General features: G+C 70.0%; 52 protein-coding genes and 2 riboswitches (1 of these 54 cut by a window edge). Of the genes, 34 read left to right on the top strand and 18 right to left on the bottom strand.

From position 1 onward, the window contains the following. Positions 1–834: the start of a helicase-associated domain-containing protein gene (locus tag MWU57_RS04625; protein WP_246907560.1), read on the bottom strand. Its footprint begins 1,506 nt before the window's first position; 834 of the gene's 2,340 nt are visible here — the first part of the coding sequence; it begins with the start codon at positions 832–834; its stop codon lies off the left edge, out of view. 60 nt (positions 835–894) lie between these two features. After that, entirely contained in the window at positions 895–1,812 is a 918-nt protein-coding gene (locus MWU57_RS04620; RefSeq protein ID WP_246907558.1) for an NAD-dependent epimerase/dehydratase family protein, read from the bottom strand. 115 nt (positions 1,813–1,927) lie between these two features. Here MWU57_RS04620 and MWU57_RS04615 point away from each other — a divergent pair, with 115 nt between their 5' ends. The 6 genes from MWU57_RS04615 to MWU57_RS04590 all read left to right on the top strand — a co-directional run bounded on the left by MWU57_RS04615 (position 1,928) and on the right by MWU57_RS04590 (position 9,959). Continuing rightward, on the top strand, positions 1,928–2,656 hold the full coding sequence (locus MWU57_RS04615) for a TetR-like C-terminal domain-containing protein (RefSeq protein WP_243400825.1): 729 nt from the start codon (positions 1,928–1,930) through the stop codon (positions 2,654–2,656). Between the two features lie 159 nt (positions 2,657–2,815). Beyond that, positions 2,816–4,318 carry a sugar transferase gene (locus MWU57_RS04610; RefSeq protein ID WP_246907556.1) on the top strand — a complete coding sequence of 501 codons (1,503 nt, stop codon included), beginning with the start codon at positions 2,816–2,818 and terminating at the stop codon, positions 4,316–4,318. 113 nt (positions 4,319–4,431) lie between these two features. Beyond that, the gene (locus tag MWU57_RS04605; RefSeq protein WP_106266444.1) at positions 4,432–4,815 is read left to right on the top strand and encodes a cold-shock protein; all 384 of its coding nucleotides are present in this window, start codon (positions 4,432–4,434) and stop codon (positions 4,813–4,815) included. Between the two features lie 13 nt (positions 4,816–4,828). Next, positions 4,829–5,695, top strand: a complete 867-nt coding sequence (locus MWU57_RS04600; protein WP_246907554.1) for a DUF3027 domain-containing protein — start codon at positions 4,829–4,831, stop codon at positions 5,693–5,695. Continuing rightward, positions 5,692–8,769, top strand: coding sequence for a sacsin N-terminal ATP-binding-like domain-containing protein (locus MWU57_RS04595; protein WP_246907551.1), 3,078 nt, complete (start codon positions 5,692–5,694; stop codon positions 8,767–8,769). The genes MWU57_RS04600 and MWU57_RS04595 overlap by 4 nt, the downstream gene beginning before the upstream one ends. Positions 8,770–9,029: 260 nt before the next feature. Continuing rightward, positions 9,030–9,959 (top strand): DUF11 domain-containing protein, encoded by a 930-nt coding sequence (locus tag MWU57_RS04590; protein WP_246907548.1) that lies wholly within the window; start codon positions 9,030–9,032, stop codon positions 9,957–9,959. A gap of 93 nt (positions 9,960–10,052) precedes the next feature. Here the strand turns inward: MWU57_RS04590 and MWU57_RS04585 are convergent, their stop codons facing one another. Further along, on the bottom strand, positions 10,053–10,304 hold the full coding sequence (locus tag MWU57_RS04585) for a DUF2530 domain-containing protein (RefSeq protein WP_246907546.1): 252 nt from the start codon (positions 10,302–10,304) through the stop codon (positions 10,053–10,055). 106 nt (positions 10,305–10,410) lie between these two features. On the opposite strand from MWU57_RS04585, the gene tagD reads away from it, so the two are divergent. Then, the gene (tagD, locus tag MWU57_RS04580; protein WP_106266044.1) at positions 10,411–10,803 is read left to right on the top strand and encodes a glycerol-3-phosphate cytidylyltransferase; all 393 of its coding nucleotides are present in this window, start codon (positions 10,411–10,413) and stop codon (positions 10,801–10,803) included. A 6-nt stretch (positions 10,804–10,809) separates the two neighbouring features. On the opposite strand, the gene MWU57_RS04575 is transcribed toward tagD, so the two are convergent. Further along, positions 10,810–11,595: a class I SAM-dependent methyltransferase gene (locus MWU57_RS04575; RefSeq protein ID WP_246907544.1), complete on the bottom strand. Its 786-nt coding sequence runs from the start codon at positions 11,593–11,595 to the stop codon at positions 10,810–10,812. A gap of 85 nt (positions 11,596–11,680) precedes the next feature. On the opposite strand from MWU57_RS04575, the gene MWU57_RS04570 reads away from it, so the two are divergent. From MWU57_RS04570 to MWU57_RS04530, 9 genes are all read left to right on the top strand, one after another. Further along, entirely contained in the window at positions 11,681–13,138 is a 1,458-nt protein-coding gene (locus MWU57_RS04570) for an NCS2 family permease (RefSeq protein ID WP_246907543.1), read from the top strand. 163 nt (positions 13,139–13,301) lie between these two features. Further along, the gene (locus MWU57_RS04565; protein WP_374108522.1) at positions 13,302–15,185 is read left to right on the top strand and encodes a glycosyltransferase; all 1,884 of its coding nucleotides are present in this window, start codon (positions 13,302–13,304) and stop codon (positions 15,183–15,185) included. A gap of 13 nt (positions 15,186–15,198) precedes the next feature. Continuing rightward, the gene (gene wecC / locus MWU57_RS04560; RefSeq protein WP_246907539.1) at positions 15,199–16,449 is read left to right on the top strand and encodes a UDP-N-acetyl-D-mannosamine dehydrogenase; all 1,251 of its coding nucleotides are present in this window, start codon (positions 15,199–15,201) and stop codon (positions 16,447–16,449) included. A 224-nt stretch (positions 16,450–16,673) separates the two neighbouring features. Then, complete coding sequence (locus MWU57_RS04555; RefSeq protein ID WP_246907536.1) at positions 16,674–16,967, top strand: hypothetical protein; 294 nt, start codon at positions 16,674–16,676, stop codon at positions 16,965–16,967. Beyond that, on the top strand, positions 16,964–18,979 hold the full coding sequence (locus tag MWU57_RS04550) for a hypothetical protein (protein ID WP_246907533.1): 2,016 nt from the start codon (positions 16,964–16,966) through the stop codon (positions 18,977–18,979). The genes MWU57_RS04555 and MWU57_RS04550 overlap by 4 nt, the downstream gene beginning before the upstream one ends. After that, the gene (locus tag MWU57_RS04545) at positions 18,976–20,016 is read left to right on the top strand and encodes a hypothetical protein (RefSeq protein WP_246907531.1); all 1,041 of its coding nucleotides are present in this window, start codon (positions 18,976–18,978) and stop codon (positions 20,014–20,016) included. Before MWU57_RS04550 ends, MWU57_RS04545 begins: the two co-directional genes overlap by 4 nt. An 11-nt stretch (positions 20,017–20,027) precedes the next feature. Beyond that, positions 20,028–21,107: a non-hydrolyzing UDP-N-acetylglucosamine 2-epimerase gene (wecB, locus tag MWU57_RS04540; protein ID WP_106266037.1), complete on the top strand. Its 1,080-nt coding sequence runs from the start codon at positions 20,028–20,030 to the stop codon at positions 21,105–21,107. Positions 21,108–21,345: 238 nt separating this feature from the next. Beyond that, a complete protein-coding gene (locus tag MWU57_RS04535; protein ID WP_246907529.1) occupies positions 21,346–22,020 on the top strand; it encodes a hypothetical protein in 675 nt (224 codons plus the stop codon). 69 nt (positions 22,021–22,089) lie between these two features. Continuing rightward, entirely contained in the window at positions 22,090–22,830 is a 741-nt protein-coding gene (locus MWU57_RS04530; protein WP_106266034.1) for a putative capsular polysaccharide synthesis family protein, read from the top strand. Between the two features lie 313 nt (positions 22,831–23,143). Here the strand turns inward: MWU57_RS04530 and MWU57_RS04525 are convergent, their stop codons facing one another. The 4 genes from MWU57_RS04525 to MWU57_RS04510 are packed head-to-tail and all read right to left on the bottom strand — an operon-like array spanning position 23,144 to position 27,824. After that, the gene (locus MWU57_RS04525) at positions 23,144–24,781 is read right to left on the bottom strand and encodes a DUF6270 domain-containing protein (protein WP_246907527.1); all 1,638 of its coding nucleotides are present in this window, start codon (positions 24,779–24,781) and stop codon (positions 23,144–23,146) included. After that, positions 24,778–25,920, bottom strand: coding sequence for a non-hydrolyzing UDP-N-acetylglucosamine 2-epimerase (wecB, locus tag MWU57_RS04520; protein ID WP_246907690.1), 1,143 nt, complete (start codon positions 25,918–25,920; stop codon positions 24,778–24,780). Before wecB (MWU57_RS04520) ends, MWU57_RS04525 begins: the two co-directional genes overlap by 4 nt. Before the next feature lie 28 nt (positions 25,921–25,948). Further along, positions 25,949–26,896 (bottom strand): ABC transporter ATP-binding protein, encoded by a 948-nt coding sequence (locus MWU57_RS04515; RefSeq protein WP_106266032.1) that lies wholly within the window; start codon positions 26,894–26,896, stop codon positions 25,949–25,951. Beyond that, positions 26,883–27,824 carry an ABC transporter permease gene (locus MWU57_RS04510; RefSeq protein WP_246907523.1) on the bottom strand — a complete coding sequence of 314 codons (942 nt, stop codon included), beginning with the start codon at positions 27,822–27,824 and terminating at the stop codon, positions 26,883–26,885. The genes MWU57_RS04515 and MWU57_RS04510 overlap by 14 nt, the downstream gene beginning before the upstream one ends. Positions 27,825–27,955: 131 nt before the next feature. Here MWU57_RS04510 and rfbB point away from each other — a divergent pair, with 131 nt between their 5' ends. Further along, positions 27,956–28,951 carry a dTDP-glucose 4,6-dehydratase gene (gene rfbB / locus MWU57_RS04505; protein ID WP_246907520.1) on the top strand — a complete coding sequence of 332 codons (996 nt, stop codon included), beginning with the start codon at positions 27,956–27,958 and terminating at the stop codon, positions 28,949–28,951. Between the two features lie 4 nt (positions 28,952–28,955). On the opposite strand, the gene rfbC is transcribed toward rfbB, so the two are convergent. Beyond that, complete coding sequence (gene rfbC, locus MWU57_RS04500) at positions 28,956–29,573, bottom strand: dTDP-4-dehydrorhamnose 3,5-epimerase (RefSeq protein ID WP_246907518.1); 618 nt, start codon at positions 29,571–29,573, stop codon at positions 28,956–28,958. 79 nt (positions 29,574–29,652) lie between these two features. Here rfbC and rfbD point away from each other — a divergent pair, with 79 nt between their 5' ends. Beyond that, entirely contained in the window at positions 29,653–30,486 is an 834-nt protein-coding gene (rfbD, locus tag MWU57_RS04495; protein WP_246907689.1) for a dTDP-4-dehydrorhamnose reductase, read from the top strand. Position 30,487: 1 nt separating this feature from the next. On the opposite strand, the gene rfbA is transcribed toward rfbD, so the two are convergent. Together rfbA and MWU57_RS04485 are read right to left on the bottom strand one after the other, a co-directional pair. Next, the gene (gene rfbA, locus MWU57_RS04490; RefSeq protein ID WP_106266026.1) at positions 30,488–31,351 is read right to left on the bottom strand and encodes a glucose-1-phosphate thymidylyltransferase RfbA; all 864 of its coding nucleotides are present in this window, start codon (positions 31,349–31,351) and stop codon (positions 30,488–30,490) included. A gap of 197 nt (positions 31,352–31,548) precedes the next feature. Continuing rightward, positions 31,549–32,196 (bottom strand): DUF3800 domain-containing protein, encoded by a 648-nt coding sequence (locus MWU57_RS04485; RefSeq protein WP_246907517.1) that lies wholly within the window; start codon positions 32,194–32,196, stop codon positions 31,549–31,551. Positions 32,197–32,350: 154 nt separating this feature from the next. Here MWU57_RS04485 and MWU57_RS04480 point away from each other — a divergent pair, with 154 nt between their 5' ends. Further along, positions 32,351–32,980 carry a hypothetical protein gene (locus tag MWU57_RS04480; protein ID WP_125206487.1) on the top strand — a complete coding sequence of 210 codons (630 nt, stop codon included), beginning with the start codon at positions 32,351–32,353 and terminating at the stop codon, positions 32,978–32,980. 6 nt (positions 32,981–32,986) lie between these two features. On the opposite strand, the gene MWU57_RS04475 is transcribed toward MWU57_RS04480, so the two are convergent. Continuing rightward, positions 32,987–33,355 carry a hypothetical protein gene (locus tag MWU57_RS04475; RefSeq protein ID WP_106266021.1) on the bottom strand — a complete coding sequence of 123 codons (369 nt, stop codon included), beginning with the start codon at positions 33,353–33,355 and terminating at the stop codon, positions 32,987–32,989. Positions 33,356–33,469: 114 nt separating this feature from the next. Here MWU57_RS04475 and MWU57_RS04470 point away from each other — a divergent pair, with 114 nt between their 5' ends. From MWU57_RS04470 to MWU57_RS04435, 8 genes are all read left to right on the top strand, one after another. Next, on the top strand, positions 33,470–35,098 hold the full coding sequence (locus MWU57_RS04470) for a DUF2142 domain-containing protein (protein WP_106266019.1): 1,629 nt from the start codon (positions 33,470–33,472) through the stop codon (positions 35,096–35,098). 74 nt (positions 35,099–35,172) lie between these two features. Next, positions 35,173–35,847: a helix-turn-helix domain-containing protein gene (locus tag MWU57_RS04465; RefSeq protein WP_106266017.1), complete on the top strand. Its 675-nt coding sequence runs from the start codon at positions 35,173–35,175 to the stop codon at positions 35,845–35,847. Further along, positions 35,819–36,625, top strand: a complete 807-nt coding sequence (locus MWU57_RS04460; RefSeq protein WP_106266015.1) for a hypothetical protein — start codon at positions 35,819–35,821, stop codon at positions 36,623–36,625. The genes MWU57_RS04465 and MWU57_RS04460 overlap by 29 nt, the downstream gene beginning before the upstream one ends. A 66-nt stretch (positions 36,626–36,691) precedes the next feature. Further along, positions 36,692–37,648, top strand: coding sequence for a glycosyltransferase family 2 protein (locus MWU57_RS04455; protein ID WP_246907516.1), 957 nt, complete (start codon positions 36,692–36,694; stop codon positions 37,646–37,648). Between the two features lie 98 nt (positions 37,649–37,746). Next, a complete protein-coding gene (locus tag MWU57_RS04450) occupies positions 37,747–39,267 on the top strand; it encodes an ATP-binding protein (protein ID WP_246907514.1) in 1,521 nt (506 codons plus the stop codon). Further along, on the top strand, positions 39,264–40,391 hold the full coding sequence (locus MWU57_RS18325) for a glycosyltransferase (RefSeq protein WP_246907512.1): 1,128 nt from the start codon (positions 39,264–39,266) through the stop codon (positions 40,389–40,391). Before MWU57_RS04450 ends, MWU57_RS18325 begins: the two co-directional genes overlap by 4 nt. Further along, the gene (locus MWU57_RS04440) at positions 40,388–42,163 is read left to right on the top strand and encodes a methyltransferase domain-containing protein (protein ID WP_246907511.1); all 1,776 of its coding nucleotides are present in this window, start codon (positions 40,388–40,390) and stop codon (positions 42,161–42,163) included. Before MWU57_RS18325 ends, MWU57_RS04440 begins: the two co-directional genes overlap by 4 nt. Beyond that, complete coding sequence (locus tag MWU57_RS04435; protein ID WP_246907509.1) at positions 42,160–42,927, top strand: bifunctional 2-polyprenyl-6-hydroxyphenol methylase/3-demethylubiquinol 3-O-methyltransferase UbiG; 768 nt, start codon at positions 42,160–42,162, stop codon at positions 42,925–42,927. Before MWU57_RS04440 ends, MWU57_RS04435 begins: the two co-directional genes overlap by 4 nt. A gap of 114 nt (positions 42,928–43,041) precedes the next feature. Here the strand turns inward: MWU57_RS04435 and MWU57_RS04430 are convergent, their stop codons facing one another. From MWU57_RS04430 to MWU57_RS04420, 3 genes are read right to left on the bottom strand one after another with little or no spacing between them, the layout of a single operon-like run. Then, a complete protein-coding gene (locus MWU57_RS04430; RefSeq protein ID WP_246907507.1) occupies positions 43,042–44,049 on the bottom strand; it encodes an LCP family protein in 1,008 nt (335 codons plus the stop codon). Continuing rightward, complete coding sequence (locus MWU57_RS04425; RefSeq protein WP_246907505.1) at positions 44,046–45,671, bottom strand: glycosyltransferase; 1,626 nt, start codon at positions 45,669–45,671, stop codon at positions 44,046–44,048. The genes MWU57_RS04430 and MWU57_RS04425 overlap by 4 nt, the downstream gene beginning before the upstream one ends. Beyond that, complete coding sequence (locus tag MWU57_RS04420; protein WP_246907503.1) at positions 45,668–47,173, bottom strand: glycosyltransferase family 4 protein; 1,506 nt, start codon at positions 47,171–47,173, stop codon at positions 45,668–45,670. The genes MWU57_RS04425 and MWU57_RS04420 overlap by 4 nt, the downstream gene beginning before the upstream one ends. 153 nt (positions 47,174–47,326) lie before the next feature. Here MWU57_RS04420 and MWU57_RS04415 point away from each other — a divergent pair, with 153 nt between their 5' ends. Next, positions 47,327–48,427: an LCP family protein gene (locus MWU57_RS04415; protein ID WP_243400821.1), complete on the top strand. Its 1,101-nt coding sequence runs from the start codon at positions 47,327–47,329 to the stop codon at positions 48,425–48,427. Positions 48,428–48,546: 119 nt separating this feature from the next. Here the strand turns inward: MWU57_RS04415 and MWU57_RS04410 are convergent, their stop codons facing one another. Continuing rightward, positions 48,547–49,014, bottom strand: a complete 468-nt coding sequence (locus tag MWU57_RS04410; RefSeq protein WP_246907501.1) for a hypothetical protein — start codon at positions 49,012–49,014, stop codon at positions 48,547–48,549. 107 nt (positions 49,015–49,121) lie between these two features. Between MWU57_RS04410 and MWU57_RS04405 the strand changes: the two genes are divergently transcribed. Together MWU57_RS04405 and MWU57_RS04400 are read left to right on the top strand one after the other, a co-directional pair. Further along, on the top strand, positions 49,122–49,547 hold the full coding sequence (locus MWU57_RS04405; RefSeq protein WP_246907499.1) for a MarR family winged helix-turn-helix transcriptional regulator: 426 nt from the start codon (positions 49,122–49,124) through the stop codon (positions 49,545–49,547). Then, entirely contained in the window at positions 49,544–50,839 is a 1,296-nt protein-coding gene (locus tag MWU57_RS04400; protein WP_106265998.1) for an MFS transporter, read from the top strand. The genes MWU57_RS04405 and MWU57_RS04400 overlap by 4 nt, the downstream gene beginning before the upstream one ends. Positions 50,840–50,898: 59 nt before the next feature. Here the strand turns inward: MWU57_RS04400 and MWU57_RS04395 are convergent, their stop codons facing one another. Further along, positions 50,899–51,675: an MHYT domain-containing protein gene (locus MWU57_RS04395; RefSeq protein ID WP_246907496.1), complete on the bottom strand. Its 777-nt coding sequence runs from the start codon at positions 51,673–51,675 to the stop codon at positions 50,899–50,901. Positions 51,676–51,786: 111 nt separating this feature from the next. After that, the gene (gene serC, locus MWU57_RS04390) at positions 51,787–52,914 is read right to left on the bottom strand and encodes a phosphoserine transaminase (protein WP_246907494.1); all 1,128 of its coding nucleotides are present in this window, start codon (positions 52,912–52,914) and stop codon (positions 51,787–51,789) included. A gap of 104 nt (positions 52,915–53,018) precedes the next feature. Between serC and MWU57_RS04385 the strand changes: the two genes are divergently transcribed. The 4 genes from MWU57_RS04385 to MWU57_RS04370 all read left to right on the top strand — a co-directional run bounded on the left by MWU57_RS04385 (position 53,019) and on the right by MWU57_RS04370 (position 57,218). Beyond that, positions 53,019–53,717 (top strand): metal-dependent transcriptional regulator, encoded by a 699-nt coding sequence (locus MWU57_RS04385; protein WP_106266432.1) that lies wholly within the window; start codon positions 53,019–53,021, stop codon positions 53,715–53,717. Positions 53,718–53,877: 160 nt separating this feature from the next. Continuing rightward, positions 53,878–54,056: riboswitch (cyclic di-AMP (ydaO/yuaA leader) on the top strand. A 2-nt stretch (positions 54,057–54,058) separates the two neighbouring features. Continuing rightward, entirely contained in the window at positions 54,059–54,856 is a 798-nt protein-coding gene (locus MWU57_RS04380) for a C40 family peptidase (RefSeq protein WP_246907492.1), read from the top strand. A 262-nt stretch (positions 54,857–55,118) separates the two neighbouring features. After that, a riboswitch (cyclic di-AMP (ydaO/yuaA leader) is annotated at positions 55,119–55,308 on the top strand. After that, positions 55,309–56,124, top strand: coding sequence for a C40 family peptidase (locus tag MWU57_RS04375; RefSeq protein ID WP_246907490.1), 816 nt, complete (start codon positions 55,309–55,311; stop codon positions 56,122–56,124). 152 nt (positions 56,125–56,276) lie between these two features. Continuing rightward, positions 56,277–57,218: a universal stress protein gene (locus MWU57_RS04370; protein ID WP_106267451.1), complete on the top strand. Its 942-nt coding sequence runs from the start codon at positions 56,277–56,279 to the stop codon at positions 57,216–57,218. The last annotated feature ends 29 nt before the right edge of the window (positions 57,219–57,247 follow it).

The raw sequence follows: 57,247 nt of genomic DNA, 5'->3' as shown, positions 1-57,247 counted from the left end.
GGTGTCGAGCAGCAGGGCGGTGCGGCGGACGTCGCGCACGCCGAGGCCGCCGGCGCGCAGCACCGACGGCGGGGCGTCGTCCCAGGAGGTGATGAGCCGGGCCACCTGGCGCACGATCTCCAGCGCGGCCGTCGCCGCCTCGGCGTCGGCGCCCGCGGTCGGCACGGTGCGGCCCTCGGGGCGGGGCGGGTCCAGGTCGGGCGTGCGGTGCGTGCGTCCCGCGCGCAGGGAGAGGCCGACGTCGCGTGGGAGCAGCACGTGCCGGGCGTCGGAGCGGATCAGCAGCCCGGCCTCGACGAGAGCGTCGACGGCGCGACGCGGCCCGGTGCCGGGTGCCGGCACGACGCCCACGGGCGGGCCCCACGCCAGCGCGTCCAGGATGGGCTGCGCACCGGGCGGGAGCTCTGCCGGTGGGGGCGGATCGCCCTCGCGCACGGGCCCGAGGCCCGCGGGGTACGGGCCGAGCACGTCCTCCAGGCCGGGCGTGGGGCGCACCCCGTCCGCGTCGTCCCACACCAGCGCGGCCCTGCGGGCGTCGTCCAGCACGTGCCCGACGGCGGCGCCCGCCTCGGGCGCGCCGATCGCGGCCGCGACCTGCTCGGGCCGGGCCGGGGTGCCGCCGTCGGACAGCGCGAGCAGCGACTCGAGGACCTGCAGCGTGCCCGCGTCGAGATGGCTCAGGGCGCGGTCGAGGCTGGTCCGGCTCGCGGCGCGCGCGGCGAGCGAGCGGAGGGTGGAAGGGGCGGGGGTGCCGAGGTCTGGCCGGGCGGCGAGCAGCTCGAGCAGCTCGTCGTCCGAGCGGTTGCGCACCCATTCGGTGAAGCTGCCGGCCATCTGCACGATGCTACGCCGGGTCCCTGGGCGCGCCGCGACCGGAACGGGCCGAGCGAGCGGTCAGACCTCCGCGGTCCCGCGGCAGACCTCCTCCCACGGTGTCGGGGCGATCCCGAAACGTTCCTGCGCCGCCCGGGAGTCCAGCACGTAGGGCGCCTCCCACTGGTAGCTGAGCTGGCGCAGCTCGCGCAGCATCGGCGAGACGGCCGCGGCGGCGGCCCACGCGGGGCCGCGCAGCGAGGAGACGGGCACCGGGGGCCGTCCGACGGTGGCGAGGACGTCGGTCAGCGCCTGGCGCTGGGTGACGGGCGGGTTGCTGGGCACGTGCCAGGTGCGGCCGTGGGCCTCGGGGTCCTCGGCGGCGGCGACCAGGGTGCGGGCGACGTCGCGGACGTCGGTGAAGGTGTGCGGCAGGTCGGTGCGGCCCATCATGTAGGCCCGCCGGCCGCGCAGGGCAGCCGGGACCACGCGGGAGACGTGGCCGTTCTGCCCGACGCCGGGGCCCATGTAGTCGGAGCCGCGCACCTCGACGGCGCGGAGCCGGCCGGCCTCGTGGGCGGCGCGGGCGTCGGCCCACATCCGGGCGCGCAGCCGGCCCTTGTGGTCGGTCGCGGCGTCGGGGAGGTCCTCGGTCAGGGGGCCGTCGACGGGGCCGTACGGGTACAGGTTGCCGGTGATGGCGTAGACGGCACCGGTGCGCTCGGCGGCCGCCAGGAGCGACGCGGCCAGCGGCGGCCACACGGCGTCCCACTGCGTGTAGTCGGTGGGGTTGGCGCAGTTGTAGAGGACGGCGGTGTGCTCGGCCGCGCGGCCGAGGGCGTCGGGGTCGGCGGCGTCGAGCGTGAGGTGCTCCACGCCGTCGATCCCGGTGCTGCGTCCCGAGCGGGTCGCGACCGTGACGTGCGAGCCACGGGCGGCGAGCAGGGCGGCGACCTGCCGACCCACGGGGCCGGCGCCGACGACGAGATGACGATCCATGATCAGTGCTCCTTGTAGTGAACAGTGCTCTCGTTTCGAGTATGCGCCGCCCTCGAGCGCAAAGCAAGAGCACTGCTCACAGTAGAGAGCGGCGATCCGTGCGAGGATGCGAGACGTGACCAGCCCACCCGCCAGCACGCCGCGCACGGCCCGAGCGCTCGCCCGCGAGGCCATCACCCACGAGATCCTCGCGGCCGCCCGTGCCCGTCTCGCGGAGGACGGCCCGGCGGCCCTCTCGCTGCGCGCCGTCGCCCGGGACGTCGGCATGGTGTCCTCGGCCGTCTACCGCTACGTCGAGAACCGCGACGCCCTGCTCACCGCGCTCATCGTCGAGTGCTACGACGAGCTCGGCGCCGCCGTCGAGGACGCCGAGGCGGCCGTCGCCGACCGCGCCGACGTCACCTCGCGCTGGCTGGCCGCGTGCCGCGCCGTGCGCACGTGGTCCGTGACGCATCCCGGCGAGTTCCGGCTGCTCTACGGCACCCCCGTGCCCGGGTACGCCGCCCCGCCGGACACGATCGACCCGGCGACCCGCCTCGTCCTGGTCCTGGTCGCCGTGGTGGCCGACGCGCACGACGACGGCGCCGTCCCCCCGCTGAGCCCGACGGCGCAGGGCGACCTCACCGAGCTCGTGGCCGGCGCTCGCGACTTCGTGGCCGCGCGCGGCCTGATCGAGGACGCGCCGCCCGAGCTGGTGGTGCGCACCCTCATGGCCTGGACCACCGTGCTGGGCACCGTGTCGTTCGAGATGTTCGGTCACCTGGCCAACACGGTGAGCGATCCGGAGGCGTGGTTCGACGTCGTCGCCCTGCGGCTGGCCGCGGACCTCGGCATCGGCCTGTAGCCGCCGTCATCACCCGGGTGAAATTGCGCTTGACCGGGGAAAACGCTGCCCCGCGGCAGGGGGTGAAACACGGGGTGAAAGGCCCCCGAAAAGGCACCACAACGGGATTCCGCACTCCTAGAGTCATGACAGAACAAGTCATCTCGAGGAGCAACCACCGTGTCGATCACCGACGTCCAGCAGCGAACGCGCAGAGCGCTCGCCGGTGTGCGTGCTGCCCGGCTCCGGGAGGTGCGGGCGGCGTTCCGCGCCGGGAGCTGGCAGTCGGCGTACCGGCGTCGGCTGATGCTGACCGACGCCGTGCTGGTGGCGGTGGCGACATTCCTCGCGGTCCTGGCCAACAACCTCGACGGCGCCTGGCCGCCGGCGCAGTCCTTCCGGGGCGACCAGATCGTCTTCATCCTGGTCGTCACCGCGGTGTGGCCGGTGTCGATCGCGCTGAGCCGCGGGTACGACGTGCGGCTCTTCGCGTCGGGCCCGCAGGAGTTCGAGCGGATCTTCAACGCCACGCTCCGCTTCTTCGCCGTCCTGGCGCTCGGCGGGTTCCTCCTGTCCTGGCCGGGGCTGCGCACCTACCTGCTCGTGGCCTTCCCGCTGGGTCTGGTCTTCCTGCTGCTGGGCCGCTGGCAGTGGCGTGGCTGGCTGCTTCGCCGTCGCGCCCGGGGGGAGTCGACGACGTCGGTCCTCGCCGTCGGGCTGCGCGACCAGACCGAGCGACTCATCCGTGAGCTCAACGAGCGCCCGTCGGGGTACCGGGTGGTGGGAGTGTGCACCCCGCCCAGCGAGGCACGCCCGGGCGAGGAGGTGCTCGGGGTGCCGGTGCTGGCCGATCTCGAGGGGTCGGCGACGATCGCGGCGCAGGTGGGCGCCGACTGCGTGGCCGTGGCCGGCTCGGACCGCATGACCGCCGAGGCGGTGCGTCGCCTGGGCTGGGAGCTCGAACCGGTGGGCGTGGACCTCATGCTCATGGCGGAGCTGGCCGACGTCGCCGGCCCGCGGATCACCGTGACCCCTGAGCAGTCCGTCTCCCTGCTGCACGTGGACGCCCCGCGGTTCCAGGGGCCCAAGTACGTGGCCAAGACGATCATGGACTGGATCGGTGCGGCCCTCATCACGCTGCTGGTGCTGCCCGTGCTGGTGGCCGTCGCCGTCGCCGTGGCAACGACCAGCCGTGGACCGGTCTTCTACAGCCAGGACCGCGTGGGCCGCGGCGGCCAGACGTTCCGGATGCTGAAGTTCCGCACCATGCGCGTCGGCGCGGACCGCGAGGACGAGGTTCTGGCGTCGGAGCACGACGGCGCGGGCGTGCTCTTCAAGCGCAAGGACGACCCGCGCATCACCCCCGCCGGGCGCATGCTGCGCCGCTACTCCCTGGACGAGCTGCCGCAGCTCTTCAACGTGCTGGTCGGCCAGATGTCGCTCGTGGGGCCGCGCCCGCCGCTGCCGCAGGAGGTCTCCCGCTACGAGGCGCGCATGCGCCGTCGGCTGCTGGTCAAGCCCGGCATCACCGGCCTGTGGCAGGTGGGCGGGCGCTCCGACCTCCCGTGGGAGGAGACCGTGCGCCTGGACGTCTACTACGCGGAGAACTGGACCCCGTTCGGCGACCTGCTGATCCTGGCCCGGACGGCCAAGGTCGTGCTGGGTGCGAAGGGCGCCTACTGAGGTTCTCGAGAGGTCCTGCGACGGACCGTCGCTCAACTTCCCGGTACCCTGGGACACTGCTTCGGCCGTCTGGCCGGGCAGCTGTGAAGAACGACGAGCACGAAGAGGTCCAGGTGCCTACCGGCAAGGTCAAGTGGTACGACGCAGAGCGTGGATTCGGCTTCATCGCCAACGACGACGGCGGTGAGGTGTTCCTGCACGCCTCCGCGCTGCCCGACGACGCGCAGAGCCCCAAGCCCGGCACGCGGGTGGACTTCGGCGTGGCGGACGGGCGACGTGGCCCCTCCGCCCTGTCCGTGACGCTGCTGGACCCGCAGCCGTCGGTGGTCAAGGCCAAGCGTCGGCCGCCGTCGGAGCTGGCGGGCATCGTGGAGGACCTCATCCGGGTGCTCGACCGCACGGGCGACCAGCTCAAGCGCGGCAAGTACCCGGAGGGCGAGGCCGGCAAGCGGGTCGCCACGATGCTCCGTGCCGTCGCCGACAACCTCGATTCCTGAGAGCGAGACGATCATGGCAACCGCCGACGCGCCCGTGCGGGCTCGCCGCGTGAGCTCGCGGGCCAAGAACGACGCCGTCCTGCTGGGCGCCGTCGAGCTGGCGCGCGCCGCGGCGCTGGACGTCGCCTCCTCACCGGACGACGTCGGTGAGCACCTCGGCACGTCTGCCGAGGGCGAGCGGCTCATGTCGCACCGCTTCGCGGCGGGCATGAAGGGCTACCGCGGCTGGCACTGGACGGTGACGCTGGCCCGCGTGCCGCGCGGCCGCGTCGCCACGGTGTGCGAGGTGGAGCTGCTGCCGGGTGACGAGGCGATCCTCGCCCCGGAGTGGGTGCCGTGGTCGGAGCGGCTGCGGCCGGGGGACGTGCGGCCGGGGGACACCCTCCCCTTCCGTGCGGACGACCCCCGCCTGGAGCCGGGCTGGACGCCGACGGGTGACGAGGAGCTCGACGAGGTCGCGATCGACGAGCTCGCCCTGGCACGCCAGCGGGTGCTCTCCCCGCAGGGCCGGGACGAGGCGGCGGAGCGCTGGTACCGCGGCTCGCGCGGCCCGACGGCGCCGGGTGCGGTCGCGTCGGCGAAGGAGTGCACCTCCTGCGGGTTCCTCGTGCCGTTGCAGGGTGCGCTGGGTCAGCTGTTCGGGGTGTGCGCCAACGAGTGGTCGCCGGACGACGGCAAGGTGGTCTCGCTGGACCACGGCTGCGGTGCGCACTCGGAGACGGACGTGAGCCGCCGCGGCAGCGACTGGCCGGCACCGGCGCCGTTGATCGACGAGTCGTCGATCGAGCGCGTCGAGGTCCCGGGGACCGCGTCCTCGCCGGGCGAGCCGTCGTCGGACCAGGGGCCGCAGGACGTGACGGAAGGTACCGGGATCGCGTGACGGAAGACGTCTTCGGGACCGCCGCGCTGCGGCACGCGGTCGCGGAGGCGTGGCTCGGGTCCGCCACCCGCTTCCGTGAGGACGCGAACTCGGAGGAGGACCACGCCCGCGGCCACTACCGCGACCGTGTCGTCGTCGAGCTGGTGCAGAACGCGGCCGACGCCGCGGCTCGCGCGGGTGCGCGGGGCCACGCCCTCGTCCGCCTCGACCTCGCCGAGCCCCGCCTCGTGGTGGCCAACACCGGTGCTGTGCTGGATGCCGACGGCGTGGCGTCGCTCGCCTCGCTGCGCGCCTCGGCGAAGTCCGATCCGGGCCAGGTGGGCCGCTTCGGTGTGGGGTTCGCCGCGGTGCGCTCGGTGTCGGACGACGTCACGGTGCGCTCGCGCTCGGGCGGGGTGCGCTTCTCGGCGGCGGCGACGTCCGAGGTCCTCGCGAAGCTGACCGCGGAGGATCGTCCGGGTGCGGAGCGGCTCGCGGCGGACGTCGCGGACCGTGGGCACGACCTGCCGGTGCTGCGCCTGCCGGTGGAGGCGCCCGCGCTGCCCGCCGACGCCGAGCACGACACGGTGGTCGAGGTGGCGCTGCGCGACGACGCCGCGGTGGCGTCGGTGCGCGCCCAGCTCGCGGACGTGGACGACGTCCTGCTGCTCGCGTTCCCCGCCCTCGACGCCCTCACCGTGAGCGTTGTGGGCGCGAATTCTGTTGACGCAGACCAGGACACACGGCACATTTCGGGCCAGAATTCGCGCCCACAACGGACGGCGACGGGGCGGTTCGAGGAGGCCGAGGTCGCCGACCTGCCGCGCGAGCACCGGCGCCTCGACTGGTCGCTCACCTGGGCGCTCCTGCCCGACGGCGGCACACCGGACGCGCCGCGACGTCGCGTGCTGCACGCACCCACCCCCACGGACGTCGGTCTGGACCTCCCGGCGGTGCTGCTGGCCACGTTCCCCGTGGACGCCGGGCGGCGCCACGTGCTGCCCTGCGCGGCGACGGAACGGCTCGCCGCGGCGGCCGGCCGGGAGTACGCGGCCCTGCTGGGCGACCTGGCCGGCGGCCGGGACGGCGCCGGGGGCGACGACGCGGACGGCGCGGCCGGCGTGCTCGGCCTCGTGCCGACGGGCCTGCCGGCGTCCGAGCTCGACGCGGCGATCCGCTCGGCGGCGGTCGACGCGCTGCGCACCACGCCCCTCCTGGACGGCGGCGTCGCGCCGGTCGACGCCCTGGTGATCACCGGCGCGCCCGGCGAGGACCCCGAGCTCGTCGCGGCCCTGGCCCCCGTGCTGCCGGGCATCGTCGCGGTGCCCACGGGGCACCAGGCGGTGGTGCGGTCGCTGGGTGCCACGGTCGCCTCGCTCGCCGACCTCGTCGACGACCTGCCCGCCGGTCTACCGCCCGCCCGGTGGCACGCCCTGCTCACCGCGCTCGAGCCGCACGCCGCGGAGCCGGGGGTGCTCGAGGCCCTCGCCGGGACGCGCATCCCGCTGGCCGACGGCCGCGTCGCCGGCGTCCGGGGCGCCGTCGTCCTGCCCGAGTCCGCGGACGACGGCGACGAGGCCTCCCTCGCGGCGACGGCACGGGCCCTCGGTCTGCGTGTGGTGCACCCGGACGCCGCGCACCCGCTGCTGCTGCGGGCCGGCGCCGTGGCGACCGACCCCCGCCGGCTGCTGCACGACCCGGAGGTGCGGGACGTCTCCCTGGCCGCGGCCGAGGCCGTGCTCGAGGGCGGCACCGACGACGGTGCGCTGGAGCTGGTGAGCCACGCGCTCGCGCTCGTGCGGCTGGCCGGTGGCACCGACGTGCCGTTCTGGACCGGCGAGCTGCCCGTGCCGACGGCCGACGGCGAGACGATGGCCCTGCGCGAGACCGTGCTGCCAGGCACGTGGGCGGCCGAGCTGTTCACGGGCCTGGCGCCCATCGCGCCCGAGTTCGTGGCCCGGTACAGCGCGCCGGTGCTGGCTGCGGCCGGCGCGCGGACCGAGCCTGCCGTCTACACCGTGCAGGACGTCGTCACCCCGGAGACCGACGGTTCCGACGGCTCGGGGCTCGAGGGCCCGGACGCCGGGAGCGACGCCGACCAGGACCCCGACGACCCCTCCGGCTGGCTCGCCGGCTGGTCGGACTATCTGCGGATGCTGGCCGGCCGGTGCGGTGCCGGCGTCGCCGTGGGTGACCTCGTGGCCGTCGCCGACCTCGACGCCGTCGGTGACGAGGCCTGGCCGAGCGTCCTGTCCCGACTCTCCTCCGACCCTGACGCCCGCCACGCCCTGCTGGCACCGGTGCGCACCGGCCGCGCCTCCGCGCCGTCGTACACCGCGTGGTGGCTGCGCGAACGCTTCGGGGCGCCCTTCGCGCTGCACGACGGCGTCCCCCTCCTGCCGCCCGCGCCTCGCGACCTGGCCGGGCTCGACGTCGCGACGCGGCGTGCGCTCGGCGGCGTGGAGGCGCTGACGGACCTCGACGCCGCCGACTGGCCCGCCGCGCTCGACCGGCTGCCCGCCGTGGGGGCGAGCCTGCCGCTGCGCGACGCCCTCGTGGTGTGGCGCGGCCTGGCACGGCTCTCGGCACGGCTCGACCCGTCCGACCGGTCGTCCGCGCTGGACCCGCTGCCCGACCGGCTGCCCGCGCTCGACGGGAGCGACGTCGTCGTGCAGCGGGCCGACGACGTCGAGGTGGCCGGGACCGCGCGCTGGGCCGCGCTCGGGGCGGTCCTGCCCGCGCCGGCCGCCGACGCCGAGGCGCTGGCCGACCTGCTCGACCTGCCGCTGGCGGGGGAGGACGGGCTGCCCGCCCCGGACATGCCCGGCACCGAGCGGGAGCTGGACCCGCGCCTGGCCGTCCTCGACCACCGGATGCCGACGTCCTGGTTCGAGCACGAGCGGCTCTCCGTGGCCGGCCGGCCCGTGCCGTGGTGGGTCGACGCGACCGGGCGGGTGCACGCGACGTCGGCGGCGGGGCTCGCCGCGGGCATCGCGGACGTGCTCGGACGCCCGGACCGCACGGTGCTGCTGGGCGCGGTGCTCGCGGACCCGGAGCGTGCGGTGGCGCTCTGGGTGACGACCGCCTGGGGGTAGCCGGGGGCAAATCTGCTCGCCGCGATCCCGGTTTGCGGACTTCGTACGATCCGAAACGTTTCGTGCGACGGCCAGATCCCGCGCGCACCTCGGTTCAGATGGCGCGACGGGTGACCGAGGACACACTGGAGGAGCCGAGGGGTTTCGCGAGCCTCGTCGGCCCGTCCGGACGGAGCATCCGCCCGAACCCGGCCCGTCCTGAGCGGGCCCCGCTGCGGGTCCTGGGACCCGCGACACGCCTCACGAAGCAGGAGCCTCCCATGCACTCTTCCCTTCGACGCGCCCTCGCGGCCGTGGCCGCCGCCACGCTCACGGTGACAGGCCTGGCGGTGACGGCGCTGCCGGCGTCCGCCGACGACCCGGTCACGTCCACCGAGACCTTTGCCTCCGGCACCATCACCGCGGACTTCTCGGACACTGTCGCCCAGGCCGGCGAGTCCTTCACCGTGACCGTCACCTTCGACAACACGGGGTGGGCCGACGAGAACGCCCGGTACAGCTTCGACGGCCGCGACACGGAAGGCGTCCCGCTGTTCCTCTACGAGCAGTGCACCTCGACGTCAGAACTTGCGGTCTCCTGCGGGACCGGCTCGGCGGGCGACCTCTACGTGTACTTCGCCGAGCCGATCCCTGCCGGGACGCAGGCCCAGATCGTCTTCGACGTGCAAGTCGCCGCTGACGCTGAGCCGCTCACGGAACGGGTCTTCCAGAGTGGCAGCTTCGGGTCCGAGTCACGCAAGTCGTTCGACCCGCCCGTGGACTTCACCGTGGAGGAGGTGCCGGAGGCCGACCTCGGCGTCACGCTGTCGGCGACGGCCGGCCCGATCCTGACCTCGCAGATCACGTACGACGTGGCGGTAGCGAACCAAGGGCCGGGAGATGCGGACTCGTCGACGATCGAGGTCGAGCTGCCGTCCCGCGTGTACGGGGTGTCCGGCCTGCCGGGTGAGTGCTCCTACTCGTCTGCCACCGACGTGGTCACGTGCGACACGGGGGCCATCGGCAACGGAGCCGTGGAGAACCTGTCGTTCCGGGCGAACCTCGGGCTGCTGTCCATCGGGTCGCTGCCCGCCACGGCGACTCGCACGGCGTCGTCCCCAGCTGACCCGAACGCAGGGAACGACTCCTCGTCGGTCACCTGCACCGTCGTGACGAGCCTCCTCGTGAACTGCCCGGCCACGGAGTTCTGAGCCGACCGGCCGGAGGCCGGCAGGTCCGTCGCGAGAGGAGGACCTGCCGGCCTCCGCCGTCGGCTGGGCAGGGGTCGCCGCCTTCTGCGTGCGTCAGTCCGCTGGGTCGTCGCGGTGCCGGCGTGCCCACAGCAGCCCGATACCGCCGAGGGCGATGCCGGCGAGGCAGACCGCCACGGCACCACCCGTCGGCTGGCCGGCCAGGGCGAGGATGCTCAGGACGACGAGCGCGACCGACCAGACGATGATCCCCAGCAGGATGACGCGCCGCAGGTCGACGCGCTCCGGCGGCGGCGTGGGGCGTCGGCGCTCCGGGTGGAGCAGCAGGGACATCACGGTGGGCACGGGTCGATCGTACGTCGGCGGGGTGCCCCGGGCCCGGCGGCCCGCGGCGTAGTATGAACGACTGGCTAACGCGGCGCTGCGCGACGGTTACGACGAGGGACGAGGCATGAAGCGAGTCATCACCTACGGCACCTACGACCTGCTGCACTACGGGCACATCGAGCTGCTCCGCCGTGCACGCGCTCTGGGTGACTACCTGATCGTCGCGCTGTCCACCGACGAGTTCAACGAGGGCAAGGGCAAGAAGTCCTACTTCTCGTTCGAGGAGCGCCGCCGCATGCTCGAGGCGATCCGGCACGTGGACCTGGTGATCCCTGAGAACACGTGGGAGCAGAAGTCCGAGGACATCAAGCTGTACCACGTGGACACGTTCGTCATCGGTGACGACTGGACCGGGAAGTTCGACGAGCTCAAGGAGCACTGCGAGGTCGTGTACCTCGAGCGGACGCCGGAGATCTCGACCACACAGATCAAGGCTGGCCTGGCCTCGAAGGCCTGAGCCTGTTCACTCGACGCGGAGGACCTCCGTGTTGAGCCCTAGCTGCCGGTCTCGCCGGAGCCGGGGCTGCTCGGACAACCAGTGGTCGACCATGTCGCGCTCGTCGCGCCGCGACGTGTCGTCGACGACGACGACGGCGCCTTCCGCCAGGTGTCCGGCAAACGTTGGGACAGCGGGATAGCGGGCGAGAGGACCAGTGTTTCCGGGCGGTCCGTCGACCAGCAGCAGGCCGATCTCATCGAGGCCAGCGGTGTCGACGTCGTACCAGGAGAACTCGCCGCGCTCCGTCTGTGTTGGGACCAGCGGTGCATGTCGGAGGTCGACCACGTCTGCCACGCCGTGGGCCTCGAGCTGCGCCTGGGTGACTGCGAGGAACTCCTCCGAGTGCTCGAAGGTGACGAGGCGACCACCTGTCTCCTGCAACGCACGGGCGAGCCACACGGTGGAGGTGCCAGATCCGCACTCCACCACCAGTCCGGTGCGCTGCCGCGCAATGTGCTCGACCATCCACAGCAGTGCACTCGGTTCCATCGCCCAGCCGCCGACCGCAGGCAAGGCCGCACGCGGTGGAAAGCGGGCGAGAAATTCTTGGATGGCTTGGAAATCGGCGGGCATCTCCCGCGTCTGCCGGTTCACGATGGTGAGCACGCGCTGCATCTGGCGAACTCGCTTACTCACATCGCCCACGACTGCCGTCAGCTCGGCGACCTCGGCACGTAGCGCGGCGACGTCAGCCGACGGCACGTCATCCAGCGGTGTCGGTGAGGCGTCGGTCTCGTTCTGGTCAGTCATCGGACCTCCTTGTCTGGACGAACCTACACAAAGTGTGAAGGATCCTCTCCTGAGAACCTTCACAACTCTGGCAACATAGGTGCCCATGGCCAACCAGACCAGCGCGCCCGTCCAGGGGTCCAGCGCGATCGACCGGTTCTTCAAGATCACCGAGCGTGGCTCGACCGTCGGCAGGGAGGTCCGGGGCGGCCTCGTGACGTTCTTCGCGATGAGCTACATCATCGTGCTGAACCCGCTGATCATCGGCACCGTCCCGGACGGCACGGGAGCGTTCCTCGGCGGGGGAGACGCGCCGAACCTGGGGATGGTCGCGGCGGCGACGGCGCTGGTCGCCGGTGTGGTGACGATCGCGATGGGTGTGTTCGCCAACTTCCCCCTCGCCCTGGCGGCGGGTCTCGGCCTGAACGCCGTGGTGGCCTACTCGATCGCGAGCCTGCCGGACGTCACGTGGGCCGACGCGATGGGCCTGGTGGTCATCGAGGGCGTGATCATCCTGGTCCTGGTGCTGACCGGGTTCCGCGAGGCGGTGTTCAACGCGGTGCCGCTCGAGCTCAAGACGGCGATCAGCGTGGGCATCGGCCTGTTCATCGCGCTGATCGGGTTCGTCAACGCGGGCTTCGTGGTGCCGGGCGAGGGCACGCCGCTCGCGCTGGGATACCTCGGCACCTGGCCGATCCTCGTCTTCGTCGTCGGGCTCCTGCTGGTCATCATCCTGTTCGTCCGCAAGGTGCGCGGCGCGATGTTCATCGCCATCGCCACGGCGACGGTGCTCGCCGTCATCCTCGAGAACACGCTGAACATCGGGGCCAAGCAGCCGGACGGCTCCAACCCGAACGGCTTCAACCTCAACGCCCCCACCTACGACGGCGTGGCGACGGTCCCCGACTTCGGCCTCCTCGGGCAGTTCTCCCTGCTCGGCTCGTTCGAGTCGATCGCCTTCGTCACCGTGATCCTGCTGGTGTTCTCGCTGCTCATCGCCGACTTCTTCGACACGATGGGGACGATGGTCGCGGTCGGTTCGGAGGCGGGCCTGCTCGACGCCAAGGGCAATCCGCCCAGGACCCGCGCGATCCTGGTGGTCGACTCCCTGGCCGCCGTCGCCGGCGGCGTGGGCTCGGTGTCCTCCAACACGGCGTACGTCGAGTCGACGTCGGGCGTGGGCGACGGCGCCCGCACCGGCCTGGCCTCCGTGGTGACGGGTCTGGCGTTCCTCGCGGCGACGTTCCTGTCCCCGCTCGTGGGCCTGGTGCCCTACGAGGCGGCGGCTCCGGCACTGGTGTTCGTGGGCTACCTGATGATGATGCAGGTGGCCTCGATCTCCTGGAAGAACGTCGAGATCGCCATCCCGGCGTTCCTCACGATCGTGATCATGCCGTTCACCTACTCGATCGCGGACGGCATCGGCGCGGGGTTCATCGCGTTCGTGGTCATCAAGCTCGCGCTGGGCAAGATCCGCCAGATCCACTGGCTCATGTGGGTGGCCGCGGCGATGTTCGTCGTCTACTTCCTGCTGGAGCCGCTGGAGTCGTTGATCGGCGGCTGATCCGTGGGCGGGGCGTGCCAAGACTGCGAGGTACGCCCCGTTTGCGGGTGAAATACGCACCGGATCGTTGCCAAGTTGTGGCCGAGACGGTTCTTTTCTTGGGACGTGGCCGTTACTATTTCCCGGGCCAACGATCAGCAGGACTATGGGGAGATCTATGCGCGTGGCAGTTCGCCGACGCCTGCACACCGCACGTGCAGCGTTCTGGCACCTCCGCCACGGGGGACCTGCCCAGGTCCGTCAGTTCATCCGCCGGCGACGCATGATGGGCGTCCAGTCCGCGGCTGGCGCCCGGAGCACCCAGGACGGTCTGGTCTACGAGCCGTGGCCGGCGCCGCGTCGCGACCCCTCGCGGTCGCTGCGGGTCGGCGTGATCCTCGACGACTTCTCCCGCCTGGCGTTCGGCTACGAGTGGGAGCAGGTGCTCCTCAAGCCGTCCTCGTGGTCGGAGCAGCTCGGAGCGCTGGACCTCGTCTTCGTCGAGTCCGCCTGGAACGGCAACGGCGGGGCGTGGCAGTACCACCTCACGGGGCCGACGGCGCCGCGTCCGGCTGTGGTGGAGATGCTCGCCGCGTGCCGCGAGCGAGGGATCCCCACGGTCTTCTGGAACAAAGAGGACCCGGCCCACTTCGAGGACTTTCTCGAGACGGCGTCGCTCTTCGACCGGGTGTACACCACGGACGTCAACCGGATTAGTGCCTACCGCGAGGCGCTGGGGCACGATCGCGTGGACGTGCTGGCCTTCGGCGCGCAGCCCGCGATCCACAACCCCATGCGCACCCACGGTGCCGGCCCGGAGCGCGACATCGCTTTCGCCGGCACGTGGTTCGCCCACAAGTACCCGGAGCGCCGCGAGCAGATGGAGCTGCTGCTCGGCGGCGCTCTCGACGTCTCCGGGCGGATGGAGCACGGGCTGGAGATCTACTCCCGGTTCCAGGGCAAGGGTGACCAGTACGAGTTCCCGGAGCCCTTAGCGTCCCGGGTGGTGGGATCGCTCCCGTACGAGCAGATGCTCGCCGCCTACCGCGACTACAAGGTGTTCCTCAACGTGAACTCGGTGGTGGACTCCCCGAGCATGTGCGCCCGGCGGATCTTCGAGATCACCGCCTGCGGCACCCCGGTGGTGACCACTCCGAGTGCCGCTACCGGCGAGTTCTTCCCCGGCGACGAGGTGTTCGCCGTCAGCACCCGAGACGAGTCCGCGAGCACCGCCCGCGCTCTGGTCCGTTCCCGCGAGCTTCGCGACCGCGCGGTTCACCTCGGCCAGCGCCGTATCTGGCGTGAGCACACCTACGGCGCGCGCGCGCAGCGCATGCTGCACGACGTCGGTCTGGCACCGTCCTCGGTGGTGCCGCGACCACGCGTGACCGCGCTCGTCTCGACGAACCGCCCGCACCAGCTCGACCACGTGCTGGCGTCCGTCGGCTCTCAGACCGGAGTGGATGTGCAGCTCGCGCTGCTCGCCCACGGCTTCGAGCTGCCGAGCGAGGCGGAGCTGCGGCTGCAGGCCAAGAAGGCCGGCGTCGAGGATCTGGTCCTCCTGCATGCCGATGCCGACGTGCCGCTGGGCGCTTGCCTGAACCGCCTGGTCGACGCCGCAGACGGTGACGTGGTCGCCAAGATGGACGACGACGACGTGTATGGGCCGCGGTACCTGAGCGACCAGCTCTATGCCATGGATTACTCGGGCGCCGAGGTGGTGGGCAAGCAGGCCCACTACATGTACCTCGAGGCGCACGACGCGACGCTGCTCCGGTTCTCGGAGCGTGAGCATCGGTTGACCGACTTCGTCATGGGCCCGACCATCGTGGCGCGGCGTGATGTCGCGGCTGCGGTGCGGTTCGCCGAGACGAGGACGGGCGAAGACACCGGGTTCCTGCAGGGGGCAGGGGAGTCGGGAGTGCGGATCTACTCCGCCGACCGCTTCAACTTCGTCCAGATGCGTGCTGGCTCCGGCCGGCATACCTGGACGGTATCCGATGCCGAGCTGCTGGCGAGCGGTGAGGTCACCTTCTATGGACATGCCGAGCGGCACGTCCTCATCTGAGCGAGGTTTTCTGATGGAGATCAACACCGTCGGTGTGGTCGGCCTGGGCTACATCGGCCTGCCGACCGCCGCCATCTTGGCCTCGAAGGACGTCAAGGTGGTGGGTGTCGATATCAACGAGCGCACGATCGAGGCGATCAACCGCGGCGACGTGCCGTTCGTGGAGCCGGACCTCGCCACCTACGTCGGCGGGGCGGTGCAGCACGGCACGCTGCGGGCGACCAACACACCGGAGCCGGCGGACGCGTTCATCATCGCCGTGCCGACACCATTCCAGGACGGCTACGAGCCCGATCTCTCCTACATCAAGGCGGCCGTGGAAGCCGTCGCCCCCCAGCTGAGCGGCGGCGAGCTGCTCATCCTCGAGTCCACCTCCCCTCCCGGCGCCACCCGCAAGATGGCCGAGTGGGTTATCGCCGCGCGGCCCGATCTGAGCCTGGACGGTGCGCCCGGCACGGCTCAGATTCACGTGGCGCACTGCCCTGAGCGCGTGCTGCCCGGTCGGGTCATGAACGAGCTCGTCACGAACGACCGGATCGTCGGGGGTCTCACGGCTGAGGCCGCTCAGATGGCCAAGGACCTCTACGCCATCTTCTGCCAGGGCGAGATCCTGCTGACCGATGATGTGACTGCCGAGATGGCGAAGCTCGTCGAGAACTCCTTCCGAGACGTCAACATCGCGTTCGCCAACGAACTCTCGCTCATCGCGGACAAGCTCGGCATCGACGTGTGGGAACTGATCCGGCTCGCGAACCACCACCCTCGGGTCAACATCCTCCAGCCCGGACCTGGCGTCGGTGGGCACTGCATCGCCGTCGACCCCTGGTTCATCGTGGACGCGGACCCGGAGCAGGCGAAGCTCATCCGGACTGCGCGTGAGGTGAACGACAGCAAGCCGCAGTGGGTCATCGAGCAGGTCGAGAAGGCTGCTGCGGGCATCGAATCGCCGACGATCGCGGCGCTCGGTCTGGCGTTCAAGGCCGACATTGACGACCTTCGCGAGTCGCCCGCCCGCAAGATCGTCGCCGACCTGGCGGACCGGCTGCCGAACGCGGCGGTGGTAGTCGTCGAGCCGCACATCGACGCGTTGCCTGCAGAGCTCGCGAACCGGCGCAACGTCCGGCTGGCCCCGCTCGCCCACGCATCTGAGGTCGCCGATGTGACCGTGGTGCTCGTCGACCACACGGAGTTCAAGGAGCGAGTGGCGAACGGCCAAGTATCGACCCGCGGAATAATCATCGACACTCGGGGAATCTGCAAGTGAACCATTTGAGGACAGAAATCCTGGCGTCGAGAGTCCGACCCTTTGTCGGAATCCGAACCTTCATGGCCGCTATCGCTCTGATCGTTCTAGCTGCCATCCTTGTGACGAATGGGTCCCGTGTCGGAGTGGAAGGGCTCCTCATCGGTCTGGTCGTCGCAACAAGTAGTTTCCAGTTGGTCATGAGCGATCGAGACGCACGGTCGTTCGCTAGACGAGACCGCCGAATGCGCGACCTTGCAAAAGAAGCAGCCGAAGCAGCCAGGAGAGCAGACGTGTCTCTCCTCAAGCAATTGCATTCTGCCCATGCGCAGGAACTTGCAGACTACGAACAGGTCGTCAGCAGGCTCAAGGAGCTCGACAAGAACGCTGGCGAATCTGCCGCGACGATCGAACGAGTTGCGCTGTGGGTTGATGAAGAATCCGAGCGCGCAGCTTCCACGCGCGATGCGATTAGAAGTAAACTACTGAGCTCGCACGGAACAAACGTGGCCGAAGGTCCTGGAGGGCGAGCAGGTTGAAGTCTTTTGATATTGTTTTCGCTGGCGAGATGCGTTTCGCCGGCGGTGCCGGTAGGAGATTGGCAGAGGAAATCGACCAAGCTGCTAGAGCAGGGATGCAAGTAGCGATCTATCCCATGCGGACCAGTCGATTTCGTCGGTCTACTCCTTGGAACGAGAAAATTTTAGACGTGGTCACGAGCCACCGACTCCACGTCCTTGCGCCTGACGAACCGGCCACGACACAATCGCTCGTATTGCGGCAACCGGGGCTCATTCCTGAGACGATCAGGATGCAGAGCCTGATCAACGCCCACCGCGTCCACGTTGTCGCAAATCAAAGCCAGGACAATCCTGTATCGCCATATCAGGCCGAAGATGTTGATCAACTTCTTCAGCGCGCGACAGGAGTCGCGCCGATCTGGCACCCAATCGACACTACGATCCGTAGCGAAGTAGAATCTTTGACAACCCTTGAAGGGCGTGTATTTGATTACAACTGGCTCGACTACTCAATAAGACAGGTCCCTCCCCACGATTCCGCCGTCGATTGGCTCGGCATGACTGTGCTCGGGTTTCGCAGTGAACTTGGAGACTTGGCGAGCGCACCTGCAGCCAGACAAGAGAGTAGTGTCCGTCTTTGGGTCGCACCCCCGGACACCACCACTCAGCCGGATTGGGAGACGGTGATCCTTGGGGCGTTGCAGAATGGCACGGATGTCGTCCTACCTTCGAGTGCCGCAGACAGGATCCATTGGGACGGTCTGACTTTCGACGACGGCAACCTCGCGAAGGTACTGCAGGAGTACGGCAAGCCGGACGGAGCGTTCGAGAAGTCGAAAGAGGTCGCGACCCTCCGCGATTCATTCTACCGAACTGCGTTGGCGCGACGCCTCGGTGTGAGCGCGAAGCCGGCGACATCGGCGGACGGGACCGACGTAAGCCGAGACGAATTAGCACGACGGCCCGTGGTGATGTTCATGACCAGTAACGGCGCGGGCATGGGCCATTTGACTCGCGAGCTGGGGATCGCACGTGCAATCGCCGATCGTGCCGAACCAGTATTCGTGTCTCTGTCGCAGGGCGTCCCTGTGGTCAGCCAGTTCGGGTTTAGCTACGAGTATGTTCCGTTCCGCAGTGCACTGCGGAACCCCCCAGGTGAGTGGAACGACTATTGCGACGAGCGGATAAGCCGCGCAATCGAGACCCACCAACCAGAAGTTGTCGTGTTCGATGGAGTGTGGCCATATGGAGGACTGGTCCGCGCCATACGACGTGCCGGGGTCCGCTCAGTATGGGTACGCCGCGGCATGTGGAAGCCACACATCACTCCGGAGCAACTTGAAAAAGCGCATCCGTTTGACTTGGTCATCGAGCCCGGAGACTATGCGGCGGAGAAGGATCGCGGCGCAACGACCAAGGTCGATGGTGCCGTAAAGGTGGCGCCGATCACCGTTATATCCAAGGATGAAATTCTTGGTCGCGATGAGGCGCGCGCGGAACTAGAGCTGCCCGCCCACGGTCGACTAGCTCTTGTGACGCTCGGCGCAGGAAACATCAACGATATCGCCGATGTGCAGCGCACCTTTGTGAGTGAAATCGAAGGCCTTGGCCCCGAATGGAAAGCGGTCACCACTAGCGCTCCAATTTCGGAGAAACAGGGTAGAGATACTGGATTCTCTGTATCTGTCTTTCCTCTGGCGAGGTACGCGAACGCCTTCGATTTTGCCGTCTCCGCCACCGGTTACAATTCTTTCCATGAGTGGATAACTGCTGGCTTGCCGACGATCTGGGTTCCAAACCAACATACAATCACCGATGACCAAGCTGCGCGCGGTGAATTTGCAGGTGAGAGTGGCCTTGGACTTGCGCTTCAAGATCCCACCGAATTGGCGATCAGAGAGAGTGTACTTGCGATGTCAAGCAGTCATGTACGAAGCTCAATGAGTGAGCGCGCGGATGGCATCGTCGTCCGCAATGGATCCCATACCGCGGCGGACGCAATAGTCGGGCTGTTGAGGCGATATCGATGAGCAAAGCGAAGCAACCCTTGTACCATGACTTTCAACCTGTTGCTAATCTGATTCAGAAGAATCGCCAGCGATATGACGTCATGCGCAGTACGCGTATTCAGATTGACGCTGCGCATGATCCGTCGGTTGCCGAACTACCAATCTACGTGGTCCCGGTCTTCGACCTGAAAAGCTCGGAGGTTGTCGAATCGCTGCGCGAGTTATACCGGGCTCAATCCATGCTCGACAAGTTTCGCGTGCTTCTATTCACAGACTCGGACATCTACAAAGCTGTCCGGCCTTACGGGTTCCCGGTCGAAAGTGTAGTCTCGGAGGCGAACTGGATTCTTGAGGGTAAGGTCGATTGGGAAGACTACGTACTAGAGTCTTTAGCGTGGGTGCTTGAGCGTTATGGCGCCGCTGGTCTGCTGCTACGTGATGCGCAGGGATCGCTGGTCCCAGATCTCGTCCGGCACGGACTAGCCGCTTCGAATGTCCCGAGGACGAGCGCGGACTCGACTAGCGATCCGGACGGTGCGGTGTGGCCTTCCTGGCGTGCTTGGGCGGCGCACGGCGATGGACTTGGCGAGTCTTACGTCAGGACGAGCACGTCTGAACACAGCGTTGTGGCGACCGATCGATTGGGTGAGGTGTCTGCTGTCTTCTTGCTCGAAGCTGACTTCGATGTCCCCGCGGTACTGACTGGGCTCGCGCGTCGGGCGCGATGGAATGTCCTAGAGTTGAGGAAACTCTGGGGCGGATGGGAATCCCAGGTGCTCGCTTCCCGCGTAGCAGCGTCGACCGTGCCGCACGGCGTCACTCGAATACTCTTTGTGCATGACGAGTCAGACTCGGTCACACAATTCGCCAGATCCTTTGACTTCGTCGTGGCTGTGGGGAAAAGCACTGCGCTTATGCGTCCCGTGTACGAGAGACATCTTGCGTCTGCTGCCGACCGTTGGTACGAGGTCAGCTGGGAGGACGTGGTTCGTATCGCTGGTACGTTCGCCACTCAGTGCATGGAGATAGGTGTGCGCCGCTATCATTACCCCGCTTAGGAGAGATTTAAATGACAGAGCGCACCGACCTGGTCCACGTAGCGGGTGCACGCCCAAACTTTCCGAAGCTCGCACCAGTTCATCGTGCGCTGGCCAATCTTGACGTGAGTCAAAAGTTGGTTCATACGGGCCAGCACTTCGACGAGCAGATGTCAGGTGTATTCTTCCGCGAGTTGGAACTCCCTGAGCCAGACATCAACCTGGGCGCGGGTGGCGGAAGCGGGATTCAGCAAATTGCCCGAGCAATGACCGAACTTGAATACTTGCTCACTGAACTGCAGCCAAAGTGGATCGTTGTTTACGGCGATGTCAATTCGACCGTCGCATCCGCCCTGGTGGGTGCACGTATGGGGATACCTGTAGCGCACGTTGAGGCTGGTCTGCGCAGTTTCGATCGGCGCATGCCTGAAGAGATCAACCGTATCGTCACGGACCAGATCTGCGACCAACATTTCGCTACGAGCCAGGATGCCGTCGAGCATCTGTTGAACGAAGGTGTGCTCGAGGCGGGCATCCACTTTGTTGGCAACCCCATGATTGACACGCTGCTCCGAAATCACGACCGTTTCGACGTATCGGCGATCAAACGGAAGTTCGGCCTAGAAGAACCATATGCGGTTGCCACGCTGCATCGTCCCTCAAACGTCGATTCCAGTGATGATGCCAGGAATATCGTCGGCGCGCTACACTCGGTCGCTGATGTGATTGAGATCGTCCTACCTCTGCATCCGAGGGGTCGTGCCAGATTGCTAGGCGCCGGCCTAGATGATCACGCTAACGTGCGCGTGGTTGATCCGCTAGGCTATGTCGACTTCATGAGCCTCGTGCGCGGTTCTAACGTAACGATTACCGATTCTGGCGGCGTACAGGAGGAGACGACGATCTTCGGCATCCCTTGTCTCACACTCAGAGAGAACACAGAGCGCCCCGTGACAATTTCTCACGGAACAAACCGACTTGTATCTCGAGAATCTCTCGGACGGGCGGTTGGTGAGGTGCTCGCAGCGGTACCTCAGCCAAGATCCGTTCCGCCTCTGTGGGATGGCAATGCGGGGTCTCGAATTGCTGTCAAGTTGCATCAACTGCTGTGATTCCTGCGTCGTCTATATCAAGGTTTCAAAGGAGATGATTCGCTTGACTACAGCATCGATGCCTCGGGTAGTACCTGATCTAGGTCGATACGAGGCTGAGCAAAGGCCGCACTGGGCTCGAGACGACGCGGCACCGGGTAGGTTCGTCAGCAGTTCGTCGATTCGCGATGACATAGATTTGTTCTACTTCGCCGACCTCCGAGAATCAGATGTACTCCGTGTCAACCTGCATGGAGCCGTGCGGCCGACCGACACATATCCCCGTTTTGATCGAATCGGCTCGTCGACGGGTACCGGCGACTCCTTCGTCTCGTTTGCTGATCCCACTTTGGCACTGAGCCCTGAGCTCCGGCTCGGATGGTATCTGGGGGCATCCGGTTGGGATCCGATTCACTCGATGGTTAGCGTTGTTCAGAGAGCTCTTGAGGTGAGTGGCGCGAAGTCGCTGATTTTTGTTGGCGGCTCGGGAGGCGGTTTCGCAGCGCTGAGGACTGCTCTACATTTCAAAGATGCGAGAGTGTTCTGCTTCAATCCGCAAATTGACGTCTCTGCGTATCACCCTCGCGCGGTCGAAAACTACGTCCGCATTGCACACGGCGGGAACGCTGAGAATGCTTTCGAGGCCGATCCTGCGCGCACCGATATGGTTCACGCTTACCGTGACGCGAACTCGCGGCCCAAGGTCTTCTACTCACAGAATATTTCGGACGCCTTCCATATTCGGAACCACTATCTTCCGTTCAAGCGATCGATGTCCGTCATCGGCGCGGACGGCACATCGGCAGACGGGCAGATCAGGTTCCATCTATACGATTCGGAGAGAGACGGCCACGCTGCGCCCGCGCCCAGAGAGTTTCGGAGCCTGTTCTCGCAAGCCGTCGACTGGTATAGGGCGGACAGCCCCATCCCGTAGCGTTCGAGGATCCATGGCAGGACCGTACCGACTCTTCACATTCTGACGTTGAGTAGGTAGAGTACTTGCATGATTGTGCTGGTACTGACTATGGGTAGGGTTGGTTCGTCTGCGACTCACCGGGCATTGGCCGAGTTATCGGATGCCAAGGCATTCCATATTCACCACATCGCGCGCGACTCGTTGAATGCGTTGCGCCGGCCGGACGGTCAGTCAGCGCGACATGTCCAGGACGGATTGATGGTGCGAGAAATTCTCGAGGCCGAGCCGGATAGGCCGGTGAAGATCATCAGCTTGGTACGTGATGTGGTGGCCCGAAATCTCTCGGTCGGTTTCGCCCGTTTGAGGCGCCTGGGGGACGGCCCGGATGAGTTGCGGGCACTGTGTCGTGACAGTTCTCTCACGTCGCGAATATGGCGTAACGTGGATTTCCGCGCGCCTCTGTCTTGGTTCGATCATGAGATTGGTAGCCAGTTCGGCATCGACGTTTTCCAAGGGGAGTTCGATGGATCGGCGACGTTCACTCACGGCCGCTCCGAGTTGATCGTACTCCGGTCCGATCTTGACAACGCCAGCAAGAGCAATGCACTGACGTCCTTTCTCGGTTCTCGGGTCGAGGTTGGTCAGATGTCCACGGCTACTCAAGACGGTGGTGAACTTCGGAGTGTATACGACGAGTTCGCGCGTACAGTCCCATGGTCAGGACGTGATCTTCGAGAGATGGCAGAGTCGCGCGTCATGCAGCACTTTTTCTCGGTCACGGCAGACGCGTATGTGGAGGAGTGGGCGCACAAGCTTGGTATCAGCTAGTCGTGTCGCCGCGCTCTTTCGCGAGGCGCACCGGAGACTTTCCTTCAGTCGATCCCACACCCTGTCGAATGACCAGTCGAGCAATAATGAACGGGCGCCATGTGGGGTCACTACGTGGTGAGCCGAGGGGTCGAGCCGCGCAGGCGTTCGAACCGCTGATTGATCGCACGTTGCCTGTGCCGGGAGATCGAAGAAGGCCAGCGCGACAGCACGACCTGCTCTCAGTCGTCTACTTGTCGGTAAGCACTCGGGCGTTGACCTGCGGTATTGACCGCGCCGTGAAGCACGCTACTCGGCTCGAGTATGCCATGGACTATTGAGCTTCGCGTATCAGCGAATCGAGATCAGACCATTCGGGCAGATCGCGACCCATGAGCCTCTGAACAAACTCCACATCGCGACGATATAGTTCGTGGAGGGCGATGATTTCTTGAGGGCTAACGGGCGAACGCTCCTTGAATGCCTCGAGCCAGGGCTTTTTCGGTATGAGTGGAGCGGATTCGGAACCGGAGTCGGGCTGCCCATGTGGCGAGGCCCCAAGCCTGTTCAGAATGCTCGAAATGCACGATTGCGGCCCGTTAGCAAGATCGTCGTACAGGATCACGTCGATTCGATCCTCGCCCAGTATCGAAGCCCAATGTTCGAAGTGGCGCCGGTAGAAGCCGAGATCGACAAGGCCGAAGTTCGGCGAGGCGCGAAGTATCCCCCTATTTAGGTCCAGCTTTCCTACCGAGAAATAGTGCCAGTACGCCGCTATTGCGCGCGCCACTGGTTCTCTGAGAACGAGGAGAACTCTCGTGTCCGGCGGGCATTGCCGGTTGATATTCTGTGGCGTATTGGGTTTTTTGGGTCCGAACGGGCTTCCTTCTGAATGCCAAAAATAGTCCGATGTGCAGTCGACGCGCCATGCCGCCTGCTGTCCGGCCTGAAATGAGTCCCGGTATGCTGCCTCCTCTTTTTCGCTCTTGAGACGGTTGGGCCTGTTGAAGTAGGACTTGCCCTTGCCTTTGGCGACAAAGAAGTCGGGATGGGTGTCTAGTTGCCGGGCGATCCATTCGGCGCCAGCCTGCTGCGTACCGGCAATCACAAGGTTCGGCATGCCATGATCGGATGGCGCTGCGTTGGCCGAATGCTGCGACTTGGCGACACCTGTCATGAGTTCTGCAGAGGAGGCCTCGCCTCCTGCACTAGTGGTATCGGACTGTTCCCAGATTCTCCGCCCTTCGGCGCCCGCGATCGCCCAGACGATTCGCATATAGACGTCTTCGGTGTAGTGGAATGGGGCGTCGCCCCACGGGTGGGTAGGATTCGAGAGGACGTCGTCCTGAGATAGGGAGATGACCTCCGCGCCAAGCGCCTGAGAGGCCGCCTGGATGTAGGCTCTTAAAATCGGATTGGCGGTGCTTGCCGAAACTCCAAAACTGCTTGGGGTTGGATGGCCGCCTTCGCCGAACTCTGCCCAGGGCACGTCGAGCAGGACAACTGCGGCGCGAGGCATGTGTTGCCGGAAAAGTTCCCCGACCGTATCCATGCCCTGGGACCAGTACTGAAAGTGTTGATCGCTCCCGAATGGGAGATGCTGGGTCCCCGCAGGCAGGCGTGCCTCTGCCCCGGACTCGATAAGCTCCGTTGAACGGGTCACTACGGATCCGTCTGGCAGCACATAGGCCCCAAGCCGTTCGTCGGTCAGGTCAACCAGCACTAGGTCTGTCTGTGCAGCCGCCTCGGGAATCAGTGACTGCAGATTGGAGGCGTAGTCGCCGGAAACCATGCGTTGTTGGAAAGGTGAATCCAGCGTCGGTGGCTGGATCATCGTGACTGGCCGGGTATAGGCACTGAGGGCTGACTGCCGAGCCACATACTGGACCAGTTCAAACTGCTCAGGATCGAAGTGCTCGAAGGTGTCACGCGAAACGCACGAACCGTAGATGAAGACGCGGTGCTTGCTCATCGGGCGAACTCCATTTCCCAGTCTTCGGCGCGCTCGCCGGACCCCAGCAGGTGGCCGATCGACGTTTCTGAGCGCGCGGCGCTCCGGCCGTCGCCGTAGGGGTTGACGGCCCGCGCCATTGCCTCGTAGGCGGCGGCGTCCGAGAGCAAGGTGGTCACCTCGTCGACGATGCGCTCCTCGTCGGTGCCGATGAGCTTGACGGTGCCCGCATCGACGGCTTCCGGTCGCTCCGTGTTCTCGCGCATAACGAGCACCGGTTTGCCGAGGCTGGGCGCCTCTTCCTGCACACCGCCGGAGTCGGTGAGGACCACGGTGGCGAGAGAGAGCATGCGCGTGAACTCACCGTAGGCGAGGGGTTCCGTCACGGTGGCGTTGGACAGGCCGTCCAGGTGAGGCAAGACCGCCCGCCGGACCACCGGGTTGCGATGGGCCGGCAGGACGATCTCGACATCCGGGAACGTCCGAGCCAGGCGGGCGAGCGCACGCCCGACACCTTCCATCGCACCGCCCCAGTTCTCACGGCGGTGGGTGGTAACGAGGAGGATCCTGCAGCCGGAGTCGGCCAGGTCTTCCAGGTTCGTGTCGGTGAACGGTGCCTTCTTCTCGACGGTCATCAGCAGTGCGTCGATGACGGTGTTGCCGGTCACCACGATGTCGTCCGCGGCGACGCCCTCACGCACCAGGTTCTCCTTGCTGGTGGATGTCGGCGCGAGGTGGAGAGCCGCGATCTGCGAGGTGATCTTGCGGTTGGCCTCCTCCGGGAAGGGCGAGTTGATGTTGCCGGAGCGGAGGCCGGCCTCGACGTGCACCACCGGGATCCCGCGGTGGAAGGCAGCGAGGGCAGCTGCCGTGGACGTCGAGGTGTCGCCCTGGACCACCACAGCAGCGGGCTTCTCGCTCTCCAGCACCGGGTCAAGACGCTCAAGAACGCGCGCGACGATCGTCGAGAGGGACGCTCCGTGCTGGAAGATGTCGAGGTCGTGGTCCGGTTCGATGCCGAACAGCTCGTTCACCTGGTCGAGCATCTCGCGGTGCTGTCCGGTCACGACGGTGACCGAGTCAAGTGAGTCGCTCTCCTCCAGGGCCTTGATGACGGGCGCTACCTTGATCGCTTCGGGCCGTGTGCCGTAGACGGTCATGATGCGCGGGCGCGTCGACTCCACTGTCTTAGCTCTTTCCTTTGTCCTGGCGCCTGGCGGCACTCTGCGGTCGCACGTGCCGGGCGTTGTACTGCCGGGGCGCCTTGGGCTCCTCGACGTGCACGTAGGTCTGCTCGCGCTCGGCGAAGGCGCGCTCGATGATGGTTCGGGCCTCGTCCGGCTTGTCCTTGGCCACGGCCCACGCCCACTTGCGGTAGCGCAGGGCGACGTCCTCCGCAGGGCCGTCGAGGACGAGGCGGCCGTGGTTCAACCAGATGGCCCGTGTGCAGGTCTCTTCGATGGTCTGAGCCGCATGGCTCACGAGGAAGACGGTGCCGGCACCGTCTCGGAGTCCCTGCATGCGGGCTTCGCTGCGCTCCCTGAACGCGGCGTCGCCGGTCGCGAGGGCCTCGTCGATCAGCAGGATGTGGGGGTTGGCGGCGGTAGCGATCGCGAAGCGTAGCCGCGCTCCCATGCCGGACGAGTAGGTCTTCATCGGGAGGAAGATGGACTTGCCGAGCCCCGCCAGCTCCTTGACCTCGGGTATCGCGGCCTCCGCCTGTTCAGGCGACAGACCCATGGCGAGGCAGCCCAGTCGGATGTTCTCCTCGCCCGACAGGTCGGGCACGAGTGCGGCGTTGACCCCGATGAGGACGGGCGTACTCTCCGCGAGCACCTTGCCCTTCGCGGGGTTCTCGAGTCCCGCGATGATGCGCAGCAGGGTGCTCTTGCCGGAGCCGTTCTGCCCTACCAGGCCGATCTGCTCCCCGGAGCGGGCGACGAAGGAGATGCCGGACAGCGCCCGGACGAGGACCTTCGGATCGTTTCCCAGCACGGCGCGTGCAGCGCGCGAGATCGGGTTGGTGTGTCGCCGGCGTTCGGCGGCGTCGGTCGAGGGCACCCGATACCGCACATGGACGTCCTGGACCGCGACGGTCGCGTGCGCGAACGGGTCGACCTGATCAAGCTCGGCCATAGGACTCCTCCCCCTGCCAGAAGAAGAGGAACCCGACGACCAGAGCACCGACGGACCACGACGCCAGCCCGACCCAGGTCGCCACGTCGGGAACGGTGGCGTACAGCAGGCAGTCGCGTGCGGCGTCCAGCACCATGTACATCGGGTTGGCCTCCATGAGACCGGTGATCCACGGGTACTGCTCGAAGCGGTCGATCGAGAAGAAGACCGCCGAGGCGTACAGCCAGAGACGCATACCCACGCTGATGAGCTGCGAGAGGTCGGGGAGCACGGTGGTGAGCCGCGCAAAGAGCAGCGTGATGCCCGTGGCGAGCAAGGTCTGGAGGGCGAGCACCAGCGGGAACAGCAGCGCGGCAGTGGTCCACGTCTCGTCCTCGGGCAGGAGCACGATCAGGAGCAGCATCGCTGCGATCGTGGGTGCCAGATTGAGCAAGCCTCGCAGCACGACGGAGATGGGCAGGGACGCGCGGGGGAAAGTGAAAGCGCGGATCAGGTTGCGTCCGCTCTGGATCGACTTCGCGCCGCCCGTCACGCACTGCGTGGTGAACTGGAAGAGAAAGACGCCGATCACCAGGTATCCGAGAAAGTTGTCGATACCACGGCTCGTGTCCAGGATCAGCCCGAAGATCAGGTAGTACGCCAACCCGTTGAGGATCGGGTTGATGATCATCCACGCCTGGCCCAGCACCGTCTCGCGCGTGCCGCTGGTGACCTTGGCGCGGGCCTCGGCCCAGAGGAAGTGCCGCCGGCTCCACAACTGGCCGATGTACTGTCGGATCGGTGGCCGCGCACCGACCTGCTTGAGGCGCCCCGTGGACACCACCTCGAGCGAGGTCGCCTGCTGGCGGAAGATCTCGGTGTACAGGTCCGCCACGTCGGCCGACGTCGCGCTCGACGTCGGATGTTGCGCGGGAACCGGGTTGCTCATCGCGAGCATCTTAGATGCCTCGGCATCCTTTCGGTCCGCTTCGTGTCGCATATCGGGCAAGGAAGCGGCTCCCGGGCCCGCATCCGGGTCGGTAGCCTGGTGCCACCTCGTGTCGATGGAAGTCGGGTCTCATGCGCGTACTCATCACCGGCGGCGCCGGATTCATCGGCGCCAACTTCGTCCACCAGACGGTGCGTGAGCACCCGGACGTGCAGGTCACGGTGCTGGACGCCCTCACTTACGCCGGCGACCGTTCTTCTCTCGCGTCCGTCGCCCGCGCCATCAGCTTCGTCGAGGGCTCCGTGGCCGACGCCGACCTCGTGGACCGCCTCGTGGCCGAGTCGGACGCCGTCGTGCACTTCGCCGCGGAATCTCACAACGACAACTCGCTCGACGACGCGTCGCCGTTCGTCCAGACAAACCTCGTCGGGACGTACACGCTCCTGGAGGCCGTCCGGAAGCACGGCGTGCGGTTCCACCACATCTCCACCGACGAGGTCTACGGCGACCTGGAGCTGGACGATCCGTCAAGGTTCACCCCCGAGACGCCCTACAACCCGTCGAGCCCGTACTCGTCCACGAAGGCGGGCTCCGACCTGCTGGTACGGGCCTGGGTGCGCTCGTTCGGGGTGCAGGCCACCATCTCCAACTGCTCGAACAACTACGGGCCCTACCAGCACGTCGAGAAGTTCATCCCGCGCCAGATCACCAACCTGATCGACGGCGTGCGCCCCAAGCTGTACGGGGCCGGTCTCAACGTGCGCGACTGGATCCACGTCGAGGACCACAACGCCGCGGTCTGGGCCATCCTCGACCGCGGGAAGGTCGGGGAGACCTACCTCATCGGCGCGGACGGTGAGACGAACAACCTCCAGGTGGTGCGCACGCTCCTCGAGGTGTTCGGCCGCGACCCCGACGACTTCGAGCACGTCAACGACCGTCCGGGGCACGACATGCGCTACGCGATCGATGCCAGCAAGCTGCGCGACGAGCTCGGCTGGACGCCGCGCTACACCGACTTCCGCGCCGGCCTGGAGGCGACGGTCGACTGGTACCGCGCGCACGAGGCGTGGTGGCGGCCCGTCAAGGCTGCGGTCGAGGCGAAGTACGCCCGGACTGGCCAGTGAGACCTCAGGCCCGCAGGGTCGCCAGGTAGTCGTTCACCGCGTCGAACGACGGCAGCAGGCCCTGCTGCTCGGCCTCGTGCAGGCTCGGCGCCGCCGTGTCCTTCTCCGAGAGCTGCGGCGTCAGCGCTGACCCGTCACGCGCCGTCGTCGGCCACTCGATGCCCACGGTCGCGTCCAGCGGGTGAATACCGTGCTCACGTTCGGGTGCGTAGCCCGACGAGCAGAGGTACAGCACCGTCGAATCGTCCTCCAGAGCCATGAACGCATGGCCGAGGCCCTCGGGGAGGTAGATGGCCCGCCGGTCGGTGTCGTCGAGCAGCACCGAGTCCCAGCGGCCGAAGGTGGGAGAGCCCACGCGGACGTCGACCACGACGTCGAGCACCGCACCCTTGGCGCAGGTGACGTACTTCGCCTGGCCCGGCGGGACGTCGGCGAAGTGGATTCCGCGGAGCACCCCGGCGGCCGAGACGGAGCAGTTGGCCTGCTGCAGGTCGAGCGGGTGGCCGACGGCCTCGACGAACGGGCCGGACTTGAACCACTCGAGGAACACCCCGCGCGGGTCGCCGAACTGCTGCGGCGTGATCTCCAGCGCGCCAGGGACGGCGAGCTCTCGGAACTGCACTGGTAGACCTCCCGGGCGTCGACACTCCGTGGCCCCTAGGATGCTACGCGTGCCTTCCGTCTCGCAGTCGCAGCGCTGGATGGTCGTCGGCGCCGGCGGGATGCTGGGCCGCGATCTGATCGCCGTGCTCGAGAGGGCCGGCGTCGACGTGGTCGGTCTGCGGCACGCCGATCTCGACGTGACGGACCCCGAGGCCGCGCGTCGAGCGCTGGCCGATGCCGACGTCGTCGTCAACGCTGCCGCCTGGACCGACGTGGACGGCGCCGAGACCCGCGAGGCAGAAGCGTTCGCCGTCAATGCGACGGGAGCGGCCCACGTCGCGCGCGCGGCGCGCCTGGCGGGAGCAAGGCTGGTGCACGTCTCCACGGACTACGTGTTCGACGGCGGCGCCACCGAGCCGTACGCCGAGAAATCGCCCGTCGCCCCGCGGTCCGCCTACGGACGCACCAAGGCGGCGGGGGAGTGGGCAGCGCGCGCCGAAGCGTCCGACCACCTGATCGTCCGGACGGCGTGGCTCTACGGGGCGCACGGCGGCTGCTTCCCGAAGACGATGGCCCGGCTCGCGGCCGAGCGCGACCAGCTCGCCGTCGTCGACGACCAGGTAGGCCAACCCACGTGGACGAGGGACCTCGCCGAGCTCGTCGTCCGGCTCGTGGCCGCCGGGGCGCCGGCCGGGATCTATCACGGGACCTCGGCCGGCCAGACGTCCTGGTACGAGTTCGCGCGGCGGGTCGTGGCGTCGGCTGGGCTGTCGACGCCGGTCGAGCCGACGACGAGCGACGCGTTCCCGCGCCCCGCTCCGCGGCCCGCCTACTCGGTGCTGGGGCACGACGCCCTGCGTGCGGCCGGCGTGGAGTTGATCGGCGACTGGGCCGAGCGGTGGGGCGTCGCGGCGCCCGAGGTGCTCGCGTAGGTCAGTCGTCGAGCAGGCCGAGCAGGTAGCTGCCGTAGCCGGACTTCACGAGCTTCTCGGCGCGCACGCGGAGGTCGTCGTCGGACAGGAAGCCCCGCCGCCAGGCGACCTCCTCCGGCGAGCCGATCTTCAGGCCCTGCCGCTGCTCGATGGTCCGCACGAAGTCACCCGCCTCGAGGAGCGAGTCGAACGTGCCGGTGTCCAGCCACGCCGTCCCGCGGGGCAGCACCTCGACGTGCAGCTTGCCCTCGGCCAGGTAGGCACGGTTGACGTCGGTGATCTCGTACTCGCCGCGGGCCGAGGGCCGGATGTTCTTGGCGATCTCGACGACGTCGTTGTCGTAGAAGTAGAGGCCGGGCACCGCGTAGTTGGACTTCGGCACGAGGGGCTTCTCCTCGAGCGAGATGGCGTGCCCGGCGTCGTCGAACTCGACCACGCCGTACGCCGAGGGCTCCGCCACCCGGTAGGCGAAGATCGAACCGCCGTCCACGTCCGAGAAGCGTTGGAGCTGGTCACCCAGGCCCTGGCCGTAGAAGATGTTGTCGCCCAGCACGAGCGCGGCCGAGTCGTCCCCGATGAACTCCTCGCCCAGCACGAACGCCTGCGCCAGCCCGTTCGGCTCGACCTGGACCGCGTACTCGATCGAGATGCCGAACTGGGAGCCGTCACCGAGCAGGCGCCGGAACTGCTCCGCGTCGTGCGGCGTGGTGATCACCAGGATGTCGCGCAGGCCCGCCAGCATCAGCGTCGACAGCGGGTAGTAGATCATCGGCTTGTCGAAGACCGGCACGAGCTGCTTGCTCACACCGAGCGTGATCGGGTGCAACCGTGTGCCGGAACCGCCGGCCAGGATGATGCCGCGCATAGACGGGATGATGTCACGTCTCGTCGCCGACCAGCTCGGCGATCATCGCCGGGCAACGGGGTGCAACGTGATCCGAGTGTCGGTGTCGCTGGGGTAGTAGCGGTGGGCCCGTCGGTGTAACCTGAATGACGCAGGACGCCGAAAGGCCTCCCGCATCGCCTTAGACCCCGCCACGTGCGGGGTCTTCGTGCTTCTGGCTACGGCCGCCAGACCCACTGAACCCGGACTGCGGGTTCGATGTGCCCCCACATTCGGTCCAACGCGACACGGGCCTTCGGGTTCGTCTCCCGGACAGTGCAGCGGCGCCGGTAGACGAAGGTTGCTAGATCGATCGCCTGGAGCAGGCGACTGTGGGCGGAAGGGCCGAAGTGGATCGTGTCGATCACATTCGGCAGAGTGCTGCTCTGATATCCGGGTGTTCCTGTTCGCCGGTAGTCCCGGAAATTCGTCCGATGACGGTCCTGAGCGTGGACCTCGTCGGCGACCACGACCGCGTACTCGTTGTCCGCCCGGCAGGCTTCGTTGATGCTCTCCAGCAGGTGCCCGAGAGTGATGTCGTGGGGCGGGAACGGATCTACGTAGCGTGCGATCTGAGCCTTGACGTCCATGCCTCGGAACAGGATCTTGGCTCCTGATCCGCCGATGATCCGGAGCGCGCGGTCGTACACGTTGATCTGTTGCCGCATCGCGAGCTTTGCCCAGTCGCCCTTCCCATGGAAGAGCTCGTACCCGTGAAGTTCTGCCTCGCTCGCGAGGCCGGACTGCGACGCGTCCGTCGTGACCAGCTCGTCCAGGCCCTTCTCGATGGAGCAAGCGGCGTCAGTGTCGACGAGCAGCGCGCCCAATCAGAAGAACGTGTCCTTGACGTACGACTCGTCGACTTGCCACGCCAAAGCAGCCGTGCGCTACGGTGACGGCCACCACAACCGAAAACGGCCCCGCCAGGTGCTACCAACACCAGACGAGGCCTGACCACCTAGAGAGAGTGGAGCTCTCCAGATGGCTAGCGCCGACGATATCAGCGCGCCCCCGGCACCCCCGCCGCCGGTGCGACTCAACTCCCGTGCGCCCCTGTGGCGCCTCATCGACGCCCTCGCCGCCGCGGGCTGGGGCGACCTGCGCGACGCCCCGCAGAGCGTGCGCTCCTACCTCCTGGCGCTCGCCCGGATCGCCGACGCCCGCTCCGGCATCGCCGAGGTCACCGACGCCCAAGCGGCCGAGCGGGCCGGGCTGTCCGTCCGCACCATCATCCGGGCACGCACGTGGCTGCAGGACGCCGGCCTCGTCGTGATGGTCCGCCGCGGTGCACGGCAGGGGCTGCGCGGGGTCGCGTCGCTCCTCGCGGTCACCAAGCGCGCGTTGGTGGCCCTGCTGCCTGCCGCGCGACGCGCCAAGGACGCTCGCACCCGCCGTCGGGCATCCCGGCCGGGCGGCGCTCCCAACCTGACAGGACGGCGGCCCTTCCCCTCCTGGCGGAGGAAGACGGCGCCGCCCCCGCGGCGCACGCCGGGCCCCTCGCCCGTGCAGCGCCAGCTCCTCGCCGACGCCGCGGCGGCGGCAGCGCACCCGCCGCGAGCCGCGACGATCGCCGCCGCCCGAGCGGCTGCCCGCACCGCGGTGCGGCGATGACGAGACTCAGCCCGCCAGCCGGTCCTTCGGCACGGACAGGCGGACCTCGTCGTCGACGACGTCGGCGATCTGGTCGGCCTCGACGTACCGGTCGCCGGTGAACACGCCCTTGGCGTCGACGCGGAGGAACCCGATCCGCAGCAGGCGCTCCTGTGTGTGCTCGTCGAGCTGGGTGCCCGCGCCGAAGGCGTCAGCCAGCAGGGACAGCGGGTCGTCTGCGCCGGAGTCCATGCCCTGGCCGCTCGAGGTGGTGGCGCCGGCGTCGCCCATGCGCACGGCCTCGACCTTGCCGACCGTCTCGCCCTCGACGTCCACGACGCGCATGCCCTCCGTCACGTGCCGGATCGGTCCCTCAGGTCCCGCGAAGTCCGTCATCTGAGCTCTCCTCCCTCGTGGTGCTGCTGTTCTTCCGACCGTGGCCCGGAGGCCGTCTCGTCGCATCCGGGGGCCCTGGCGGCTGCGCACGCCCGTCACTGGCACACTGTCCCTGTGACGCGTGACACGCCGCCGTGCGAGCGTGCCTACCGCCGCACCCTCGCCGTCCTGACGATCGCCGTGGCCCTGTGGGCCGTGGCCTGGGCCGTGCTGACCCCCGGGTTCCGCTCGCCGGACGAGCAGAACCACCTCAACAGCGTGGTCCGGATCGCCTACGGCGGCGGCTGGCCCGAGCCGGGGGCAGCGCACTTCGCGCCCGTCACGGACCAGGCCGTCGCCGAGGCCGCCTACCCCGCAGACCTGCCCGGCCGCTGGCGGTACCGGGAGCACGCGACGCAGTTCGTCGAGCTCACACCCGTGCCCGCGGACGAGCGCGTGCGCATCAGCACGGACAACGCCCTGCCCGCCCCGGGCACCAGCGCCACCGTGGACCAGATGACGCAGCACCCGCCCGCCTACTACGCCCTGGGCGCGGCGGTGCTGCACGCCACCGGCACGGCCGACGCCCGCTGGGACGTGGCGCTGCTGACCCTGCGGCTGCTCGACGTCGCCCTGTTCGCCGCCACCGTCCCGCTCGCCGCCGCCACCGCGCGCCGTCTCACCGGCTCCCGCGCGGCGGGCCTGGTCGCCGCGCCGTTCCCGATGCTGATCCCGCAGGTGGGGCACATCCTCGGCTCGGCGAACAACGACGCCCTCGTGGTGCTCACCGGCGCCGTGGTCACCTACCTCGCCGCCCGCGTGGTCACCGGGGACCTGCGCTGGCGCGTCGCCGCGGCCATCGGCCTCGCCCTGGGCATCGGCCTGCTCACCAAGGTGATGCTCGCGTTCGCCATCCCCACGGTGGCGCTCGCCTACCTGCTCGCCCCCGGCCCGCGCAGCCCACGAGCGGGGCCGACGACGGCGGCCCGGAGCGTGCGCGGGCTCGCCGCCCTGGCGCTCGCCTTCGTCGTCGGCGGCTGGTGGTGGGCGCGCAACTGGATCGTCTACGGGGCCGTGCAGCCGGTCGGGCTGCCGCGCGACTACTCGGGGATGACGCCGGTGCCCCGCGAGGACGTGCTCTCCGACGCGGTCGGCCGCACCGCCCAGGCGTTCTTCGGCAACCTGTCCTGGCTGGAGGTGCGGCTGCCCGGTGACCTGGTGGCGGCCGGCTCGGCGCTGCTGATCGGCGCCACGCTGATCGCCGTCGTCGTGCCCGGGGCGCGCCGCGGCTCGCTGGTGATCGCGCTGCTGCCCGTCGGGCTGGCCGGCGCGGTGATCGTCAACGCGGTCCGGAGCTGGTCGGAGACGGGAGTGCTCGTCGCCCTGCAGGGCCGGTACGTGTTCGGCGGGCTGACGGCGCTCGCGGCGCTGCTGGCCGTGGCCGTGTGGCAGGTGTGCCGCCGTCGGGAGCGGGCGGTGGCCGTGGCCGTTCCGGTCGTCACCGTGCTGGCCGTGCTGGCGGCGGTCTCGGGCCTGGTGTGGGCGTTCGTGGCCATGTACCGCGGGCCGGGGGAGCCGGTGGGTGCCGCGTGGGAGCGCTGGGCGGCGTGGAGCCCGCTGACCGGGCCGGTGATCGCGCTCGTGCTGGTCGTCGCGGGTGTCGGGATGGTGAGCGCGGTGGTGGCCGCGGCGCGGTGGCCGGCTGCGGCGGGCGCGGGTCGGGGCGACGTCGTGAAACCTCACGCATCACGGCCTGATGCCTGACTTTCCGCGACGTCGGCTGGGCTTCTCTTGCTCAACTATGGAAACTAGTCTTTCGATGGCGATAGGCTTGTGTCATGTCGGAGATCAGCGTGGCGCAGGCCGCGGACCTCATGGGTGTCAGTCCCGTGCGGGTGCGCCAGCTGGCCGCGTCGGGAGCGATCTCGGCGCGGAAGGTCGGCAACCAGTGGCTCGTGGAGCCTCGTTCGGTACGTCGGGTCCCGCCGGTGACTCGCCCCATGGCTCGACGGACCGCCTGGGGGCTGCTCGAGCTCTCGGCGGGCCGCTCGCCCGGATGGCTCGACGCTCATGACCGTCACCGCCTGCGCAAGCAGCTCTCGCGCCTGGCTGACGACCCGGAGTCCGCGCGGCTCGCCGCGTCATGGCTCTCCCGGCGAGCTGAACGTCTCGAGCTGCGCACCGCCGTGCAGCTGCCGCTCGACGACCGCCGTCTCGTGCCGTCAGGGGTCAGCGATCCGCGCGCCAAGATCTCGGCACCGGGCTTCTTCGAGGGATATGTGCACGCTGACGAGCTCGACGAGGTGATGGCCGATCACGAGCTCGTCGAGGCAGGCTCGCGACCGGGCAACGTCGTCCTTCACGAGGCCCCGCTGATGCCTGAACCGCCCCTGCCGTTGCTCGCCACCGTCGCCGACCTCGTCGAGCACGGTCCAGGTCGGGAGTACGCCGTGGCGCAACAGCTCATGGAGGAGGTGCTCTCCCGTGATCGTGCTGCCCCGGTCCAGCGCTGAGCTCGAACGCGCATGGGGACTGCTCTTCGACCTCCAGATGGCCATGCCGGACGACTGGACGATCGTCGGCGGTCAGATGGTGCTGCTGCACTGTGCCGAACGAGGGGCTTTCCCGACGCGAGCGACCGACGACCTGGACGCCGTGCTGGACGTCCGCGCCAACGGCCAGGTCCTGCGCGACTTCACCGCACAGCTGTACCAGCGGGGCTTCCGGCCCACCGGCACCTCGCCGCAAGGGCACCAGCACCGGTGGAAGGCGGGTGATGCGACCATCGACGTGATGATCCCGCGGCATGTCGGCGCCCGCGCTGCGAGCCGCACCGGGATCACCAACGCGACGACGCTCGAGACCCCGGCCGCCCAACAGGCGCTCGACCGCAGCGAGGCCGTCGAGATGCGTGCGGGCGACCACCAGGGGGTCGTCAACCGGCCGAGCATGCTCGGCGCCCTGGTCGCCAAGGCGGCGGCCAGCACCGTGGCACTGGACGTGGGCCGGGACCGCCACCTGATCGACTTCGCGACTCTTGCTGTCATCGCTCGCGCCGCGGACGGGGTGCGGAACGCGACGAAGCGCGACCTTGACTACCTGGGGCATGCGCTAGGTGCGCTCCGCGGCCGGCCCGACATCGTGGCGTCCGTTCCCGGCGCCGACGACGGCGTCGAGCGGGTGCGCCGCGCGTTCCAACTGGCGCGGGAACGTGTGACGGGTAGCCAGGGGTCGACGGCGTCGCAGAACAGGCCCGGCTGGGTCCCGCCCGGTGCGGCCTCCCGTGGCTAGACTCGCGCAGGTCAGCGCCTCCGCGCCGACCGCCAGCGCCGCCGTCGTTCCCACCGAAGGGCCTCGATGAAGCTCGTCGTCCAGATCCCGTGCCTCGACGAGGCCACGACCCTGCCGCTCGTGCTGGCCACCATCCCGCGCGAGGTGCCCGGGTTCGACCAGGTCGAGGTCCTGGTGATCGACGACGGCTCCACGGACGGCACGGCGGAGGTCGCCCGGAACCTCGGCGTCGAGCACGTGATCCGCCACACCCGCACCATGGGGCTGGCGCGCTCGTTCCGGGACGGCGTCGACCACGCGCTCGCCCACGGCGCCGACGTGGTGGTCAACACCGACGGCGACAACCAGTACCCGTCCGAGCGCATCGCCGACCTCGTCGCGCCGATCGTCACCGGTGACGCCGACGTGGTGGTCGGGGACCGCCAGACCGCCACCATCGAGCACTTCTCCCCGTTCAAGAAGCGCATGCAGCGCGTCGGCAGCCGCGTGGTCAGCGCCGCCGCCAGAGCCCGGCTGCCCGACGCCGCGAGCGGGTTCCGCGCCTACTCGCGCCACGCGCTGCTGCGGCTCAACGTGGTCACCCAGTTCAGCTACACGATGGAGACCATCATCCAGGCGGGCAACAAGGGCCTGCGCATCGTCTCCGTGCCGGTGACCACCAACCCCAAGACGCGCGAGTCGCGGCTGTTCCGCAACATCTGGCAGCACATGGGGCGCTCGGCGCGCGCCATCGTGCGCAGCTGGATCATGTTCCGCCCGCACCTGGTGTTCCTCACGCTCGCAGGGCTGTTCTTCCTGGCCTCCGCGATCCCCGCCGTGCGGTTCCTCGTGTTCTTCGCGCAGGGCGAGGGCGAGGGGCACGTGCAGTCGCTGGTGTTCGCCGGCGCGATGCTCGTCGGCACGCTGCTCTGCCTGGCCCTGCTGGTCCTCGCGGACCTGCTGCGCACCAACCGCACGCTGCTCGAGGACTCGCTCGAGCGGCTCAAGACGTTGCAGTACGGGCGGGGCGATGACGGCCGCTGAGACAGCATCATCGTTGGCGCCACAACGACGAAGTTAACGACTATGCTAATGAAGATGTTGATGACGATGTTGACGATGATGCGGGTCAGGTCGGTGTCGTGACCGGCGATGAGCTCGAGGGCATCGTCGCGCGACTTCGCGCCGTCGGTGACGACACCGCCGACGTCGAGGCGAAGGCTGCGCGCACCGCACTGCCGAAGAGCGTTCGGGAGACGGTGTCGGCCTTCCAGAACGCCCACGGTGGGGTGCTCGTCCTGGGCCTGGACGAGAAGAGCGGTTTCGAGGCGACCGGGGTCGACGAACCAGCAAAGATCTGCGCCGATCTCGCCTCGCTGTGTGCGCAGGAGATGGAACCCCCGGTCCGCCCCCTCGTCGCGACCCACACGTTCGAGGGCCAGCAGCTCGTCGTCGCCGAGATCCCGGAGCTGGACGCCGCACAGCGCCCGTCGTACTACAAGGGCGCGGGGATGAATCGAGGGAGCTTCGTCCGGGTGAGCGACGGTGATCAGCACCTGACGAGCTACGAGGTCCAGCTGATGCTGGCCGCGCGCGGCCAACCGGTCGACGATGAGCAGCCGGTCGTGTCGGCCGATCTCGACGACCTGGATCCCGAGCTCGTCGGGGCGTACGTCGCAAGGATCCGCCGGGACCGACCGCGCATCTTCGGTGACACGAGCGACGAGACCGTCCTGCGACGAACGGGTGTGGTCGGCCCGACGGAGACCGGGCTCCGTCCCACGCTCGCTGGACTGCTCGCGCTGGGGACCTACCCGCAGCAGCACTTCCCCCAGCTCTCCCTCACCTTCGTCCGGTATCCCTCGGTGGACGGCCCGGGTGCCGACGGCATCCGGTTCCTGGACAACGCCCACGTCGAAGGGCCGGTCCCGTTGATGGTGCGCGACGTTCTGGCGGCGATCCGTTCCAACATGGCGCGGCGGGCAGTCGTCACCGGGGCCGGCCGGACCGATGTGTGGGAGTACCCGGAGATCGCGCTTCGCGAGGCGATCACGAACGCGCTTGCCCACCGTGACCTCTCACCCGCCAGCCGGGGGACCCAGGTGCAGGTCGAGATGTACCCCGACCGGATCGTCGTCCGGAATCCCGGTGGTCTGTTCGGCCCGGTCGGGCTCGACCGTCTTGGCGGGGACGATCTCGTGTCCTCGGCACGGAACGCGCGACTGATGAAGATCCTCGAAGACGTGGAGATGCCTGGCCTCGGCACGGTGTGCGAGAACCGAGGGTCCGGCATCCGTGACATGCGCACCGCCCTGCGGAACGCCGGGATGCGCCCTCCGGAGCTGACCGACCGGATCTCCACCTTCACCGTGACGCTCGGCAGCCTCATGGATCAACCAGCAAGACATTCGCTGCCCTCACGTGCTCCGCGCCAGCGCGCCGACAGAAGTGCCGAGATCCTGCGTGCCATCGGTACCGAACAGCTGTCTCGAGCCCAGATCACGGAGCGCACCGGGCTGTCGTCGGGGATCGTGACCCGCTGGCTTCGCCGACTCCGGGAGGCGGGGGACGTCGAGGCCGTGGGAGGCGGTCCTCGCAGTCCGAACATCACCTACCGCCGGGTGCGTGCCGGCCAGTCGTCTGACGGGGGGCGGAGCGAGTGATCGTCGCGTTCGGCACCTACGACGCCGCCCGCCACCCGCGCGCCGGGATCCTCGTCGCCGGGCTGCGCGCCCACAGGCACACCGTGGCTGAGCTCAACCACCCCCTGGGGTTCAGCACCGCCGAACGGGTCCGCATGCTCCGCCAGCCGTGGCGCCTGCCGCTCCTGCTCCTGCGGCTGCTCGCCTGCTGGGCGCTGCTCGTGCGCGACGACGTCGCCCACCGCCGCGCCCACGGCGCCCCCGACGCGCTGCTGGTCGGCTACCTCGGCCACTTCGACGTGGTCCTGGCCCGCCTGCTGCACCCGCGCACCACCGTGGTGCTCGACCATCTCGTCTTCGCGGCCGACACCGCCACCGACCGCGGCACCACCGGCCTGCGCGTGACCCTGCTGCGGGGCCTGGACCGGCTCGCCCTCGCGTGCGCCGACGTCGTCGTCCTCGACACCGACGAGCACCGCGCCATGCTGCCCGACCCGAGCCGCGGCGTCGTCGTCCCCGTCGGCGCCCCGGACGCCTGGTTCCGCGCCGCACGCCCCGTGCCCGACGGCGGCAGCCCGGCCGGGCAGGGCGCCTTACGCGTCGTGTTCTACGGCCTCTTCACGCCGCTGCAGGGCGCCACGGTGATGGCCGAGGCGCTCGCCGACGCCCTGCCCCGCGCCGCCGCGACCGGCCGGGAGATCGAGGCCACCCTCGTGGGGCACGGCCAGGACCACGCCGCCGCGCGCGCCCTGCTCGACGGCGTCCCCGGCGCGCGCTGGCTCGACTGGGTGGAACCCGACGCGCTGCCCGCCCTCGTGGCCGGCCACGACGTCTGCCTCGGCATCTTCTCCGACACCCCCAAAGGCCTGCGCGTGGTGCCCAACAAGGTCTTCCAGGGACTCGCCGCCGGCTGCGTCGTCGTCACCTCCGATACTGCCCCGCAACGCCGGCAGCTCGGCGAGCACCTCGAGCTCGTGCCGCCCGCCGACCCGGCCGCGCTCGCGGACCGCCTCCTGGCGCTCACCGACCGCGACCGGCTCGCCGCCGCCCGGGCCCGAGCGGCCGCCGCGCGCGACGCCGTCCGGCCGGGCGCCGTCGTCGGCCCCCTGGACGCGGCGCTCGCCGCCCGCGGGGTGCGGCCGTGAGTACCGCCCGGCTGCTCGCGGTGCTGCGCTCACGCTGGGTGCGGTGGGGGTTCCTCGTCCTGGCGCTCGGCCTGGCGGTCTACGCCGTGGTCGCCGTGCGCGCCGACCTGGTGGACGCCGCCCGCGCGCTGTCCGCGGCGCGCCTGGGCGCGGCGCTCGTGCTCTCGGTGCTGTTCGTGGGCGCCACGCTGCTGTCCTGGCGGGCCGTGCTCGCCGACCTCGGCTCGCGGCTCGGCGCGCGCTCCGCCGTCTCCGTGTTCGGCATCAGCCAGCTCGGCAAGTACGTGCCCGGCGGGGTGTGGAACATCGTCGCCGCCGCCGAGGTCGGTGCCGACCACGGGGTGCCGCGCCGCCGCACGATGACCGCCACCGCCGTCGCGACCGGCGTCGGGGTGGTCTCCGGGGCGGTGGTCGGCGTCGTCGCGCTGCCCTTCCTCGCCGCCGACGCCCTCGGGCCGTGGGCCTGGACCCTCTGGCTGCTGCCCGCCGTCGTCGTCCTGCTGCTGCCGCCCGTGCTCAACCGGCTGCTCGGCGTCGCCCTGCGGCTCGCCCGCCGCGCACCCCTCGACCGACCGCTCTCGTGGACCGGCCTCGGGGCCGCCGCCGCGTGGGCCGTGCTCGGCTGGGTGCTCGCCGGCGTGCAGGTGTGGCTGCTCGCCACCGGGCTCGGCATGGCGACGGGCGTGCGCACGCTCGCCCTCGCCGTCGGCGGCTACGCGTTGGCCTGGATGGTCGGGTTCCTGCTCGTGGTGGTCCCCGCCGGCGCCGGCGCGCGCGAGCTCGTCCTCCTCGCGGTCATGGCCGGCACCGTCCCGCACGCCGAGCTGCTCCTCGTCGTCCTCGTCAGCCGCGTCCTGGTGACCCTCGCCGACCTCGCGTTCGCCGGTGCCGGGGCCCTCGTGCGGCGCGCACCCTTCCCGCCGCTCGCCCCGCGCGGGCGGCTGCGCTGGGACGTCGTGCGCCGGGCGCTGCCGCGGCGGCGGGCGACCGTGCTCGAGGTCGGCTGCGGCCGGGGCGCCGTCGGTGCCCGCATCGCCGAGCGGCACGACTACACCGCCGTCGAGCTCGACGAGACCACCTGGGCCCTGGCGGTCGAGTGCCTGCGCGAGGCCGCCCCCCGGGCCCGCGTGCTGCACGGGGACACCACCGTGCTCGACGCGGACGACCGGTTCGACGTCGTGTGCGCGTTCGAGGTGATCGAGCACGTCGACGACGACGCCGCGGCGCTCGCCGCGTGGGTCGCCCGGGTGCGGCCCGGCGGCACGCTGCTGCTGTCCACGCCGGCCTGGCCGGATCGGTTCGGACCCTGGGACGTCCTCGCCGGGCACTACCGCCGCTACGAGCCGGAGCGGTTGCACGAGCTCCTGGTCGACGCCGGGCTCACCGACGTCGAGGTGCGCCTCTACGACGCCCCGATCGGCTACCTGCTGGAGGCCGTGCGCAACCGGATGGCGCGCCGTCGGGCGGGGGAGCGCGCCACCGTGGACCTGGCCGGGCAGACTGCGGGCAGCGGCCGGGTCCTGCAGCCCACCTCGTGGGCCGTGGGTGCTCTGGTCGCGGCGGTGGTCTGGCCGTTCTGCCTGCTGCAGCGGGCCTTTCCCCGCCACGGGACGGGCATCGTGGCCCACGGCCGCCGGCCCCCCGGGCCGCCGCAGCCCGGGGCACTGCCCCCCGGGGCGCCGAGTGTTGAGGTTCGGCCCGGAATGGCTCGTCAAAACGGTCAGAATCTCGATGCTCGGCACCCGCACCACGGACACTCGGAGGAAGCGTGACGACGACCGCCCCACCCCTGACCCTGTTCGGCTCCCTGCGCTGGGACGTCGTCCGGCGTAAGTTCCCGCCCGCGCCCCGCCGCGTCCTCGAGGTCGGCTGCGGGCAGGGCGCCGTGGGCGTCCGGCTCGCGGCCGCCGGGCACGACTACACCGGCGTGGAGCTCGACGGCGCCAGCGCGGACGTCGCCGCCGCACGGCTGACCGCCGCCGGCCTGCCGGGCCGGGTCGTGCACGGATCGGTCGACGAGCTGGACCGCTCCGCGGCCGGGCCGGGCTCCTCGGATGGCGGGTACGACGTCGTGTGCGCGTTCGAGGTGCTCGAACACCTCGAGGACGACGCCGGCGCGCTCGCCTCCTGGGTCGAGCTGCTGCGCCCGGGCGGCCTGGTGCTCGTCTCGACCCCCGCGTGGCAGGCGCGCTACGGCCCCATGGACGCCGCCGTCGGCCACCACCGCCGCTACGAGCCCGCCCAGATGCGCGCGCTGCTCGCCGGGGCCGGGCTCGCCGACGTCGGCGGGCGGCTCTACGGCGCGCCGCTCGGCTACGCGCTCGAGGCCGTGCGCAACCAGGTGGCCCGCCGCCGGCTGGACGACCGGACGACGACGGCGGAGCGCACCGCGCGCTCGGGGCGGCTGTTCCAGCCGTCGTCGGCGCTCCAGGGCGTGGCGACCGTGGCGGCGACGTGGCCGTTCCGCGTGGTCCAGCGGGCGCTGCCGCAGCGCGGACCGGCGCTCGTCGCGTGGGGTACCCGCCCCGCCGCCTGACCCTCTCCTGAGCGTTGTGGGTGCACGAGGGCACAGGCATAAACGCCCATATAGGGCATTTCGAGTGCCAACGTGCACCCACAACGCTTCGTGGGGGACGACGGGCGGGAGCGCTCAGGGCGCGTAGTCGGTGCCGTACTCCTCGACGTAGTCGTCCATCGTGTCCGTGCGCAGCGCCTCGCCGAGGTCCGCCGTCTGCGCCTCGTCCACCAGGTTCACCGACGCGCCGCCCACGGTGCCGAACCCGGTGATCGGCGACATGAGGCTCACCACGTCGTCCCGCTCGAGCTCGGAGGCCATCGGCGCCAGGTCCACGAAGTCCTCCACGGCCAGGTCGCCGGTGACCTTGACGTTGTTGAACAGCAGCGCGATCAGCTCGGCGACGAACGCCGGGTCGTCGCTGCGCTCCGCGATGCGGTCCATCATCCCGACCACCGCGGCGCGCTGCCGCTCGGTGCGGTCCAGGTCGCCCAGGGGCAGCCGCTTGCGCTCGCGCACGTAGATGAGCCCGTCGGTGTTCTCCAGCGTGACGCGGCCCTCGGGGAAGTCCACGACCCGCCCGGTGGAGTTCACCGTCACCGTCGAGTGGTGCTTGTTGTCCACCTCGAACCCCTCGAGGGCCCGCGTGAGGTTGATGAACCCGTTGAAGTTCGTCTGCATCGTGTAGTCGATCTCGAGGCCGCCCACCAGCTCCGAGACCGTGTCGACCAGGGTCTGGGTCCCTCCGCGTGAGAACGCCGAGTTGATCTTGCCCGCACCCAGCCCCGGGATCGGGACGTGCATGTCCCGCGTGAACGAGACCAGGTAGAGCTGCTCCCGGTCCGCCGGCACGTGCGCCAGCATGATGATGTCCGCGTTGCCGCCCATCGAGGAGGCGTCGCGCGAGTCCGTGCCGATGAGCAGCATGTTGCGGGCGCCCTCGCCGAGCGGGTCCTCGGCCTCGGGTGACGGCGACGGGGACGGCGCGGCCGACTTCTCCGCCGGCTCCACCGCCTCCGTCGTGGTCTGCGTCGACGCGGCCTCGGGGGCAGGGTCGGCGCTCGGCGAGCAGGCGCCGAGCGCCAGCGCGGCCGCGGCCAGGAGTGCAGCGACGCGCGCCCCGCGGGGTCGGGTCCGGGTCATCGTCGATCCTTCCGGTTCTCGTCGGTCAGGGGCGCGCCGGTCGCCGCCGCGTAGGCGTCGTCGTAACGTGCCACGAGCTGCGACCAGGTCCGCTCGGCCGCCACGTCCCGGCCGGCCGCGACGAGGGCCTTCTGCCGGGCGGCGTCGCCCAGCAGGCCGCCGACGGCGTCGACCCAGGCCACCTGGTCGTCCGCCGGCACGAGCAGCGCCGCCGGGGCGCCGCCGTCGAGCGGGGAGCACACCTCGCGCAGCGCGGGCAGGTCGCTCGCCACCACCGGCCGGCCCGTGGCCATCGCCTCGACCGGCTTCAGGGGCGTCACCAGCCCGGTGACCCGGTCCGGGCGGCGGGGCACCAGCACGACGTCGAGCGCCGCGAGGTAGGTGCGGGCCACGTCGCGGGGCACCCGGCCGGGCAGGTGCACGTGCTCGGCGATCCCCAGCTCGGCGGCGAGCCGCAGCAGCCCGGGCCGGGCGACGCCGTCGCCGACCACCAGCGCCGAGACGTCCGTACCGCCGTCGCGCAGGGTGGCGACCGTGCGCAGGATCGTGTCGAGACCCTCGTACCCGACCAGCGAGCTGACGGTGCCGACCACCTGGGGCGCCGTGCGCAGGCCCAGCGCGGCGCGGGCCTCGGCGGGTGTCGGTGCCGTGGCGTCGAGCAGCGCGGAGTCGACGGCGTTGGGCACCACGGTGATGCGTTCGGCGGGCACGCCGCGCCCGACGAGCTCGTCGCGCATCGTCGCGCTGAGCGTCACCACGTGGTCGGCCGCCAGGGCGAGCTCCGTCTCCTTGGCGCGCACCAGCGCGTACCGCTCCGAGCGCGTCGCGGCCTCGCGCGCCGCGGCGGTGGCGTGCGAGGCCGCCCACGTCTCCTCGGGCAGGCCCCGCACCTCGTAGACCCAGGGCAGCCCGGCGCGCTCGGCGGCGGCCCGGGCGGCCGCGCCCGTGGTCCACGGGGTCGTGGCGTGCACGACGTCGGGACGGTGCCGCTCCAGCTCGGCCGCCAGCAGCGCGGTGCCGTCCTCGGCCCGCCGGGCGTGGTCCGCAGGCAGCGAGCGGGGGACCAGCCGCGCGTACCCCACGCCGTCGACGACGTCGGTGCGGCGCGCCCCCAGCGCGCCGATCGTCAGGGGATAGCCCACCCGGGTGGTCGCCGTGACGCGGTGGCCCGCCGCCCGCTGCGCGGTGAGGATCGCGTGCGAGCGCAGCGTGTACCCGCTCTGGGTGTGCGGCAGGGAGTTGGTCAGGTGGTGGTGCACCGCGACGGGCGCGCTCGGCGCGGAGCGGTCCGGGCTCGTGGGCTCGTCCGTGCCCGTGGGCTCCAGCGTGGCGACCTGCCCCAGCAGGGCCGCCCGCACGCGGCGGCCCGTGCGCCCCCGGGGCGCGGCATCGCGCACCGTCGTCACGTCGCCGGCCGCCCAGGCCGCCCGCAGGCGTCCCGCCGCACCGCCGGCGCCGTCCCCGACCAGGCGCTCCACCCCGGGGACGACGACGGCGCTCACCCGGGCGGGCAGCCGGCGCGACGCCTGCAGCACCAGCCACGCCGGGTCGGTGGCCAGGGCGTGGACCACGTAGGAGGCGGTGAACCGGACGTTGTGCGCGAGCTCGGACACCCGCGTCACGCGACCGACTCCCCGGACGGGCGCACGGCGCCGATCGAGGGCGCGGCCCGTTCGGGCGGCTCGGGCACCGCCTTGATCTCGCACGTGGGACAACCCGTGCCGTCCGCCGCGGCGGCCAGGTGCCCGGCGCTCGCGGCGTGCTGCTCGGGCTCCATCAGGTGGTCGACGAGCTGGACGTACCGCCGGCCCAGCTCGTCGTCGTCGGCGTTCGCCGCGACCCACGCCGCCGCAGCGGGCGACACCTCGGGGAGGGCGCCGTCGCGCACCCAGCCGCTCCAGACGTCCGCGAGCATCGCGGCGTCGCCCGGCAGCACCACCGTGCCGGCGCCGGTCGAGGCGACGATCTCCGCGGCCTCGCCCGCGACGCAGGCCGTGACGAGGCGGCCGGAGGCCATCACCTCGTACAGCTTGGACGGGACGGTCCACTCCAGCGGCTGCCAGTCACGCAGCGACACCAGAACGGTGTCCGCCCACCGGTACAGGGCGTGGACCTCCTCGGCAGGTACCGGTCCTCCGAACGTGACCGGTGCGTCGAGGTCCGCGGCCAGCCGCTGCAGGGACTCCACCTCCGCGCCGGGCCCCACGATCCGCACGTCGACCGCGCGGCCGCGGCGACGCATCTCGGCCGCGGCCCGCACCACGGTCCCGAGGTCCTGCGCGCGGCCCACCGTCCCGGCGTACGCCACGCGGAGCGGGCGGTCCTGCAGGAGGAGGGGGCCGCCGTCGGGCCCGGGGCCTGTCGGGTCCGCGGGGCTCGCCGGGTCTGTCGGGTCCGCGGGGCTCGTGGGGGCCGCCGGGCCGGAGGACGCCAGGTCGGCCGCGTCCGGTGTGTACGAGGTGCCGTTGCGCACCACCGCGACGTCGTCGACGCCGCGGCCCTGGAGCACCTCGGCGAACGTCTCGGTGGTGGTCACCACCGAGTCGGCGCGTGCCTGCAGCCGGCTGACGGCGCGGTGCACGAACGTGCGGGCGAGGCCCAGGACCCGGGCCTTCGTCGTCCGGCCCGCGCGGAAGAGTCCGGCCGGCTCGATGAGGTCGGGCCAGGCGTCGCGCATCTCGACGACGAACTTGGCCCGCGTCGCCCGTGCCAGCACCCACGCGGCGAACATGGACGGGATGCCGGGCACGGTGCCCACCACGACGTCGGGCCGCAGGCTCGGGTGGCGGAAGATGCGCAGGCCCAGGCAGATCGAGCTCCACGCCACGACCGCCTGGTCGAGCGACCGGGACCGCAGTCGCGAGGAGTGCTCGCGGAACGTGGTCCGCACGATCCGCTCGCCGTGGCGGCCGCGGCTCAGGCGCCCGGGCTGGTACTCCGCACGGTCCTCGAAGAGCCGGCCCGCCGGATAGTGCGGGGGCGGGGCGAGCACCGAGACGTCCACGCCGGCGTCGATCAGCCGGGGCGTCAGGGCGTCCCACCGGCGCTGGGGGGCACCGCGCTCGGGGTAGTAGTGGTGGGTGACCAGCAGCAACCGTCGTCGCGCGGCCGACGTCGTGCGCATGTCCCGTGCCCCCCGAGTGGATCGTGGGCGCGCCGTCCGGCAAGCCGCCGGCGGGCGCGCTCCCATAGATGTTAGGGGCAATCGGCACCAGCTCGGCACATCTCCTTCGCATCGGAACGAGAATCAGCAGGTCCGAGCACCTAGGATTCCCCCGTGACTCCTCCCTCTTCGTCCGGCCCGCTCGTGCCCGGGATGCCCGACGAGCCCCCGCCGCGCCGTCACGCCCGCGGCACCCGCCGCCTGAGCAACACCGCCCGCGCGCTCGTCGTCGTGGTGACGCTGGTGGCGGTCCTGGCCGGTGCGGCCTTCGGGGGGATCTGGTGGTTCCAGCAGCGGCTGGACGCGAACGTCGAGAAGCTGGGCGACCCCTTCGCCGAGCTCACGGACCGCCCCGAGCCGGCGCCGTCGGAGGAGGGCACCGAGCTCACCGACATCAACTTCCTCGTGCTCGGGTCGGACTCGCGCGGGTCGGCCGACGGCCTCGCCAGCCTGACCGAGTCCGGTCAGCGGCCCGACGCCATCATGCTCGTCCACCTGCCGGCCGACCGGTCGTCCGCCGTGGTGGTCTCGATCCCGCGTGACTCGTGGGTGGAGATCCCCGGGCACGGCCACGCCAAGATCAACGCCGCCTACGCCTACGGCGGGCCGAGCCTCATGATCGACACGGTCGAGAAGCTCACCGACGTGCGCATCCACCACTTCGTGGTGACCGGGTTCGAGCAGTTCGTCGGGCTGACGGACGCCCTGGAGGGCGTGCAGATCACCGTGCCGGAGGACATCGGCGACGGTGACGACGTGTTCTTCGAGGCCGGCAAGCACATGATGAGCGGCGAGGAGGCGCTGTCGTACACCCGCCAGCGCTACGGGCTGTCCAACGGCGACTTCGGGCGGGTGCAGCGCCAGCAGAACTGGATGCGCGCCATCCTGGGCAAGATCAACAACAACCGCCGCGACCCGGTGATGATGACCCGGTTCTTCGACGAGGTGAGCCACTCCGTCGCCACCGACGACGCCCTGTCGATCACGCGGATGCGGGAGATCTTCGACGAGGCGCGGGAGATCTCCACGAACGACGTGGTGTTCATGACCGCGCCGTACGAGGGCACCGGCCGCTCCGCCGACGGGCAGTCGATCGTGGTGCTGGACGAGGAGCCCTTCGGCAAGCTGACGAAGGCGATCTCGAAGGGCGAGGCGCAGGAGTTCCTGGCGAAGCACGGCGAGGAGCTGGAGCTCCTCCCCGCGACGGTGAAGTAGCGCCGGCGGCTGCGGCCGCGCGAAATGTTGTGGGCGCGATTTCTGGTCCGTTCTGTCCGCTATGGCGGATTTTCGGACCCAGAAATCGCGCCCACAACGCGTGAGCGGGGTGGTGCGGGTCAGGCGGCCGTGTCGAGGGCGACCTGGCCGTCGGTGAAGGTCATCCCCGTGACGACCGTGCCGGGGTGGCGGGCGGCCAGCAGCCGCTGCACGTCCAGCGCGATGCGGGCGTCGGGACGGATCTCCACCGAGCCGGCCGGGAGCCCCTTGGACTCCAGGACGGACTCGATCCGGTTCTTCGCCAGACCGAGCATCTTGTGGGCGGGCAGCCCGCCGGCCGACGCGTCGACGCTCAGGACGGCGACGCCGCCGTCGAACTGCTCGACGCGGAGCTTGGAGCGGACGGCCGGGACGAGCTTCGTCGCCAGCTTGAGCGGACCGGGGAGGCCCTTGACGGAGCGGGCGTCGGCGACGACGTCGAGGACGTCCCCCTGGCCGCCGACGTCGGTGACGAAGCGGGGCAGCGTCGAGCCGCCGAGGAGTCCGAGGGTGTTCAGGGTGTCTGCGAGTGTGAGTTCGGTGCGCACGGCGCACACAGTAGTAGGCCCCGGCCGAGGTCAGACACCCCTTCCGGCCTCTGGCCGTGGTGGATCTCACAGAACATGTCGCCAGGTAATGACCTAGGGTAAGGACAGTGATCGATGATCCCGCCCGGCTCAGCAGCGACCTCCGCGTCGCCCTCACCCGAGCTGCCCGCCGTCTGCGCACGCAGCGCGGAGAGGCCGACCTGCCCGAGGGGCAGTTCGGCGTCCTCGCCGTCCTCGACCGGCACGGCGAGATGAGCCCCGGCGCCCTGGCCGAGCACGAGCGCGTCCGGCCGCCCGCCATGACCCGGGCCGTCACGGCGCTCGCCGAACTCGGCCTCGTCGCCAAGATCGACCACCCCACCGACAAGCGCCAGGTCGTGGTCCGCCTGACCGACGCCGGACGCCACGAGATCGCCGAGACGCGCCGTCGCCGGGACGCCTGGCTCACCTGCCGGCTGGAAGAGCTCGACGCCGACGAGCGCGCCACCCTCGCCGCCGCCACCGAGATCCTCGTGCGGGTGGCGGCCGGATGAGCGCGACCTTCTCCTCCCTGCGCTACCCCAACTACCGCCTCTGGTTCGGTGCCGCCCTGGTCGCCAACGTCGGCACCTGGATGCAGCGCGTCGCCCAGGACTGGTTGGTCCTCACCGACCTCACCGACGACTCCGGCGTCGCCCTCGGCATCACCACCGCCTTGCAGTTCCTGCCGATGCTGCTGCTCGGGCCGTGGGCGGGCCTGCTCGCCGACCGGTTGCCCCGCCGTCGGCTCCTGATGGTCACCCAGGGCGCGATGGGCGTGCTCGCGCTCGGCCTCGGAGTGCTCGTCCTGTCCGGGCACGCCCAGCTCTGGCAGGTGTACGCGTTCGCGCTCGGGCTCGGCGTCGTCACCGCGTTCGACAACCCCGTGCGGCAGACCTTCGTCGCCGAGCTGGTGCCGCCCGAGCGGCTCGCCAACGCCGTCGGGCTGAACTCCGCCTCCTTCAACGCGGCCCGGCTCGTGGGGCCGGGCGTGGCCGGGCTGCTGATCGCTGCCGTCGGGTCCGGCTGGGTGTTCGTCATCAACGGGCTCACCTTCGCCGCCACGATCGCCGCCGTCGCGCTCATGCGACCGGAGGCGACCTGGGCCCGCGAGCCCGCCCCGCGCGGCAAGGGCCAGATCCGGGAGGGCCTGCGCTACGTGCGCGGGCGCAGCGACATCGTGGTGATCATGGTGGTGATGGCCGTCGTGTCCACGTTCGGTCTCAACTTCCAGCTCACCTCGGCCATGATGGCGCGCGTCGAGTTCGAGCGCGGCGCCGGTGAGTTCGGGCTGCTCGGCTCCGTGCTGGCGATCGGGTCGCTGACGGGTGCGTTGCTGGCGGCCCGGCGCGACCGCCCGCGCGTGCGGCTCGTCATCGGTGCGGCGTTCGCGTTCGCCGTCGCGACGGCGGTGATGGCCCTCATGCCGACGTTCCCGTCGTTCGTGGTGGCCTGCATCCCCGTCGGGCTCGCGTCGCTGACCATGATGACGGCGGCCAACTCCACCATCCAGACCTCGACGGACCCGGCGATGCGCGGGCGCGTCATGTCGCTCTACATGATGGTGTTCCTCGGCGCGACGCCGATCGGGTCGCCGATCGTCGGATGGGTCGGCGAGGTGTTCGGGCCCCGCTGGTCGATCCTCATCGGGTCGATCGCCACGCTCGTCGTCGCGCTCGGCGCCACGGTGTGGGCCGTGCGCAACTGGCGGCTCAGGGTGCGCTACCGGCTGCTGCGCCGACCGCACCTCGAGGTCGTGTACCTCGATGCGCCCGCCGCGGACCAGGAGCACGCCCGCGCCGCCTGAGCCGGCGTCGGCCCCCCGGTGCCGGGGGGCCGGGGGGCGTGGTGCCGGGTGGTCGCCGGTCAGCCCTGGGGGAGCGGCAGGCGCTCGGCAAGCTCCTGGCGCTCGCGCATCTCGTCCTCCGTGGGCCACATGAGGACCACGAAGATCAGTGCGACCGTCGTGAGGAAGACCCCCGCGATGAGCGGCCCGAGCAGCTCCATCGCCGAGGTGCCCCCGGGCGCCTCGCCCATCGGGCCCGTCATGTGCATGGCGGCCATACCCGTGTAGTGCATGCCGGCCACCGCCGCGGCCATCACCAGCGCGGCCGCGGTCGCCAGGAGCCAGCCCTTGACGTTGACGCACAGCCACAGCGCAGCCGTGCCGGCGACGACGGCGATCACGAGCGAGACCCCGACCAGCAGCGTGTCGTAGTGGGTCTCGCCGCTCATCACCATCGCCGCCATGCCCATGTAGTGCATGCTCGCGACGCCGAGGCCGACGATCAGGCCGCCGCCGAGGAGGAAGACGAGCCGGTCGCCGAGGAACCCGACGACGAACAGGCCGACCGCCACGACCAGCATCGCCAGCAGGGCGGACACGATGGTCAACGGCACGTCGTACTTGATCGGCATGCCGTCCACGGTGAAACCGAGCATGGCGATGAAGTGCATGACCCAGACGCCGGTGCCGCCGATCGACACGGCCCCGATGGCGAGCCAGATGCTCTTCGCGACGGCGCCCGTGGCGGCGCGCGCCCGGGATGTGGCCGACAGCCCCGTCAGGCAGCCGATGAAGGAGGCGATGTAGCCCGCCAACGGCGTGAGCATCCCGTACGTGAAGTGGTCCATCTCCGGCATGGCAGCCCCTTTGCTCTGACAGGCGTCGGTTTTGTGACGTTTGTCCGGGGAGGCTAGCAGGGAGCGGGTGAAATCGTAGCAGCGAGCGGGTGAAAAATCGGCGGTCCTGCGTCAGTCGAGGGTGTTGACCAGGTAATCTACGCACGCCGTGAGAGCGGCCACGTCCGCGGGCTCGACCGCGGGGAACATCCCGACCCGGATCTGGTTGCGTCCGAGCTTGCGGTAGGGGAACACGTCGAGCACCCCGTTCTCCCGCAGGTGGCCGACGACGGCGCTCGCGTCGATCGCGGGGTCCAGGTCGATCGTCCCCACCACGGTGGACCGTTCCGCCGGGTCCGCGACGAACGGCGTCGCCCACTCGCGCGACTCCGCCCAGCCGTAGAGGGTCGCCGCCGACTCCGCGCAGCGCCCGCTCGACCACTCCAGCCCGCCCTGCCCGAGGATCCACTCCACCTGGTCGGCGAGCATCACCAGCGTGCCGATCGCCGGGGTGTTCAGCGTCTGGTCCTGCCGCGAGTTCTCCAGCGCCGTCGTCAACGACAGGAACTCCGGCACCCACCGGTCGCCCCCGGAGGACTCCACCTCCGCGGCGCGCTCGAGCGCGGCCGGGCTGCACAGCGCGAGCCACAGGCCGCCGTCGGCCCCGAAGACCTTCTGCGGGCCGAAGTAGTAGACGTCCGTCTCGCGGACGTCGACGGGCAGGGCGCCCGCGCCCGACGTCGCGTCCGTCAGGAGGAGCTGGTCGCGGCCCGCAGGCCGGCGCACCGGCGCCATCGCCCCCGTGGACGTCTCGTTGTGCGGCGTGGCATAGACGTCCACGGCGTCCGACGGCGAGAGGTGCGCGACGCTCCCGGGTGCGGCCTCGACGACCTCCGGGTCCGCCAGGAACGGTGCGCGACGTGTCGCCGCGGCGAACTTCGCCCCGAACTCGCCGAACGTCGCGTGTTGGGCCCGCTCGCGGACGAGAGACGCCGTCGCGACCTCCCAGAACGCCGTCGAACCACCGTTGCCGAGCACCACCTCGTATCCGTCGGGGAGGTCGAAGAGGTCGGCGAGCCCCGTGCGCACGCGCCGGACCACGTCCTTGACACCCGCCTGGCGGTGCGAGGTGCCCAGCAGCGGGCGGGTCGGGTCCCCGGCCGTCCCGAGGGCCATGACCTGCGCGGTGCGGACCTTCGAGGGGCCGGAGCCGAACCGGCCGTCCGACGGCAGCAGCGACGAGGGGATCTGCAGGGTCATGGGGGCTCCGTGGCTCGCGTGGTGTGTCCGGCCGCACGGGGGCGGAGGTCGGATCGGTGACGTGTGCGAATAGACTAGGCCCGGGCCTCAAGACGGGAGTGGACGTGACCGACCTGATCGACACCACCGAGATGTACCTGAAGACGATCTACGAGCTGGGCGAGGAGGGCATCACGCCGCTCCGCGCGCGGATCGCGGAACGCCTCGGGCACTCGGGACCGACGGTCTCGCAGACCATCGCGCGGATGGAGCGCGACGGGCTCGTGGTCGTCACGGGCGACCGTCACCTCGAGCTCACCGACGACGGCCGGTCGAAGGCGACGCGGGTCATGCGCAAGCACCGGCTGGCCGAGCGGCTGCTCACCGACGTCATCAAGCTGGACTGGGAGCACGTCCACAACGAGGCGTGCCGCTGGGAGCACGTGATGAGCGATCTCGTCGAGAGGCGCCTCGTCACGCTCCTCGACCACCCGCACCACGACCCCTACGGCAACCCGATCCCCGGGCTGTCGGAGCTGGGCGAGCAGTACGAGGACGTGCCGTTCCTCGAGGGTGTGCAGTCCCTGCCGGCGTTCCTGCGCGGTGGCTCCGAGGAGGTGGCGATCGTGCTGCAGCGCATCGCCGAGCCCGTCCAGGTCGACGACGAGTTCCTCGCCCGGCTGGCCAAGGTCGGGATCGTCCCCGGCGCGCGGATCGAGGCGCGGTCGCTGGGCGACTACTACGCCGTGCAGGCGTCGGGTGCCGACGAGGGGCTCGAGCTGCCCGAGGACCTGGCCAAGCACCTGTTCGTCGCGGCGCGCTGAGCGCCTCGCGGGCGCTCAGCGGGGGCCGCGCCAGCCTTCCGGCGGGGCGCTCCCGGGCGGCGCGCGCGATGCCGTGATCGGAACGTGACATCCCTCGCCGGTTCGGGTACGGTCGGACACGCTCGCGGGAGATTCCTCCGGTGAGTACCGGGACGGACGCCTAACCCTGCCGCCGCCTCGGTTTCCACGGATGACCGCCGGCAGGAGCGGGGGACCCACTTTCGGGCACCGACACGGTGTCCTTGGGGTGAAGTCGCCCAGGACGAGAGTCCTGGGGGGCCGGGTGATTTCTCCCACCCGAACCCGACAGCTGACCTCGTAGGCGACAGGAGAGGTTGAACGTGACTGCTCGCACCACGCGTGCCAAGCACCGTGCCGCACGCCGTCCCATGCTGGCCGCGCCGTCCGCGGCTGCCGGCCGCCGGGCCGCCGTCGTGGCCACCGCTGGTGGTCTGCTCGTGTCGACCATCGGTGGCGCCACCGCTGCCCAGGCTGCCCCGGTCGACCACGACGCGGCCAACAAGCTCAGCACCGTCGACCTCGGCGCGCTGACCGACCAGGCGCGCACGGCGCTCGAGGCGGCCCCCGTGGTCACCGTCGACGCCGACGCCAAGATCACCGTCGAGAAGGTCACGGCCAAGATCGCCGAGGCGGCCGAGATCAAGGCGGCCCCCGAGCCCGAGCCGGAGCCCGTCCGCGAGGTCGCGCCGTCCCGTTCGGGCGAGCGCACCGCCGTCGACACCAGCACCAGCAGCGAGACGTCGTCCTCCTCGTCCTCGTCCACGTCGGCCGCCCCGGCCTCGGCCAACGGCTCGACGATCATCTCGATCGCCTCCCGCTACGTGGGCGTCCCGTACGTCTCCGGTGGGACCTCGCCGTCCGGCTTCGACTGCTCGGGCTTCACGCAGTACGTGTTCGCGCAGGCCGGCGTCTCGCTGCCGCGCAGCTCGTCGGACCAGCGCTACTCGGGCACCGTCGTCTCGCGGTCCGCCGCGCAGCCGGGCGACCTCATCTGGTCCCCGGGCCACATCGCCATCTACGCCGGCGGCAACACGCAGATCGACGCCCCGCGTCCGGGCAAGACGATCCAGTTCCGCAGCATCTGGCAGTCGAACCCCACGTTCATCCGCGTGGGCTGACGCCCCGTCGTACCGATCGAGGCCCCGTCGCGCAGTGCGCGGCGGGGCCTCGTCGCGTCCCGGGGCCCGCAGGGGTCGCTCGGCGCGGCGACACCGTTCCGACGAGGAGTCGTCCGGGCGGTGAGATCGAGGGCCTCAGCGGGGCGCCCAGAGGCCCCGGGAGGGGTAAGGGGGCACGTGTCGCACGTCGCCGTGACCTAAACGTGACATGCCCGCCGGGATCCGCTACGGTTTCCCCGTCCGGTAGAGCACTCTTCCGGACCCTGACCGGACGCCGAGTCCTGCCACCGGTCAGGGAACCAAGACCGCCGGCAGGAGCGGGGGACCCACTTCCGGGCATCGACACGGTGTCCTTGGGGTGAAGTCGCACAGGGCGCAAGCGCTGTGCGGCCGGGTGATTTCTCCCACCCGAACCCGACAGCTGACCTCGTAGGCGACAGGAGAGGGAACACGTGAACGCAACAACCAGGGCGCGCGGCAAGCACCGTGCCGCACGTCGTCCGATGCTGGCCGCGCCGTCCGCGGCTGCCGGCCGTCGGGCAGCCGTCATGGCCACCGCCGGTGGCCTGCTGGTCTCGACCATCGGTGGCGCCACCGCAGCGCACGCCGCGCCGGTCGACCACGACGCCGCCAAGAAGCTCAGCACCGTCGACCTCGGCGCGCTGACGGACCAGGCGCGGACGGCCCTCGAGTCGGCCCCGGTGGTCACCGTGGACGCCGAGGCCACGATGACCGTCGAGAAGGTCACCCCCAAGATCGCCAAGGCGGCCGAGATCAAGGCGGCGCCGGAGCCCGAGCCGGAGCCCGTCCGCGAGGTGGCCCCGTCGCGCTCCGCAGAGCGCACCGCGATCGACTCCAGCTCCAGCTCCAGCTCCGAGACGACCTCCGAGGCGCCGGCGGCTCCCGCCGCGGACAGCTCGCGCGGAGCGCAGGTCGCCTCGATCGCGGCCCGCTACATCGGCGTCAAGTACGTGGTCGGTGGCGCCTCGCCGTCGGGCTTCGACTGCTCCGGCCTCGTCACCTACGCGTACGCGCAGGTCGGGGTGACGTCGCTGCCGCGTTCGTCCAGCGAGATGTACGGCTCCTCGGCCACCACGGTGGTCTCGGCGGCCGAGGCACAGCCCGGTGACCTCATCTGGTCGCCCGGCCACATCTCGATCTACATCGGCAACGGCCAGCAGATCGAGGCCACGCGGCCCGGCGGCTGGGTCGTGCGCCAGTCCGCCATCTGGCAGTCCAGCCCCACCTTCCTCCGGGTCACCGGCTGAGGTTTCCGGCTGCAGCACCACCGACGCCCCGACGTTCCTCGTGAACGTCGGGGCGTCGTGCTTCCCTTTGCTACACCTTGCGGGCGTCTTTCGTTACCCTTGAACCAAGGTGGTTCCGGACGGTGAGGTCCGGACGTGACGGGAGGCGCGACATGACACGTCCAGAGGTCGTCCTGGTGGGCGTCGACGGCTCGACCGCGAGCCTGCACGCCCTGGACTGGGCCGCGACGTACGCCCAGCGGGTCGGGTGGGGGCTGCACATCGTGTGCAGCTACTCGTTGCCCTCCTTCACGGCGGCGTCGCTCGACGGTGGTTATGCGGCGCTCGACGACACCGCCATCGCCGAGGGAGCCAAGGCGGTGCTCGCGGAGGCTGAGGCGCGGGTCGCCCCGCTGGGCATCCCGGTCCAGGGGACGGTCGCCACGGGGGACGCGGCCGGCGTCCTCGTCGACATGTCCTCCGAGCACTCGCTCGCCGTGGTGGGTACCCGCGGCCGGGGCGGTTTCACCGAGCGGTTGCTCGGGACCGTGTCCTCGGCCCTCCCGGCGCACGCGCACTGCCCGACGGTCGTGGTCCCGCACCGTGCCGGCGCGGACGACCCGCAGCGTCGCGACGGTGACACGGTGCACGAGGTGAGTCGGATCGTCGTCGGTGTCGACGGTTCGCCGACGTCCGAGGTCGCCCTGCGGCACGCCGTCGGGCAGGCGGAGTCGTGGGACGCCGAGCTGGTCGCGGTCGCCGGCGTGCCGCTCGGCTCCGGTGCCGGGGTGCTCGCCTGGCTGCCGTCCCAGATCGATCACGAGCAGGTGCTGGCCGACGTCGAGGCCGGGCTGGACGTCATCGTCGACCGCATCCAGGCGGAGCACCCCGGCGTCAAGATCAAGCGCCACGTGCTGGACGGGTCGGGAGCCGAGCTGCTCACCGAGTTCTCCGCGGCGGCCGACCTCGTCGTGGTGGGCTCCCGCGGCCGTGGCGGCTTCCGCGGTCTGCTTCTCGGCTCGACCAGCCAGGCGGTGCTGCACCACTCGCAGTGCCCTGTGCTCGTGGTGACCCGCCGGTGCGACGAGGAGATGCAGGCCGACCCCGCCGCCTGACCCCCGGTGCGGTGTTGTGGGCGCGATTT

It is taken from the genome of Isoptericola sp. S6320L (assembly GCF_023015685.1).
Classification (GTDB): Bacteria; Actinomycetota; Actinomycetes; order Actinomycetales; family Cellulomonadaceae; genus Isoptericola; species Isoptericola halotolerans_A.
This window is presented reverse-complemented; position numbering and strand designations above follow the sequence as displayed.

What these genes read in the sequence shown, in the direction of transcription:
- MWU57_RS04575 (WP_246907544.1), bottom strand. Translation starts at nt 11,595, where the DNA reads ATGACTGACCAGAACGAGACCGACGCCTCACCGACACCGCTGGATGAC.
- MWU57_RS04400 (WP_106265998.1), top strand. Translation starts at nt 49,544, where the DNA reads ATGAGCGCGACCTTCTCCTCCCTGCGCTACCCCAACTACCGCCTCTGG.
- MWU57_RS04530 (WP_106266034.1), top strand. Translation starts at nt 22,090, where the DNA reads ATGATTGTGCTGGTACTGACTATGGGTAGGGTTGGTTCGTCTGCGACT.
- MWU57_RS04515 (WP_106266032.1), bottom strand. Translation starts at nt 26,896, where the DNA reads ATGGCCGAGCTTGATCAGGTCGACCCGTTCGCGCACGCGACCGTCGCG.
- MWU57_RS04600 (WP_246907554.1), top strand. Translation starts at nt 4,829, where the DNA reads ATGGCAACCGCCGACGCGCCCGTGCGGGCTCGCCGCGTGAGCTCGCGG.
- serC (WP_246907494.1), bottom strand. Translation starts at nt 52,914, where the DNA reads ATGACCCTGCAGATCCCCTCGTCGCTGCTGCCGTCGGACGGCCGGTTC.
- MWU57_RS04480 (WP_125206487.1), top strand. Translation starts at nt 32,351, where the DNA reads ATGGCTAGCGCCGACGATATCAGCGCGCCCCCGGCACCCCCGCCGCCG.
- MWU57_RS04430 (WP_246907507.1), bottom strand. Translation starts at nt 44,049, where the DNA reads ATGACCCGGACCCGACCCCGCGGGGCGCGCGTCGCTGCACTCCTGGCC.
- MWU57_RS04475 (WP_106266021.1), bottom strand. Translation starts at nt 33,355, where the DNA reads ATGACGGACTTCGCGGGACCTGAGGGACCGATCCGGCACGTGACGGAG.
- MWU57_RS04420 (WP_246907503.1), bottom strand. Translation starts at nt 47,173, where the DNA reads ATGCGCACGACGTCGGCCGCGCGACGACGGTTGCTGCTGGTCACCCAC.
- MWU57_RS04525 (WP_246907527.1), bottom strand. Translation starts at nt 24,781, where the DNA reads ATGAGCAAGCACCGCGTCTTCATCTACGGTTCGTGCGTTTCGCGTGAC.
- wecC (WP_246907539.1), top strand. Translation starts at nt 15,199, where the DNA reads ATGGAGATCAACACCGTCGGTGTGGTCGGCCTGGGCTACATCGGCCTG.
- wecB (WP_246907690.1), bottom strand. Translation starts at nt 25,920, where the DNA reads ATGACCGTCTACGGCACACGGCCCGAAGCGATCAAGGTAGCGCCCGTC.
- rfbB (WP_246907520.1), top strand. Translation starts at nt 27,956, where the DNA reads ATGCGCGTACTCATCACCGGCGGCGCCGGATTCATCGGCGCCAACTTC.
- MWU57_RS04465 (WP_106266017.1), top strand. Translation starts at nt 35,173, where the DNA reads ATGTCGGAGATCAGCGTGGCGCAGGCCGCGGACCTCATGGGTGTCAGT.
- MWU57_RS04620 (WP_246907558.1), bottom strand. Translation starts at nt 1,812, where the DNA reads ATGGATCGTCATCTCGTCGTCGGCGCCGGCCCCGTGGGTCGGCAGGTC.
- MWU57_RS04545 (WP_246907531.1), top strand. Translation starts at nt 18,976, where the DNA reads ATGAGCAAAGCGAAGCAACCCTTGTACCATGACTTTCAACCTGTTGCT.
- MWU57_RS04395 (WP_246907496.1), bottom strand. Translation starts at nt 51,675, where the DNA reads ATGCCGGAGATGGACCACTTCACGTACGGGATGCTCACGCCGTTGGCG.
- MWU57_RS04590 (WP_246907548.1), top strand. Translation starts at nt 9,030, where the DNA reads ATGCACTCTTCCCTTCGACGCGCCCTCGCGGCCGTGGCCGCCGCCACG.
- tagD (WP_106266044.1), top strand. Translation starts at nt 10,411, where the DNA reads ATGAAGCGAGTCATCACCTACGGCACCTACGACCTGCTGCACTACGGG.
- MWU57_RS04455 (WP_246907516.1), top strand. Translation starts at nt 36,692, where the DNA reads ATGAAGCTCGTCGTCCAGATCCCGTGCCTCGACGAGGCCACGACCCTG.
- MWU57_RS04510 (WP_246907523.1), bottom strand. Translation starts at nt 27,824, where the DNA reads ATGAGCAACCCGGTTCCCGCGCAACATCCGACGTCGAGCGCGACGTCG.
- MWU57_RS04370 (WP_106267451.1), top strand. Translation starts at nt 56,277, where the DNA reads ATGACACGTCCAGAGGTCGTCCTGGTGGGCGTCGACGGCTCGACCGCG.
- rfbD (WP_246907689.1), top strand. Translation starts at nt 29,653, where the DNA reads ATGGTCGTCGGCGCCGGCGGGATGCTGGGCCGCGATCTGATCGCCGTG.
- wecB (WP_106266037.1), top strand. Translation starts at nt 20,028, where the DNA reads ATGACAGAGCGCACCGACCTGGTCCACGTAGCGGGTGCACGCCCAAAC.
- MWU57_RS04555 (WP_246907536.1), top strand. Translation starts at nt 16,674, where the DNA reads ATGCGCGACCTTGCAAAAGAAGCAGCCGAAGCAGCCAGGAGAGCAGAC.
- rfbA (WP_106266026.1), bottom strand. Translation starts at nt 31,351, where the DNA reads ATGCGCGGCATCATCCTGGCCGGCGGTTCCGGCACACGGTTGCACCCG.
- MWU57_RS04570 (WP_246907543.1), top strand. Translation starts at nt 11,681, where the DNA reads ATGGCCAACCAGACCAGCGCGCCCGTCCAGGGGTCCAGCGCGATCGAC.